This window comes from Bacillus luti (assembly GCF_001884105.1).
Lineage (GTDB): Bacteria > Bacillota > Bacilli > Bacillales > Bacillaceae_G > Bacillus_A > Bacillus_A luti.
This window is the reverse complement of the sequence record NZ_MACI01000078.1, coordinates 230,687-288,357: the sequence shown is the minus strand read 5'-3', so window position 1 is coordinate 288,357 and position 57,671 is coordinate 230,687. Positions and strand designations below refer to the sequence as shown.

At 35.1% G+C, this 57,671-nt stretch carries 53 protein-coding genes, 1 pseudogene and 1 other annotated feature (1 of these 55 cut by a window edge); of the genes and pseudogenes, 7 read left to right on the top strand and 47 right to left on the bottom strand.

Annotation, left to right across the window (positions count from 1 at the left end):
* The 11 genes and pseudogenes from BAQ48_RS19940 to BAQ48_RS19890 all read right to left on the bottom strand — a co-directional run.
* Positions 1-450: the 5' portion of an MgtC/SapB family protein gene (locus BAQ48_RS19940; RefSeq protein ID WP_071712524.1), read on the bottom strand. The gene continues 231 nt to the left of window position 1, outside the view; only the first 450 of its 681 coding nucleotides appear in the window; its start codon is at positions 448-450; its stop codon lies off the left edge, out of view.
* A 157-nt stretch (positions 451-607) separates the two neighbouring features.
* Positions 608-1,264, bottom strand: a complete 657-nt coding sequence (locus tag BAQ48_RS19935) for a YkyA family protein (protein ID WP_071712523.1) — start codon at positions 1,262-1,264, stop codon at positions 608-610.
* A 14-nt stretch (positions 1,265-1,278) separates the two neighbouring features.
* The gene (locus BAQ48_RS19930; protein WP_071712522.1) at positions 1,279-2,100 is read right to left on the bottom strand and encodes a peptidoglycan-N-acetylglucosamine deacetylase; all 822 of its coding nucleotides are present in this window, start codon (positions 2,098-2,100) and stop codon (positions 1,279-1,281) included.
* Between the two features lie 184 nt (positions 2,101-2,284).
* A pseudogene (locus BAQ48_RS28515) lies at positions 2,285-2,359 on the bottom strand (sensor histidine kinase); the annotation flags it as partial.
* Between the two features lie 94 nt (positions 2,360-2,453).
* Positions 2,454-3,455 carry an LCP family protein gene (locus tag BAQ48_RS19925; RefSeq protein WP_071712620.1) on the bottom strand — a complete coding sequence of 334 codons (1,002 nt, stop codon included), beginning with the start codon at positions 3,453-3,455 and terminating at the stop codon, positions 2,454-2,456.
* Between the two features lie 204 nt (positions 3,456-3,659).
* Positions 3,660-5,957 carry a glycoside hydrolase gene (locus tag BAQ48_RS19920; protein ID WP_071712521.1) on the bottom strand — a complete coding sequence of 766 codons (2,298 nt, stop codon included), beginning with the start codon at positions 5,955-5,957 and terminating at the stop codon, positions 3,660-3,662.
* Positions 5,958-6,330: 373 nt separating this feature from the next.
* A complete protein-coding gene (locus BAQ48_RS19915; protein WP_071712520.1) occupies positions 6,331-6,540 on the bottom strand; it encodes a DUF6366 family protein in 210 nt (69 codons plus the stop codon).
* A 116-nt stretch (positions 6,541-6,656) separates the two neighbouring features.
* Positions 6,657-7,550, bottom strand: a complete 894-nt coding sequence (gene thrB / locus BAQ48_RS19910; RefSeq protein WP_071712519.1) for a homoserine kinase — start codon at positions 7,548-7,550, stop codon at positions 6,657-6,659.
* On the bottom strand, positions 7,547-8,605 hold the full coding sequence (gene thrC, locus BAQ48_RS19905) for a threonine synthase (protein ID WP_071712518.1): 1,059 nt from the start codon (positions 8,603-8,605) through the stop codon (positions 7,547-7,549). Before thrC ends, thrB begins: the two co-directional genes overlap by 4 nt.
* The gene (locus tag BAQ48_RS19900; RefSeq protein WP_071712517.1) at positions 8,598-9,893 is read right to left on the bottom strand and encodes a homoserine dehydrogenase; all 1,296 of its coding nucleotides are present in this window, start codon (positions 9,891-9,893) and stop codon (positions 8,598-8,600) included. Before BAQ48_RS19900 ends, thrC begins: the two co-directional genes overlap by 8 nt.
* Before the next feature lie 154 nt (positions 9,894-10,047).
* Positions 10,048-10,279 (bottom strand) — a binding site (T-box leader).
* 235 nt (positions 10,280-10,514) lie between these two features.
* Positions 10,515-11,153, bottom strand: coding sequence for a pyridoxamine 5'-phosphate oxidase family protein (locus BAQ48_RS19890; RefSeq protein ID WP_071712515.1), 639 nt, complete (start codon positions 11,151-11,153; stop codon positions 10,515-10,517).
* A gap of 81 nt (positions 11,154-11,234) precedes the next feature.
* Between BAQ48_RS19890 and BAQ48_RS19885 the strand changes: the two genes are divergently transcribed.
* Positions 11,235-11,843, top strand: a complete 609-nt coding sequence (locus BAQ48_RS19885) for an NUDIX hydrolase (protein WP_071712514.1) — start codon at positions 11,235-11,237, stop codon at positions 11,841-11,843.
* Positions 11,844-11,895: 52 nt separating this feature from the next.
* Here BAQ48_RS19885 and BAQ48_RS19880 read toward each other — a convergent pair whose 3' ends face one another.
* From BAQ48_RS19880 to BAQ48_RS19860, 5 genes are all read right to left on the bottom strand, one after another.
* Positions 11,896-12,234 carry an SdpI family protein gene (locus BAQ48_RS19880; protein ID WP_071712619.1) on the bottom strand — a complete coding sequence of 113 codons (339 nt, stop codon included), beginning with the start codon at positions 12,232-12,234 and terminating at the stop codon, positions 11,896-11,898.
* Between the two features lie 70 nt (positions 12,235-12,304).
* Entirely contained in the window at positions 12,305-13,132 is an 828-nt protein-coding gene (locus BAQ48_RS19875) for a peptidoglycan-N-acetylglucosamine deacetylase (RefSeq protein WP_071712513.1), read from the bottom strand.
* 117 nt (positions 13,133-13,249) lie between these two features.
* A complete protein-coding gene (locus BAQ48_RS19870) occupies positions 13,250-14,122 on the bottom strand; it encodes an aminoglycoside 6-adenylyltransferase (RefSeq protein WP_071712512.1) in 873 nt (290 codons plus the stop codon).
* A 132-nt stretch (positions 14,123-14,254) separates the two neighbouring features.
* The gene (locus tag BAQ48_RS19865) at positions 14,255-14,926 is read right to left on the bottom strand and encodes an O-methyltransferase (protein WP_071712511.1); all 672 of its coding nucleotides are present in this window, start codon (positions 14,924-14,926) and stop codon (positions 14,255-14,257) included.
* 147 nt (positions 14,927-15,073) lie between these two features.
* Positions 15,074-15,793 (bottom strand): 3-ketoacyl-ACP reductase, encoded by a 720-nt coding sequence (locus tag BAQ48_RS19860; RefSeq protein WP_000818985.1) that lies wholly within the window; start codon positions 15,791-15,793, stop codon positions 15,074-15,076.
* A gap of 199 nt (positions 15,794-15,992) precedes the next feature.
* Between BAQ48_RS19860 and BAQ48_RS19855 the strand changes: the two genes are divergently transcribed.
* Positions 15,993-16,577: a DUF3139 domain-containing protein gene (locus BAQ48_RS19855; protein WP_071712510.1), complete on the top strand. Its 585-nt coding sequence runs from the start codon at positions 15,993-15,995 to the stop codon at positions 16,575-16,577.
* Between the two features lie 24 nt (positions 16,578-16,601).
* On the opposite strand, the gene hitS is transcribed toward BAQ48_RS19855, so the two are convergent.
* From hitS to BAQ48_RS19840, 3 genes are all read right to left on the bottom strand, one after another.
* On the bottom strand, positions 16,602-17,675 hold the full coding sequence (gene hitS / locus BAQ48_RS19850; protein ID WP_071712509.1) for an envelope stress sensor histidine kinase HitS: 1,074 nt from the start codon (positions 17,673-17,675) through the stop codon (positions 16,602-16,604).
* Positions 17,672-18,349 (bottom strand): envelope stress response regulator transcription factor HitR, encoded by a 678-nt coding sequence (gene hitR, locus BAQ48_RS19845; RefSeq protein ID WP_242660483.1) that lies wholly within the window; start codon positions 18,347-18,349, stop codon positions 17,672-17,674. The genes hitS and hitR overlap by 4 nt, the downstream gene beginning before the upstream one ends.
* Positions 18,350-18,437: 88 nt before the next feature.
* Positions 18,438-20,198, bottom strand: coding sequence for an ABC transporter ATP-binding protein (locus BAQ48_RS19840; protein ID WP_000453903.1), 1,761 nt, complete (start codon positions 20,196-20,198; stop codon positions 18,438-18,440).
* Positions 20,199-20,437: 239 nt separating this feature from the next.
* Between BAQ48_RS19840 and BAQ48_RS19835 the strand changes: the two genes are divergently transcribed.
* Complete coding sequence (locus BAQ48_RS19835; protein ID WP_001194288.1) at positions 20,438-21,202, top strand: alpha/beta fold hydrolase; 765 nt, start codon at positions 20,438-20,440, stop codon at positions 21,200-21,202.
* A gap of 98 nt (positions 21,203-21,300) precedes the next feature.
* Here the strand turns inward: BAQ48_RS19835 and entFM are convergent, their stop codons facing one another.
* On the bottom strand, positions 21,301-22,587 hold the full coding sequence (gene entFM / locus BAQ48_RS19830; protein ID WP_000755520.1) for an enterotoxin EntFM: 1,287 nt from the start codon (positions 22,585-22,587) through the stop codon (positions 21,301-21,303).
* Positions 22,588-23,214: 627 nt separating this feature from the next.
* On the opposite strand from entFM, the gene BAQ48_RS19820 reads away from it, so the two are divergent.
* Entirely contained in the window at positions 23,215-23,406 is a 192-nt protein-coding gene (locus BAQ48_RS19820; RefSeq protein WP_084064888.1) for a DNA mismatch repair protein MutT, read from the top strand.
* A gap of 46 nt (positions 23,407-23,452) precedes the next feature.
* Here the strand turns inward: BAQ48_RS19820 and BAQ48_RS19815 are convergent, their stop codons facing one another.
* Positions 23,453-24,055, bottom strand: a complete 603-nt coding sequence (locus tag BAQ48_RS19815) for a nitroreductase family protein (RefSeq protein WP_098662520.1) — start codon at positions 24,053-24,055, stop codon at positions 23,453-23,455.
* Between the two features lie 243 nt (positions 24,056-24,298).
* The gene (locus BAQ48_RS19810) at positions 24,299-25,252 is read right to left on the bottom strand and encodes a D-alanyl-D-alanine carboxypeptidase family protein (protein ID WP_071712506.1); all 954 of its coding nucleotides are present in this window, start codon (positions 25,250-25,252) and stop codon (positions 24,299-24,301) included.
* A gap of 221 nt (positions 25,253-25,473) precedes the next feature.
* Here BAQ48_RS19810 and BAQ48_RS19805 point away from each other — a divergent pair, with 221 nt between their 5' ends.
* The gene (locus BAQ48_RS19805; RefSeq protein WP_071712505.1) at positions 25,474-26,475 is read left to right on the top strand and encodes a S66 family peptidase; all 1,002 of its coding nucleotides are present in this window, start codon (positions 25,474-25,476) and stop codon (positions 26,473-26,475) included.
* 88 nt (positions 26,476-26,563) lie between these two features.
* On the opposite strand, the gene BAQ48_RS19800 is transcribed toward BAQ48_RS19805, so the two are convergent.
* From BAQ48_RS19800 to iolG, 16 genes are all read right to left on the bottom strand, one after another.
* On the bottom strand, positions 26,564-27,010 hold the full coding sequence (locus tag BAQ48_RS19800) for a DUF6376 family protein (protein ID WP_000695188.1): 447 nt from the start codon (positions 27,008-27,010) through the stop codon (positions 26,564-26,566).
* 92 nt (positions 27,011-27,102) lie between these two features.
* Positions 27,103-27,324 carry a hypothetical protein gene (locus BAQ48_RS19795; protein ID WP_000461290.1) on the bottom strand — a complete coding sequence of 74 codons (222 nt, stop codon included), beginning with the start codon at positions 27,322-27,324 and terminating at the stop codon, positions 27,103-27,105.
* A 149-nt stretch (positions 27,325-27,473) separates the two neighbouring features.
* A complete protein-coding gene (gene cydC / locus BAQ48_RS19790; RefSeq protein ID WP_071712504.1) occupies positions 27,474-29,198 on the bottom strand; it encodes a thiol reductant ABC exporter subunit CydC in 1,725 nt (574 codons plus the stop codon).
* Positions 29,191-30,915 (bottom strand): thiol reductant ABC exporter subunit CydD, encoded by a 1,725-nt coding sequence (cydD, locus tag BAQ48_RS19785; protein ID WP_071712503.1) that lies wholly within the window; start codon positions 30,913-30,915, stop codon positions 29,191-29,193. Before cydD ends, cydC begins: the two co-directional genes overlap by 8 nt.
* Positions 30,915-31,931: a cytochrome d ubiquinol oxidase subunit II gene (gene cydB / locus BAQ48_RS19780; protein ID WP_000950081.1), complete on the bottom strand. Its 1,017-nt coding sequence runs from the start codon at positions 31,929-31,931 to the stop codon at positions 30,915-30,917. The genes cydD and cydB overlap by 1 nt, the downstream gene beginning before the upstream one ends.
* Positions 31,918-33,321 carry a cytochrome ubiquinol oxidase subunit I gene (cydA, locus tag BAQ48_RS19775; RefSeq protein WP_071712502.1) on the bottom strand — a complete coding sequence of 468 codons (1,404 nt, stop codon included), beginning with the start codon at positions 33,319-33,321 and terminating at the stop codon, positions 31,918-31,920. Before cydA ends, cydB begins: the two co-directional genes overlap by 14 nt.
* Positions 33,322-33,926: 605 nt before the next feature.
* Positions 33,927-34,982 carry an LLM class flavin-dependent oxidoreductase gene (locus tag BAQ48_RS19770; protein WP_071712501.1) on the bottom strand — a complete coding sequence of 352 codons (1,056 nt, stop codon included), beginning with the start codon at positions 34,980-34,982 and terminating at the stop codon, positions 33,927-33,929.
* Between the two features lie 76 nt (positions 34,983-35,058).
* Entirely contained in the window at positions 35,059-35,502 is a 444-nt protein-coding gene (locus BAQ48_RS19765; RefSeq protein ID WP_071712500.1) for a MarR family winged helix-turn-helix transcriptional regulator, read from the bottom strand.
* 205 nt (positions 35,503-35,707) lie between these two features.
* The gene (locus BAQ48_RS19760) at positions 35,708-36,499 is read right to left on the bottom strand and encodes a 5-deoxy-glucuronate isomerase (protein ID WP_071712499.1); all 792 of its coding nucleotides are present in this window, start codon (positions 36,497-36,499) and stop codon (positions 35,708-35,710) included.
* A 105-nt stretch (positions 36,500-36,604) separates the two neighbouring features.
* Positions 36,605-37,450 (bottom strand): class II fructose-bisphosphate aldolase, encoded by an 846-nt coding sequence (locus BAQ48_RS19755; RefSeq protein ID WP_071712498.1) that lies wholly within the window; start codon positions 37,448-37,450, stop codon positions 36,605-36,607.
* 65 nt (positions 37,451-37,515) lie between these two features.
* Positions 37,516-38,514 carry a LacI family DNA-binding transcriptional regulator gene (locus tag BAQ48_RS19750; RefSeq protein WP_071712497.1) on the bottom strand — a complete coding sequence of 333 codons (999 nt, stop codon included), beginning with the start codon at positions 38,512-38,514 and terminating at the stop codon, positions 37,516-37,518.
* Positions 38,515-38,586: 72 nt separating this feature from the next.
* Positions 38,587-39,483, bottom strand: coding sequence for a myo-inosose-2 dehydratase (gene iolE / locus BAQ48_RS19745; protein ID WP_071712618.1), 897 nt, complete (start codon positions 39,481-39,483; stop codon positions 38,587-38,589).
* A gap of 122 nt (positions 39,484-39,605) precedes the next feature.
* Positions 39,606-41,540 (bottom strand): 3D-(3,5/4)-trihydroxycyclohexane-1,2-dione acylhydrolase (decyclizing), encoded by a 1,935-nt coding sequence (iolD, locus tag BAQ48_RS19740; protein ID WP_071712496.1) that lies wholly within the window; start codon positions 41,538-41,540, stop codon positions 39,606-39,608.
* Positions 41,541-41,694: 154 nt separating this feature from the next.
* A complete protein-coding gene (locus tag BAQ48_RS19735; protein ID WP_071712495.1) occupies positions 41,695-43,158 on the bottom strand; it encodes a CoA-acylating methylmalonate-semialdehyde dehydrogenase in 1,464 nt (487 codons plus the stop codon).
* A 77-nt stretch (positions 43,159-43,235) separates the two neighbouring features.
* Positions 43,236-44,234, bottom strand: a complete 999-nt coding sequence (gene iolC, locus BAQ48_RS19730; protein ID WP_071712494.1) for a 5-dehydro-2-deoxygluconokinase — start codon at positions 44,232-44,234, stop codon at positions 43,236-43,238.
* Between the two features lie 98 nt (positions 44,235-44,332).
* The gene (gene iolG, locus BAQ48_RS19725; protein ID WP_071712493.1) at positions 44,333-45,358 is read right to left on the bottom strand and encodes an inositol 2-dehydrogenase; all 1,026 of its coding nucleotides are present in this window, start codon (positions 45,356-45,358) and stop codon (positions 44,333-44,335) included.
* A 490-nt stretch (positions 45,359-45,848) separates the two neighbouring features.
* Here iolG and BAQ48_RS19720 point away from each other — a divergent pair, with 490 nt between their 5' ends.
* A complete protein-coding gene (locus tag BAQ48_RS19720) occupies positions 45,849-47,129 on the top strand; it encodes an MFS transporter (RefSeq protein ID WP_071712492.1) in 1,281 nt (426 codons plus the stop codon).
* 86 nt (positions 47,130-47,215) lie between these two features.
* Here BAQ48_RS19720 and BAQ48_RS19715 read toward each other — a convergent pair whose 3' ends face one another.
* Together BAQ48_RS19715 and BAQ48_RS19710 are read right to left on the bottom strand one after the other, a co-directional pair.
* Positions 47,216-48,217, bottom strand: a complete 1,002-nt coding sequence (locus BAQ48_RS19715) for a LacI family DNA-binding transcriptional regulator (protein WP_071712491.1) — start codon at positions 48,215-48,217, stop codon at positions 47,216-47,218.
* A gap of 369 nt (positions 48,218-48,586) precedes the next feature.
* Positions 48,587-49,135: a DUF4865 family protein gene (locus BAQ48_RS19710; protein ID WP_071712490.1), complete on the bottom strand. Its 549-nt coding sequence runs from the start codon at positions 49,133-49,135 to the stop codon at positions 48,587-48,589.
* Positions 49,136-49,255: 120 nt separating this feature from the next.
* Between BAQ48_RS19710 and BAQ48_RS19705 the strand changes: the two genes are divergently transcribed.
* Complete coding sequence (locus tag BAQ48_RS19705) at positions 49,256-50,044, top strand: LysR family transcriptional regulator (RefSeq protein WP_071712489.1); 789 nt, start codon at positions 49,256-49,258, stop codon at positions 50,042-50,044.
* A gap of 102 nt (positions 50,045-50,146) precedes the next feature.
* Here BAQ48_RS19705 and BAQ48_RS19700 read toward each other — a convergent pair whose 3' ends face one another.
* From BAQ48_RS19700 to BAQ48_RS19670, 7 genes are all read right to left on the bottom strand, one after another.
* Positions 50,147-51,100, bottom strand: a complete 954-nt coding sequence (locus BAQ48_RS19700) for a branched-chain amino acid ABC transporter permease (protein ID WP_002018207.1) — start codon at positions 51,098-51,100, stop codon at positions 50,147-50,149.
* A 49-nt stretch (positions 51,101-51,149) separates the two neighbouring features.
* Positions 51,150-52,010 carry a branched-chain amino acid ABC transporter permease gene (locus BAQ48_RS19695; RefSeq protein ID WP_000382808.1) on the bottom strand — a complete coding sequence of 287 codons (861 nt, stop codon included), beginning with the start codon at positions 52,008-52,010 and terminating at the stop codon, positions 51,150-51,152.
* Between the two features lie 22 nt (positions 52,011-52,032).
* Positions 52,033-52,734: an ABC transporter ATP-binding protein gene (locus BAQ48_RS19690; protein ID WP_071712488.1), complete on the bottom strand. Its 702-nt coding sequence runs from the start codon at positions 52,732-52,734 to the stop codon at positions 52,033-52,035.
* Entirely contained in the window at positions 52,712-53,485 is a 774-nt protein-coding gene (locus BAQ48_RS19685) for an ABC transporter ATP-binding protein (protein WP_071712487.1), read from the bottom strand. Before BAQ48_RS19685 ends, BAQ48_RS19690 begins: the two co-directional genes overlap by 23 nt.
* An 89-nt stretch (positions 53,486-53,574) precedes the next feature.
* Positions 53,575-54,792 (bottom strand): substrate-binding domain-containing protein, encoded by a 1,218-nt coding sequence (locus BAQ48_RS19680; RefSeq protein WP_071712486.1) that lies wholly within the window; start codon positions 54,790-54,792, stop codon positions 53,575-53,577.
* A gap of 292 nt (positions 54,793-55,084) precedes the next feature.
* Positions 55,085-56,002, bottom strand: coding sequence for a CobW family GTP-binding protein (locus BAQ48_RS19675; protein ID WP_071712485.1), 918 nt, complete (start codon positions 56,000-56,002; stop codon positions 55,085-55,087).
* Between the two features lie 110 nt (positions 56,003-56,112).
* Positions 56,113-57,549: a flavin monoamine oxidase family protein gene (locus BAQ48_RS19670; RefSeq protein WP_071712484.1), complete on the bottom strand. Its 1,437-nt coding sequence runs from the start codon at positions 57,547-57,549 to the stop codon at positions 56,113-56,115.
* Between the last annotated feature and the right edge of the window lie 122 nt (positions 57,550-57,671).

The following is a 57,671-nucleotide window of genomic DNA, read 5'->3' as shown; positions in this document are numbered from 1 at the left end:
GTCCTTTTGTCTCAATGAATATGGACCTGCAATCTTCACAAGATGTGGAAGTACGTTAATCGCTAAAATAATTAAAATCATAGCAACCGTCGCTTGTATATAAAATCCCGCTCCAATTGCAATACCTAAAGCTGAAGCAGCCCAAACCATAGAAGCTGTCGTTAATCCAGAAATAACGTCATTACTTCTTCGTAAAATGACACCTGCACCAAGAAAACCAATCCCACTAACAATTTGAGCAGCTAGACGCATTGGGTCCATATTTGTATGTCCTGGAACAGAATATACATGCACGGATTCAATTGAAACCATCGTAATTAAACAACTTGCGACAGAAATAACCATACTTGTTTTCACACCAAGTGGTTTATTCTTTAGCTGCCTATCTATCCCGATGAATAATCCTAAAAAGAGTGCTAAACCTAATTTGAGTAAAAATTCATATGACATATTTCATTCTCCTTACTTTCCAATGATTCCCTTCGAATAATTCACTATAACTCTTTTATGATATCAATTCCAGCCTTTTCTATTCATTTAACACAAAAAACCGAAAAAACATTTTTAACGATGTTTTTCCGGCTTTTATTCCTATTAAGATGTTTCTTTATTTTTGCTCTTTAATCTTAATCTCTGCATCTTTGTAGAATGCTAATTTACTGTCATTATACTCTTTTGTATAATTGTTAAATTGCTCTTTCGACTTTTGTGCTTCCACATTTAACTCATTGACAGTTTTAACGTTTTCACCAATCTCTTTTAACTTCGTTTCTTTTACTTTTAATTTTTCATACAGTTCTTTTTCGGTCGCTAATGCTTTTGTATAATTTTCATTCATCTTTTGGAATGCATCATAACGGTTCTTATAAGACTCTTCTACCGCTTTCGCTTGTTTTTGCACCTTCTTATCTTCAAGCTTCTCTATATTACTTTGAACGGATTTCGTTTCCTTCTGTGCTTTTTCTAGCATTTCTTTCTCGTTTTTCAATACTTTTTCGCGATCATTTACATTTGCAGTAGCTTGCTCTATTTTTTTCATAACCGCTTCATTATGGTCTTTACCTTCTTGTAAAATTTGAGAATATAATTCTTGGCCTTGCTTCTCTAGCTTTTCTAATTTTTTCGCTTCATCAACTAAAGAGTTTTCTTGTGTTGCTGCTGTTTCAAAAGCCGTATATAGATTTTCTTCAGGTTTTTCACCGAAACAACCTGATAATAACCCTACTGATAACGCTCCAACTACTGCTACTTTTCCATACTTCAACGTTCATTCCTCCATTACATACGGTTATCATGCCAGAAGTTCACTGGGAAGTGACTCTCTTCATGATAAGCTTCAAACTCATAACCCTTTTCTTTTAAGCCCTTTAAAATTGCTGGTACTGCAGCTACTGATTGCGGATGAATGTCATGCATTAAAATGACTTCTTGTGGTTTTGTTGCATTTGTTAATACATTTTGAGCAATTTGTGCAGCCGCTGCATCAACTTGCATTTTATTATATTTCCAATCTAATGAATCAATTGTCCAATCCCATACTTTAAATCCGCCTTCTACGACTTTATTTCGAAGACCTTCATTTAATCCAGGCATCGAACCATACGGTGGACGCGTTAATTTAGGTGATTTTCCAATAATATTTGCGATTAGGCTTTGATCTTCTTTCATTTCATTTACATACTCGCCATTTTTATATAATTTAGCAAAATTATGTGTCATACTATGCATCCCTACATAATGACCTTCTGCATTTTCACGTTTTACTAAATCCGGAAACTCTTTTACATTCGCTCCAATTAAAAAGAATGTCGCCTTCGCATCATGTTGTTTTAACGTATTTAATAATTCAGCCGTATATTTCCCAGGGCCATCATCAAATGTCAAGTAAGCAACTTTTCTTTCCTTTCCATTAAAACGACTCGGTGCCGTTTTATTCATTTCGACTTTCGGTTGTTCACTTGCAAGCTGAACTACATTTTCCTGTTTCGCAACAGCTTTTGCTGGTGAAGTAATAGATTGAAACATGAAATACCCAATTGCTACTGCTGCAATCGCTATTAAAACGACTACTACTCGTTTCATATTAAAAGCTTTTTCCATTCTATCGAATTCCTCTCCCTATTAATCTTATATATAAATCGCCCAATATAATTATACATCTATTTACTTTATTTTCACTATATAAATAGACTACATATGTATTATAATGGGAGTTTTATCAAAATTATTGTCCCTATTTCTTCTTTATTTACAATGATGAAATAGATTTTCCTTTTCCCTCTTTAGGAGTCAATTTCCAAATCGTCTTCTCTAGTATATCGTATAATTGCACCTTTTGTTTATATAAATTAAAATGATTTAACTATTATTTTTCTAAAATAAAAAAACGTTATAGAAAAGTTACAAATACATTCCCATAAAAAAAGATTGGCGGAGCCAATCTTTTTTTTATACTATTCATTTCGAACTGGTTTTGGTGTTACACCTAAATGCTGATTCAATTTATTTGAAATGTCTTTTACATTTTTTTCATTTGGGATGTAATAATAAATACCGCCGATACGCTTATCTGTACCTTCGATTTGCATTTTTTCCATTTCCAAGTTAGATCCTGCCATATTTTTCGTAATAGCAAGCATATCATCGAATGTTAAATTCGTTTTCATATTTTTATCCACCGCATCAAGTAAAGAGCCCATTTTGCTAATTGATTGGACAGACATCGCTTTTTTTGCAATTGCTTCTATTACAAGTTGTTGTCTTTGTCCACGCATTGCATCACTATCAATTTTACGCGTTCTTGCAAGTGCAAGTGCTTGTTCTCCATCTAAGTGCTGGAAGCCTTTTTCTAAATGGATCATACCGGCCTGGTCTTTACTATCTTGCTCTGTGAAAGTAACCGGTACATCAATATCAATACCACCAAGTGAATCTACAATTTGAACAAATGACTCAAAGTTAAACTTCACATAATAATCAACTGGCACATTTAAAAATCTTTCCACAGTATCTCGTGTACTTTCCACACCACCAAATACATGTGCATGAGTAATTTTATCTAATTTTTTTCTAGACGGAATATACACACGTGAATCACGCGGAATACTAACTAATTTAACAGATTTATCATCTTTATTAATTGTCGCTAATAAAAGTGCATCTGTTCGAACAGCTTCACCGTATTGACTTTTTCTCATTTCACTACCGTCTACACCCATAATTAAAATTGAGATGTTATCTTTTAAAGGCTCAACTTCTTTATCACGCTTTGATGATTTATCAATTTTTGCATACGCATCACTTACAACTGCTTTTGCTTTGTTATATATTAACGATCCATATCCTACTCCTCCAAAAATAAGTAAGAAAAATGGAATTATAATGAACCATTTTATTGACTTTCTTTTAGAACGTTTTTTATTACTTCTCGTATTTTGTTCTAATTCAGAGCTCATACCCATTCGCCTCTCTTTCTCTTTCCCTAGTATAATGTAAGTCTATTAATCTTCATATTGAATTTCCTTTCAATTACCTTACAATTTTGTAAGGTTACTTCATGAATCCAAAATGTATTCCATTTCACATTATACTCTTGTGCTTATTTTTGGCAAGAGACTATTTATATAAAACAAATATTAAATTTATATATATTAATTTTATTAATTTGGTTTATACAAGATTTTCTCCCCATGATTAATAATTAACGCTGATTTTGCTTTAACTTTCGTTTTTTCTATTTCCACATCATCGTTAGAGAAATTCACAATGATTTTAATATCTTTTCCATATGAAGCGGATTGTACTAATTTATCCTCTGACAAATATACAAAATTCGTCATTTCTTCTTTCACTGCCTTTTTATGAACCTCACTCCAAACTTTCAAATGCTGTTTAATTTCTTTTTTATGCTTATTCCATTCTACTTCATCCACATGATACAACGGAGGAACATTATACAATAATTCATATAACATACGATTTTCTACTTCATCTTTTACTTTCAAACTCCCCCATTCCCAGTGATGCGTTGTAATTACCGAATCGTTGTATACTAATTTATATAGTGGTACTGAATAAACTGGATTTAAATACACTTGTTTATACTCGTCTTTTAACGGCACTTGCTTCGCATATTTTTCTGGAACATTTTGATTTGGCGACCAATATCCTCCGACATAATACGGACTCGTTTTATTTTTTCTCATATCTTCATCGTCCCATTTAATTACAGGCGTTTCAATTCCATGAGCAAATGCAATCGTACTACTTGCAAAATCATTTCCACCCTCTGATCCAACTACCATCCCTTTTTCATGCGCAATATAATCCATTCGTTGTAACCTTGCTTTTAAATCTTGTTGTTGTGTCGTTATATGTTTTGCCGAATAGTCATCGTAAATTTCGCCCGTCGCATCACAATCTATAAACCACGAATTATATTTAGGACCATTTTGCAATATATCGTTCATTCGTTCTTTTACACTAGGTAGCGATAAAGTCGGATTTAATTTTCGACCTCTTCCTAGAAACCCTTGTACTTTTTCTCCATTTTTCTTCGTGACAGTACCCTCTTCATATAACGACGGATCAGTAAAGGAAGCTGTATTCCAATTTTTATCACCTTTTTCGTGAATAGAATGATAAGAATCATACGGACCCACTAAATATCCCGCTTCCTTCGCTTCTGTAACAAAATCGGGCTGCATATACCCTTGCTCCCAGTTCGGTAAGCCAATCCACGCTTTGTCTATTCCTGCTTCTTTCATTTCATTTATTATACCCGTTCCATCTGAGGTTCCCCATTTACTTACATCTTCAACTGAATCACCGAGTACTGACTTTAATAAATGCTTATTTAAGTTATACAGTTCCGCCTTCGATAAGTGATCTACACCTTTTTTTAATAACTCACTAGCCTTTTGGTCAACCTTCGGAAAAATATCCTCTTTATACAATTCCTTCATTGATAATACTTCGTTTACATAACGCAAAATAACATTTTTTTGATACTTATCAATGAAATCTTGTTTACTTACTTGCTCGAATACATTTAGTTCTCCAGGCTCCGAACTATTCTTTTGAATGAGCTCTTTTATATGACTAAACAGAGGAATATTTATTTGCTCTCTTATCTTCGGCCAATTTACATTACTGTCAGACAAACCATTTTGATTCCAAAAATAAAAATGAGCTGCACCATAAAGTTTTTCAATCTCTTTATTTTTTCTAGCCTTTTCTTGTAATGTTTTAAATTCACCTTTTTGAGCAATATTATCCTTATACAGTTTAGCAATACTTACCGCATCATTGTTTGTCATATATAATTGAAAACCATATGTTTTATTTTTATTTATACTCGGGAATTCATGTGTAAAATCAAACCCGATTTTCGGATCCGAATGAAATTTCACCTCATTATTAAACATATTGTTCGCAATATATACAATTGAATATTTCAAACCATTTAATGCGAAAAACTTCATAGAAAATGATTCAGCAAATGAATATGCATCATCCTTTAAAAACTTCTTCCAATTCTCATCATTACTCGGAATTTGCTTACCTTCCCATAACGGGAGTGTATAATTTTCAGCTTGTATTTTTGGCCATGTAAAACTTTCTGCACCAGTCGATTCCACTTCAATATTTAAGTGGTCTTTTTTCTTTTCTAAGTTCACTTTTACTTTTTCATCTGGATATTCCCAAGATGTGCTATTCTTTTCTTTTTTCACATTCGATACTTTCATTTTCGGCAGGGGTTGTGACGCCTGTTCTTTTACACCATCATGTTCTACAGTTAACGTGAACGTCTCTGGATTTACATCGTACGTAAAATCTTTATACGTCGCTTTCTTTATTTTAGACTCTTGTACAGCATTACTACCTTTTATATCACACCCAACTAAAGTCGAAAATGACATCGTTGTAAGAAGACATATTGCTATCATTTTTTTCATCTTCTGCACCTCCACCACTGAATATACAGAAGCTTTGTTACAGGAATGTGGCAAAAAATAATAGAGCTAACATATCGCTAGCTCTATTGCGTGTATTAAAAATATAGTGAAACTTTAATCAGTGGGGTTTTCTTCATCCCCCACTGATTATTAGCCTTCACCAATCGGACTTTTATGGGCAGTTGATCCCCCACCTAACTTCTTTGCTTTCGCTGAATTTTGAGGTGGGGGTCTTACTGCCCATTAAAGCGGGATAAATGTATATGAACAACTATAACCTGCTTCCGCTTAAAGTATATGTAATACAATAACCGCGTTTTTCCATTCTCACAAATTATGAAACGAAATAAATCAAATTTTTAACAAGCATTCCTTAGCCGAAGAAATAAGTGTATATAATGTAGCCTAAAAGTAGCACTAAAATGATTACCCCTGTACTTCTCCAATTCATACCCCCTGTCATATCGACAGGGCTACCTGATTCCGCTCTATTGAGCCCATCATGTAAAGAACCAGTAGGGTTATTGTTCAATTCACTTTGCCTTATGCGCTCTCTTTTTTCTTCTGGTGACTCTTTACTCATATAATCACCTCCAAAATAATGCACTATTTACTAAATTATACAATATGATTTTTCATTTTATATGCCTATTTAAAAAATATTTACAACATAAAGAGAGCTAGCGATGCTAGCTCTCTTTATAATTCAATATGTTCTTCCTTATTTACAGTAATCCCTGTATGATCGATTTCAAGCTCACATACTTTCATAGCTGAAAACACTCTTGCTAATTGCTCAGCAATTTCTTGACGTTTCTCATACGGCGTTAGTATAAAAATAGATGGCCCTGCCCCGCTAAGCGCTGTGCCGTATGCTCCGAATTCTTTCGCACATTTACGTATAGATGGTAATAACGGTACGAGTTCTAAACGATAGGGCTCGTGAAAATGATCTCTTTCCATCATTTCACCTACAACTTCCCACTTCTTTTGACATAATGCAGCTACTAATACGTTACTTATCGCACTAGCCTTAACGGCTTCATGAAACGGAAACATATCTGGTAATACAGATCGACTTTCATCCGTATTTAGCTCTTCATTTGGAATAAGAGAGATTACGCCTAATTCCTTACTCTCAATTCTTACAAGCGAAACATTCTTTCCATCTAAGGCACCGATTACTGTTCCGCCTAAAATAGAAGCCGCAACATTATCTGGATGTCCTTCAAAATTTGTAGCAATTTGAACTTTTTGATCAGTTGTTAAGTTCAAATTCCCTAGTTGATTCGCAAGCTCTATTCCTGCTACAATTGCTGATGCACTACTTCCTAAACCTCTTGTTAGCGGAATATTGCTAGTAACTTCTATTATATATGGTGACAAAGAGGGGCACACTTTACATGCCGTACTAACAATTAAATTTTTGTCGTCTGTCGGAATTGAATCTTCAAATGAGTGGATGACTTGCCATTTATCAGCTGCCCCCTTTACAATGACCTCTAAATATAATGATAATGCTATTCCTACTGAATCAAATCCAGGTCCAACATTCGCTGTACTAGCAGGAACACGAACGCTTAATGGTATCACGACATAATCACCCCTTTTATATGCTCTTTAATTTGTTCTATATTATTTGAAACACTTGCAATGTCTAATGTATTAGAAGAAATAGCGATATCAGGATCTTTCAAACCATTTCCAGTTAAAACTGCAACAACCGTTTCTCCCTTTTTGATTTTTCCAGATTGAACATGTTTAATTACACCCGCTAATGAAGCATTGGACCCTGGCTCAGCGAAAACTCCTTCTGATCTTGCTAATAATCTATATGCATGTAATATTTCCTCATCTGATACCATATCTATTTCACCGTGAGATTGCTCAGCAGCCTCTACTGCATATGACCAACTTGCTGGATTACCGATGCGAATCGCTGTTGCAATTGTTTCTGGTTCTTCAATTACATGTCCTTTTACAATAGCAGCTGCTCCTTCCGCTTCAAATCCGTGAATTCTTGGCTTCTTATAGCCTTTTTCTTTCTCATATTCACAGAAGCCTTTCCAGTACGCTGTAATATTTCCTGCATTCCCAACAGGGATCGCTAAAACATCTGGTGCGCTTTGCAGTTGGTCACAAATTTCAAAAGCTGCTGTTTTTTGTCCTTCAATACGATAAGGATTTACCGAGTTAACTAATGTAATCGGCTCTTCCGCAGCAATATTTCTTACAGCCTTAAGTGCATCATCAAAATTTCCTGCTATTGAAATGATTTCAGCTCCATAGGCAACTGCTTGCGCTAATTTTCCATGTGCAATCTTTCCTTCTGGGATTACGATAATACATTTCATTCCAAGGCGTGCCGCGTATGCTGCGGCCGATGCTGATGTATTACCTGTTGATGCACAAATAATTGCCTCGGAACCTTCTTCTTTCGCCTTTGCGACTGCCATTACCATACCACGATCTTTAAAAGAGCCTGTCGGATTCGCGCCCTCATATTTACCGTATAATTGAATCCCTAATTGTTTTGATATATTTAATAACGGAATAAGGGGTGTATTTCCTTCCATTAAGCTAACATCAGGTGTATTTTCATTCACCGGTAAATAAGAAGCATATTGTTTTAATAATCCTTTATACATATTGTTTTTCCTCCTCAATAATGTAGTAACTGTTTATTTCACTTGCGACATCTTCTATCGCTCCTAACACTCGTTCGAATTGATACTTTGAAGTTTGATGTGTCACAACAACAACTTCTGCAAGTTCGCGATTTAAAGGTAATTGTATAACTTCTTTTAAACTTACAGAGTAATTAACGAAACATTCTGTTATTTTTTGCAACATCCCAGGTTCATCTCGTAATGAAATACGTAAGAAATATTTCGAAACGACTTCTTCATCTCCTTGTAATTCATACGGCACTGGTTCTTTTAATGCACTTTTATTTTTCGGAACTTGATTCATATTTTTAACGATTGAAATAATATCACTTACTACAGCAGAACCAGTTGGCAACTTTCCAGCTCCAGGTCCGTAAAACATTACTTCTCCTACCGCTTGACCGTGAACATATACTGCATTAAATTCATTATTTACATTCGATAATGGATGACGACTTGGTAAAAGCGTCGGTTCTACACTTAAATGAATGGCTGATCCTTGTTTCTCTGCTTTCCCAATTAATTTCATAGTAAATCCTAACTTTTCAGCCATTTGTAAATCTTCTTTTTCCACCCTTCGAATCCCTCTCACTTGGACATCATCTAATGAAACATTCATCGAAAATCCTAAGTTTGCAAGAATTGCTACTTTTCTCGCCGCATCTAGTCCATCTACATCAGCTGTCGGGTCTGATTCTGCAAATCCTAATTTTTGCGCCTCTTGTAACGCCTCCTCATACGACCATCCATTTTGACTCATCTTTGTTAACATGTAATTTGTTGTTCCATTTACAATTCCCATGATTTTTTCAATTTGATCTGAAGCTAATCCGTCTGTTAGCCCTCTTAACACTGGAATGCCACCCGCTACACTTGCTTCATAACATAGATCACAATCATTTTCATTCGCTAATCGGAGAAGCTCTGCACCGTATACAGCCATTAAATCTTTATTTGCTGTTACAACATGCTTCTTATTTCGTAAAGCCTTAATGATATGCTGTTTTGCTTCTTCAATTCCGCCCATTACCTCTACTACAATATCAATATTTGAATCATTTAGAACTTCATCGACATCACTTGTTACTACGATTCCATCAATACAAACATCACGTTCTTTTTCTAAGTCACGTACAACGACTGCCTTTACCATTACTTCATATCCTGTATCAAGAGCAATTTTTTTATAATGTTCTTTCAAAATATGGACAACACCACTTCCGACCGTACCTAATCCGATTACCCCAACATTAATAACATTATTCATCTTCTAATCTCCTCCTACAATTTTATTATTTATCCCTATCAATCACCTTGCTCTGCTTTTTAATCCTGCAGGTGGTGGTTATTTCCGTACGTACAAATCGTTTCATGTTACAGCACCTCCTTTCAAAGTAATAAAAAAACACACTCATCCCTAGGAAAGGGACGAATGTGTTTTCGTGGTTCCACCCTTGTTCCAATCCAGACGTATTTCCTCCTAGATTGCTCAAGTTCAGATAACGGCTGATTCCGTCAATAATTACTAGATTGCTCGTTCACTATTGAAGTTCAAAGGTGGTAAAACCATTTCTCGTGTTAGGAAGCTCACACCCTTGACTTCCCTCTCTGTAAACCGTAAAAATGATTTCATGTCCTTATCGTTACTTTTTCGTTCATGTCTATTTGTTAACTTATTATAGTTATCAACTTTTTAAAAAGCAAGCCTATTTTTCTTCACTATTTTTAAAAGCATGAATTATTATATTTTAAAATAACAAATCATCTCATACAGATTTCTACTCTTACATATCTATTCATTACATACAAACTAACAATATTCATATTACAGTCTCACTCTAAAACGTTTAGAATTTCATACTCCAACACTATATTTAAAAAATAATTTTTAATACAATCTTTCCCTATAACTTTCTTCTAAAGAACGTGCAACATCTTCTTCTGAAGCATTCACTTTCGCATGCTCCAATAACATTTTTGCTGCTGAAGGTAACTCTTTTTTATTTAACCAAGATTCTGGATCCCACATCTTAGAACGAATAAAAGCTTTTGCGCAATGAATATAGCATTCTTCTATTTCAACAACAATTCCAAGTGATGGATTGCGTCCATTCGCCTGCATTTCTGTTAAGATTTCTTCGTCGCTTGTAATATATGCTCGGCCGTTTATTCGGAGTGTCTCCCCAAGACCAGGGATAAAAAAGATTAACCCGACGTGTGGATTTGAAATAATATTTAAAATAGAGTCTATGCGTCGATTACCCGGTCTTTCAGGAATGATAATTTTATTTTTATTGAATACATATACAAATCCAGGTGCATCTCCTCTCGGCGAAGCATCACACTCTCCTAATTTATTTGCAGTAGATAATACTAAAAAAGGCGATTTAGACAAGAAATCTACGCAATGATGGTCTAGTGATGAAATAACTTTTTTCAAAGCACGCTCACTTGGTTGTCCTAATATTTCTCGTAATTCTTCCTCTGTTGAAATAATCGATTTTATTTCTTTACTCTCTATCCCCACTTACACCTCTCCTTTTTTCTTTATTTTCCCAAAATTCAATATAAATATTGTATAATAAAATTTGCAGAAAGGGGAATTAAAATGACAGAATGCTTAACGATATTTGATTCTGAAAGAAATACACTTGGGAAGAAATTACGTGATGAAGTGCACCGTGACGGTGATTGGCACGAAACATTTCATTGCTGGTTTGTAGAAAAAGATAATGAAGATATGTTTTTATATTTCCAATTACGCTCTAAAAATAAAAAAGAAGCTCCATGTATATGGGATATTACTTCAGCTGGACATATTATGCATGATGAAGATGTACAAATTGGTGGTCTTCGTGAAATTGAGGAAGAATTAGGGCTTTCCTTTCAAACTACTGATTTAACATACAAGGGAATCTTTAAAATAGATTATGAAATTTCAAATCTTACTGATCGCGAGTTTTGTCATATGTATTTTCACAACGTCATCAATACACTTCCATTCGCACCAGGTGAAGAAGTAGACGATGTGATGAAAATACATGCAACTTCTTTTCTACAACTATTAAAAAGAGAGATTTCATCTTTTACAGCTATTTCTGTTTTAAACAATAATCCGATAACAATAACGCTTGAAGATATTTATCCATATGATCTTGCATACTATAAGTTTGTTATAGAACAAGGAAAAGAATTGCTAAAAAATAATAGTTTGTAAATCAAATAGGACTCCTAGCTTATAATATCCGGGAGTCCTATTTGATTTATCATCATTGTTCAAGGAGCTTCAATCTTTTTTCTACTTGTATAAATAGGCGAATAATTAACAACAGCATAACGATCATAATCGCTATCATTGTATGTGGATATCTAAACAGTATGCTAATAACACTTCCAATCAACATCATGAGGAAACCATTTTGTTTCATCATTTCTGCACTATACCTATTACCCGCATCCCATAGTTCCTTATTTTTCATAGATCGTTTCGTACGATAACCATATGCCGCGTTAATATCTGTCGGTGGATTTTTTTGAAGTATAAGAGCAGCAAGTATAAATATAACCCCAATCAATATGCTCATTCCTATGTTTATTAGTGCATCAATCAATTATATCCCCCCTAACTTACACTCTCATTATACGACAAAACCCTATTTTTTCCAATTTATAACACATTCAGTTTCTTTCTTTCGATGTCTGAAACATGCTTGGAAGTGTTACAAAACGTGCCCCTTTCGTTTTTAACTGCGGAATGATTTTGTCTAACGCATCAACAGATCCTTGTAAATGCCCACCTGGAGTTGAATGTTGCAGTATGACACTACCAGGAAATGAATTCCCTAACACATTATTTGTAATCGTATCAGCACTTACTCCTTTCCAATCAACCGTATCAACACTCCACTGTACAATCATAAAATTTTGCTCAGTTGCCCAATTCAATTGATTTTCAAGTATTTCACCATACGGTGGACGTATAAATTTAGGAGCATAGCCGCCTAAACGTTTTAATATTTCTTCCGTTTTTATAATTTGATTACGGTACTCAGCGTCATTTACTTTCGCTAAATTCGGATGACTGTACGTATGATTACCAATTACATGCCCTTCATTTGCAATACGCTTTACTACATTCGGAAACTTTTCTGCATTTTCACCAAGCAAGAAAAAAGTCGCTTTCACATTATGGTGTTTTAACTTATCTAAAATTTTTGGCGTAAATACTAAATCTGGTCCATCATCAAATGTAAGAGCGACTTCCGCTTTATTGTACGGTCCTGAAAATGCATACGCATATTTTTCGACCCATGAAAATGGTGTCCACGACCCACGCTCATCTGCTTCCATTTGTACTTTATAATTTTGAGGAATATATACGTATGGCAATGAGCTTATATAGTCTCCATAATAAAATGAGTTATATGGCACGTAGGCATACGAAACATTTCGCTCTAACCCCCATTGAAATGGAACGAACATTTCTGGTAAATAAAAATAATACATGATAAAAACCTCCCTAAAATTTCATATGTGATTCATCAGCACTTTGTTAGAGAAATCGTTATTCATGTACAAAAATAAGACTGTCCATAATTAGGACAGTCTTACCACTATGCAATATTAATAAATCGATGTACTATCTTTCGGCAAAGCTTTCACATGCTTTAAATAGCTCGTCACTTTTTCATCATCATCTTGCGGATATTGATATCCATATGTTTTAGCAATTTCATTCGCCACTGCCCTAAACAAATCACCCATGACAAAAAATGACTCCCAAACATTTTCATAGTCGGCATTTGAAAATGTTTGTTTAAAATACTCCCACATATCTTTTTCAAAATACTGTTCGAAATGCTTCCCAAACTTCCCTGTATTAACTGTAAAGTCTGTTTTCATACCAATATGCCATTCTAGCATTACGATTAACATATCTCGCACTGGGCCATCAAGCATCCCTTTCACATAAGAAAGTTCCTCTCTCCATAATCCTTTTGCCACATTTGTACTACACCACCAAAACTCATTACAGCAATCTAAAAACTCTTTTTCTATAGGCTTTTTTATTAAGTAATCTTTATCGCTTGCTGGTGGGAATTCCTCCATACAATTATCTTTATCGAGAAGCAATTTACTTAAACTATCTTGTCCAACGAAATTATTTATTAATTCAACTGGAACTAGTGTTAAATCAATCCGATTCCCATCCATAAACTGCATTAAATACGGAAACTTCCCGTCTCCATCTGGTGGAGCTAATGACATTTCTTCTGGCATTTGTACAATCATTATTGCTCCAAATCTATGAATCCAATTATGATTAGACGTAAAAGATTGTATATCATTTACAACATACATAATATCATAGTCTTGAAAACAATCTCTTTTCACATTTGGATTTACACGTGATCCATTCATGATGACAGCTCGAATTCTTTCATCCTCTTTCGCTGTATTTATAATTAAGTCTAACATTTCTTTTTCAGTTCTCATCTACTCACAACCTCCAATTTTTTTATATAAAATATAGTGCTATTATATAGGAGGTCCACGAGCTAACTGCGTTGTATACGATACATGTTATAATTTTTCAAATATCTTTTTCATTCTATTCATCTCCTTTCGTTATTCATTTACGACTGCTATTACAAATCCATCGTACCCTTTACTTCCGACTGTTTGAAGCGCTGTAGCACTTACACGTGGCTCAGCAGCTATTAGCTCATAGAAACGACGTATCCCTTGTACGCGAGGATCGCTGCTAGTACTGTCAATAACTTCTCCTTCACGTACTACGTTATCTCCAATAATTACGGTGCCAGGGCGTGATAGTTCCAGTGCCCATTCAAAATAAGCAGGGTTATTTTGTTTATCAGCATCTATGAAAATAAAATCAAATGGTTCATAATTCTCATTTCCGATTTGCTGTAAAGAATCTAAAGCTAATCCTACTCGTATTTCAATTTTATCAGTCAAATTAGCACGTTCAATATTGCTACGTGCAATTTCAGCATGTTTTTCACTTGCTTCCAATGTTACAATCTGGCCTCCAGATGGCAATGCCCTTGCGAGCCATATCGTACTATATCCACCTAGAGTACCAATCTCTAAAATATTTCGAGCTCCTTGAATTTGTACTAATAATTGTAAAAACTTCCCCTGCATTGGTGATACATCATGCGCTGGTAAATTAGCTGCAGCATTTTCTTGAAGAACTTCTTCTAATGTAGAATCTCTCGGTATTAATACATCACTCATATATTGATCAACAGCCGTCCATTTCTCGATCATACTCATGGAAATACCATCCCCTTCAATTTCTCAATGCTTTTCTACCATTCACTTTTGATTATACCGAAAATTCTGTTTCATACACAAAAATAAAGAAGGGATATCTATCCCTTACAGAATAGATATCCCTTCTTTTAAATATAAATTTAATTCCTATGGATTAGTAGACCAAAGTCCAGCCGATTTAATAAATGTACGTTTATTTAATTTCAGCTGCGCTACGATAAACTCTGCAATATCCTCTGCTTGCATTACTTTATCTGGGTTTCCATCAGTTAACCCTAAATCTACAGCCATATCAGTTGCTACTGTACTTGGAGTTAAAGCTGTTACACGAATGTTATGTTTACGAACTTCCATCGCTAACGATTCTGTTAAACCAAGAACACCAAATTTAGAAGCACTATATGCACTTGTTACAGGTGCACCTTTTTGTCCTGCTGTAGATGAAATATTAATGATATCACCTGATTGTTGTTCAATCATACTTGGTAAAGCTGCACGAGTTGCATAATATACACCCATTAAGTTTACTTGAATAATTTTTTCCCAATCAGCAACGTCTAGTTCTAAAAACTTACCGAATTTAGAAATACCAGCGTTATTAATTAAAATATCGATAGATCCTAAACCGTTTTTTAACGTTTCAATTGCAGTCGTTACCTCTTCATATGAAGATACATCAGCAGTCGCAATAACAGCTTTTACGCCTTCTGCTTCTACTTCTTTCGCTACAGCTTTTAAATTTTCTTCTGAACGAGCTAATAGACCTACATTTACGCCTTCTTTCGCTAATGCGATCGCTACAGCACGACCAATCCCTCTACCTGCTCCTGTAATTAAAGCATTTTTGCCTTGTAATAATTCTGCCAAATATAACACTCCTTAATCGTCTCAGTTGTTTATTATTATATTAAAAGTGTAACTATATTTATGTAAAAAGGCAATGATGCACTTTCATGTGCGTAGGTTACTTATAGGTAACTATGGAAAGTTTTTATTTATAAATCTCATGTTTTTTCCATTATTCATGTAAAATAAAAATAAATCCAGCATAGGAGAGTGTATGTGTATGAAAAGAAAAAAATGGTTCTTATCACTAACTGCAGTCGGACTATGTATCATATTTTTGGCTATGTATTTTATATTTGGTAATCCACTACATTATAAAGTAATAGAAAAAGATACTAGCGACTATCTCCATACTATAAAAGGATATAAGCAAAAAGAAATACAAAGCATAACCGGAAAATATACTCCCCTTTATAATATCGGCTATTATGCAACAGTAGTATATAAAGACGAACCCTATTTTACATACTCTTATACATACGATAATAATAAAATAATACAAGACGAAGGCATTTTAGGAAGACATACTGAGTCATTTGAAAATCTTAATTTAAACTGGTCATTGTTTGACGAGTTAGTAGACGGTATACATAAAAATTTGCAAGAAAAGGGATTAAGTGAAAAGGAAGATTATTCTATACGATCCGTTCAATTCATTGATATAGATGATGATAAAAACGGTGCAGAAGCGTACGTTGACTTTAAGAATGATAAAGAATCTGATTACTCATACCGTATGAATAGCGAAGGAAGAGCTTATCAATATAGTTGCAGTAATGGGAAATGTATTTTTAAAGAAAAATAGTGTTAGAAGATTTTCCTTCTAACACTATTGCTCTTCATATTTAGGAATACACACAATAAATTCCGTACCACTGCCTTCCTCACTCTCGACTTTTATTTCTCCTTGATGAAGGTCGAGTACTTTTTTTACGATGGCTAAACCTAAGCCACTTCCTCCATAAGCACGATTTCGTGAAGAATCCGCTTTATAAAAACGTTCAAAAATATGTTGTTTCTGTTCTTCTGATATACCAATTCCCGAATCACGAATACGAACTTCCACTACTTTCTCATTTTCTTTTAACTGAATTGTAATTGTGCCGCCACTTGGCGTAAATTTAATACTATTATGAATTAAATTAATCCAAACTTGACTCAAACTTTCTTGGTCAGCAATAACACATACTTTTTCTAAGTCCAGTTCTAATTCAATTTCTTTATCAGCCCATAGCGGTTCACTATTTAATACAATTTGCTTTAACTGTTGATCTAATCGATAGGTCACTTTTTCTGGTGTATACTCTTCTGATTCTAAAAGAGTTAGCTTCAGTAAATTTTGACTTAGTTTAGATAATCTCGTCGTTTCCGTTTCAATAATGGTAAGATAATGCTTTCTTTTTTCCTCGGAAAGATTATCGTCTTGTAGTGCTCTAGCAAACCCTTTTATAGAAGTTAATGGTGACTGTATTTCATGAGAAACATTCGATACAAATTCTTGTCTCATTTTCTCCATCGCATTCAATTCATCTGTCATATCATTTATACTTTTTACGAGTACACCAATTTCTCCATCATACTTTTCTTCATTTCGTATTTTTACGGAGAAGTCTCCTTTTGCAATTTTTTGTATCGGTTCAATAATAGCCCAAATCATTGCCTCTCGCTTCGGTCTCATTAATACTCCGATCACTATCCAAATAAGGACAATAAATATAAAGCCGACCATATCACTAATTAAAAAAGTAACAAACGGCGATACGTTTATTTCAAGGGCATCTAATATACTAGACGCTACATAAAATGCGATAGACCAAATGATAGTAAGAAAGGAAAAGAGCGCTATTACCGCTCCCGTTACTTTCAACATCTTGAATTTACTCATTCGTTCTCTTTTTCTCATTTACTTACCTCTAAACGATAACCTAGTCCTCTTATCGTTTTAATACTAAACTTTGACTTCTCTTCTTGAAACTTCTCACGTAACCGATTAATATGAACGTCTAATGTGCGTTCATTCCCTTCAAAGTCATATCCCCATACGTCTTCTATTAATTGCTCTCTCGAACAAGTTCTTCCTGCTTTAGATCCTAATGTAAAGAGCAATTCAAATTCTTTTAGTGGTAACGTAATCGTTTGTTTTCCGGTTGTAACTTCGAATATTTTACGATTTAATAATACATTTCCAACTTGAATCGATTGCGATACTGTAATTTGATAACGTTTCAGTAACGCCTTTACTCTCACTACTAATTCTATCGGGTCAAATGGTTTTACGAGATAATCATCCGTTCCAAGGTGAAAGCCTTTTACTTTTTGAGATGTTTCCCCTTTGGCAGTTAGCATCAAAATTGGGATATCATAGTATTTTCTTAATTCAAAACATACATCAAACCCATCCATATTCGGCATCATAATATCAAGAATAACCATATCAACTTTCACTTCGTCTATTTTCCGAAGAGCGTCTAATCCATCAATTGCCTCATATGTTTGAAAACCTTCTCGCTCTAAAAATACAGAAACGAGTTCTCTAATATGCGGATCATCGTCTACTATTAAAATTTTAGGTATCAAAGGAACCATCTCTTTTCTACTTAGCATCTATTATATAATTTTTAAAAATGAATAATCAGTGGCGTACAATCCCCACTGATTATTCATTTTATAATGCGCCCTCTTTAATTTTCAATTGTTGCGTTGCAAACTCACGATACATGTCATGTGTACGTAACAATTCATCGTGCGTACCACTTCCTGTAAGGTTCCCTTTTTCAATAAAGATAATATTATCTGCATCTACAACTGTAGAAAGCCTATGTGCAATAACTAACGTTGTTCTGCCTTTCATTAAGTTATTTAATGCCTTTTGAACGACAGACTCTGATTTACTATCTAAACTTGAAGTTGCCTCATCTAACATAAGAATTTGTGGATTTCGAAGTAATGCTCGGGCAATGGCAATTCGCTGTCTTTGTCCCCCGGAAAGCTTCACACCACGTTCTCCAACTTCTGTTGCATATCCGTTTGGTAAATCATGAATAAATGCATCAACATATGCCATCGCTGCTACTTTTTCAATTTCTTCATCCGTCACTTCACCTTCAACACCGTAACAAATATTATCACGAATCGTTCCATCAATTAACGGACTATCTTGTGAAACATAACCGATTTGACGTCGCCATGATTGCAATGAATAGTTCGTAATCGAGTCTTTTCCTAATTTAATGGCACCGCTAGTTGGCTCATAAAAGCGTTCTAATAGTGAGAATAACGTTGTTTTCCCGCTACCACTTGGACCTACAATCGCTGTTACTTTTCCTGATTCAATTGTGAAATCAATATTTTTTAAGACTTGCTCTTCTTCGTTATACTCGAAATGTACATTTTCAAGAATAATTGGTTGTTTAGCATTTGTAACTTTCACACCAGTTTCATGGTCTTCTACTTCATATTCTAAAATCGTATTAATTCTTTCTGTTGCACCAATTGCCTTTTGGAATTGTGTAAAGAACATAGATAATTGACTCATCGGCATTATAATTTGAACTAAATATAAAATAAACGCTACAAGTTCACCTGTTGTTAATGCACCACTAGAAACTCGCATTCCACCATAGCCTACGATGATAACAAGTAATGCCATTAAAACAAACGACATAACTGGTGAAATTAACGCTTGCACTTTTCCTTCTTTTAAACCAAATTGCAATAACTTTTGGATACCTGCATTACCTGTTTCATATTCTCTTTTTTCCGTGTTCGAAGATTTCACTAAACGGATTTCTGATAATACTTGCGTTAACACACTCGTAAAAGAAGCTGTTTCATCTTGAAGTGCTTTTGAAATCTTATACATTTTTCGTCCAAGTGGTACTAAAATTAGTACAGACAACGGAATAACCGTTAAAAGTAAAGCTGTCATTTTCCAATCTAAAACAAATAATACAATTAACGATCCAATTATTGAAATACCGCCAGTTAATAAGTTTGATAAGTGCTCAGAAATTAACGTTTTCACAACACCTGTATCATTTGTCATACGACTAATTGTATCACCTGTTCTATTTTTGTCGTAATAAGATACCGGCAAAATAAGCACCTTTTTCCATAAACGTTCCCTTAACCCCGCAACAATCTTCTGTCCAATATAATTTAATAAATATATAGACAATCCTGCAGCAATGGTTTGCATAATAAAGAATGCGACTAACCCAACAATTTGTCCTGTACTAATTGAAGAAAGCGAAAAATTATCTACTAATCCTTTTGTTAACATCGGAATAAATAAACTCGCTCCTGTAGAAAGTAAACTCATTAATAATGCAAAAATAAGAATCCCTTTCGGAGGATTTGTATCTTGAATAAGGCGTAAAAACTGCCTCCAATTCCCTTTTTTCTGTACTTCATTTCTAACTTCCATTCCTTTTCATCTCCTCGCGCTATACCAAACTGTTCTTTCTAAAATTAGAATACAATACAAATGTAAACTGAATGTAAACACACATTTTCTATTTTTACAAAATATACATGCAAACGCATCTTTACAACAGATATAAATATCTGATATTATTACCTGGTACTTAATATTATTCTATGTGAATTATAGATAACTAGTTAAAATACTATATAAATCTCCAGCTATTGAAAGGAGTATCCTTTTTGCAAACAAATATACATCCCGAAAAGGAAACAATTATTTTTATTCATGGTTTAGTCGGCAATCGTCGTGCTTTCAAAAAAGAGCATAAACGATTTTCCGCCTCTTACAACATTATTACTTATGACTTATTAGGTCACGGCGATGATAAAGGAGAAGCTATCGAATTTTCATTACAGCGTCTCGTTAATCAATTATTGAATTTATACGAAAAAGAAGGCATTCAAAAAGCTCATATTTGTGCTTTAAGCTACGGCTGTTATATCTCTACAATTTTTGCACAAATGCATCCAGAAAAAGTATTAAGCATTTGTCATATTGGTGGACACTATAATAATCCTTCCCTTTTATATAACGTATTTCAAAAATTTTGGGAGAAGCGAGGAGATGAATACTCTAAATGGCTCTCTCAATACGCAAATACTATTTTTCCGAGCGGCATACTAAAAGCGAATCCGTTCGCAGTCATTTCCAGAAATATTTACTACCGTTTCGGATTACAATTACATTCATCAATTATTGCTCAATCATTACGACATCGGTTAGAATTCGATTTAAAGTCTAAATTAAAATCACTTCCCCACCCTATCCTATGGGTAATGGGCGAACATGATCATCTCTATAAATCTTGTCTATTCGATTTAAAATCTATTCTGCCAAACGTTCTATATAAAGAAATACCTTTAGCAGGACATGCAGCAAACTTATTTCGCCCCAACTATTTCCATGACCTATACGATCGATTTTTAAATGGGAAGTTACAGTAAAAACTACTACACTCCCAATGTATTTAACTATAAAAAGGCTTCCCAAGTTTCCCTGGAAAGCCTTTTCTCTATACGAAAAGTATATAAACTACTTTTTCTTAGTATGCTTTTGTGTAACCTAATAGGTGCTTGCTCCAGTAAGAGTTGCTTACTGAACTAATACGTACACCAGTTGCATCAGTTTCTGCACTAATGAACTGACCGTTTCCTAAGTAAACACCCATGTGAGAAGGACCTGATTTATAAGTATTTTGGAAGTATACTAAATCACCTGGTTGTGGATTGCTAGTTTTTGTTTTAGAGCTCCAGTATCCAGCAACTGTTTGACGAGCGCCTTTATGACCAGTTTGATTTAATACGTAGTGAATGAATCCACTGCAGTCAAAACCAGCAGGTGTTGTACCAGCAGTTCTGTATGGTGAACCATTTAAAGATCTAGCGAATCCAGCGATTGAAGATGTATTTCCACCTGTTGTTGGTTTTTGTACGTCTTTACCTGGTTGTTGAACGTTATTTGTAACGTTATTGTTATTGTTATTTGTAACGTTGTTTACTCCGCCTTTTACAAACTTAACGAAGTCTGCACTTACGTAACCTGTGCGGCCGTTATGGTTAATTTTGTACCAACCATTTTCAGCGCCAGTAACGTTTAATACTGTACCGTTTGTTACGCCACCGATTACAGCGTTGTATGTAGCTGGGCCTGTACGTACTTTTAAAGCACCAGTGTTAACAACATAAGAACCACCAGTTTGAACTGTAGTAGTATTGTTGTTTGTAGTTGGTTGTTGTGTTTGGTTAGATACAGCAGATCCGCCTTTTGTTACGAAGTCTTTGCTTACGTATCCAGTTCCACCATTGAAGTTGATTTTAAACCAATCTTGTACTTCACCTACAACTTGTACTGTTTTACCTTTATTTACAGAACCTAATACTGTATGAGATGTACTTGGGCCTGTACGTACGTTAAGTGAAGAAACGTTTACTGTGTAAGTACCTGTTCCTTGTTGAACAGTAGTTCCTGTTTTGCCACCAGTCGTTACGAAGTCACCACTTACATAACCAGTTTGACCGTTTACATTAACTTTGAACCAACCATTTTCTTGTCCAATTACTTGTAGTACTTGACCTGATTTCACTTTAGAAATAACGTTATGTCCTGTACCAGCACCTGAACGAACATTTAATACATCAGCAGTTACTGTGTATTTTAAATCCGTTTTTGTTTCTACCGTTTTTGTTTCAGTTACAGTCGTTTGAGTTTGTGTTTGTCCATTAATTTCTTTTAGCGCCTCGTTTGAAACTTGTGCATGAGCAGAATCCATACCTGGAACTGCAACACCTGCTACTGAAGCTGCTGCTAAACCTGCAATTACTTTTTTCATAAGTTGTCTTTACTTCCTTTCCCTACTATCCTCTTAAAAAAACTTATAAACTTAATACTTTACAATATTATCAAAGTAAAATATTCATCAAGTTCCATTTTTTAACAAGAGTTTTATTTTTCACACGTAGTTCATTTTAAACGAATGAAGTGAATTCCGTGTGAACTTCATGTGAACTTTACCATTAAACATACTGTTTTTGCAACGTTTTTTTTCAAATTTCTTATGTATCTCATTAAAATTCGACATTTCATTTAATATCTTAATATAGAATTTCTATTTTCTATCCACTACAAAAAATTCTAGTAATCTAATACAAAACAAAGTATGTGTTTCCTTATAAAGTTGTTTACATGAAGTGTACTCTTATCATGACAAAAAAGACTTTATTTATCAATAGTATAATATTTTTAGAAAACTAATTCCCTATACTATCTAAAATTTTGAAATAATTTGGCGAATTGTAAGATTTAGTTCATAAAATCCCATTTCTACTTTAACGAAAACACATACCCACCAACTGTTCTCTTTTTCTAACTATGGAATTTTCAGGATAATTCTAGTATTATATATCTATATAAAATGAAATTTTAGCAGATTGATTTTTTTAATGAGATTCTCATTTGAATACACAGGGGAGGTGCATTTGTGAAAAACATAATAGATAACCCTATAAATAAAAATATAGAACTGTACTATGCTGTTATTCAATTCGCTTCATTTATAACATTACAAAAAATATCAACTATTGAAACGCTTAAAAACGAATTAAAAAATCAGATGAAAAATGCAGCACAAAAAAATCCTTATTACGTATAAAAAGGTGAACAGGTTATATTCCTGTTCACCTTTTATAATTTCTACATTATTTATAAATTTTCACACGAGTTTCTAATGGTTGGAATTCTTTTTGACCAGCAAGTGCTACTGGTTTACCAAATGGCATTTGCGCAGTTAACTTCCAGTTTTCTGGAATATCCCATTCCTTTCTCACTTCTTCATCAATTAACGGATTATAATGTTGCAATGTAGCACCAAATCCTTCAATTTCTAAAGTTGTCCAAATCGCAAACTGTAACATACCTGAAGATTGCTGAGACCAAATCGGGAAATTTTCTTTATATAATGCAAAGTTTTGTTGAAGTTCTTCCACTACTTGACTATCTTCAAAGAATAAAACCGTTCCATAACCACTTTTAAATGCATTCATTTTTTCTTCAGTAGCTGCAAAGTTATTTTCAGGTACAATTTTTCGTAACGTTTCTTTCGTAATATCCCATAATTTATCATGTTGTTCTCCTAACAAAACAACAACACGAGCACTTTGAGAGTTAAAAGCTGAAGGTGTATGTTTTACAGCATGATAAATCACTTCTTGAATTTTTTCATCAGAAACTACTTGCTCTTTGCTTATTGCGTAAATAGATCTTCTGTCTTCAATTGCTGAGTAAAAATCTTTTGCCATCATAATTCCCTCCAATTTTCATTTGAGGCCATTTCATATGTATACATCATATTACGCCCCTTGAACTTATTATTAATAAGTTCATAACTTTATAATATCAATACTAAGACACAAACTCAAACGATAACACTTACATTTAGCACATTTTCCCTTTTTGCAATTAAAATAAAAAGACTGCTTGTTGTTATCTAAAACAGGTAACAACAAGCAGTCTTGCTTATGTAGCGATCTACAACGATATTTTACTTAATTAACTAATCCAAATGCATACGTCATTAACTTATTCGTCTCTGTAAAACGTTTTGTTTTACCTGATGTCCCCATCACGACTGTAATAATTCGAGTATCACCTTGTTTTGCAGTCCCTGTAAAACAATACCCTGCACTATCTGTAAATCCTGTTTTTAGCCCGTCCATTCCTTCTATATGTAAACTTTTATTATTTTCATTTAACATTTCATTTGTATTTGTAACTGTAGTATTATTAAATGCTAGTTGACTTTGTCTTAAATGCGTTACTTCTAATATTTCAGGATAATCTTTTATAAGATTATACGCTAATTTTGCTACATCAGCAGCCGTCATCTTCGTTTCACTTCCATCAGGCTCTTGTAACCCTGAAGCATTTGCAAATTTAGCATATTCCGACATTTCCAACTGTTTCGCTTTCGCATTCATCAGCTGAACAAAATCTTTCTCCGTCTTTGCCATATGCTCCGCTAAAGCCACTGCCGAATTGTTAGCTGACTCAATCATTAGCGCATGATACAAGTCTTTTACAGTTAACGTGTCATTAACTTGTACTGGAATTCTTGCACCCTCTGTTTGTGCCACTTTCGCACTCATTTTCACAGGATCTTCCCAGCGAACTTTCCCATTATGTACACTCTCTAATAGAAGATATGCTGTCATCATCTTAGACATACTAGCTGGCGCAAAAGCCTCATTCTCGTTATTTTGATAAATAACATCTCCATCACTCGCATCAATAACGATAGCTGCTTTCGCATTAATTTCCGGTGGGATATATTTTGGTGGAACTTCCTTATCAGATAGTCCTATTTTAGGTAATTCAGCTACCTGTAAAGGTTTAGCATCTGCGCTGATCCCACTCTTTTGAGCCCCTTGGAAAAAGAACCAACATATACCCAAAATTACTACTAATAGGATTGCTATTCTTCCCCATTTTAACTGCTTCATTTGAAAACTCCTTTTGTAAACCTTTTATACACTCAAATTTAACCTTAACAACAATTACTTTATATCGTCAAGATAAAAAGTATATTTATTCAGCTGTAGCAATTATTATTTCAATGTATTTTACTTTTCTAACTATGCTACAATTAAAATAACGAAATATAAGAAAATTCAATTATATAAAGAGCCCAAAAAACACTATATAATAGAAAGGATTCAAACAAATGATACTTCCAAAATCATTGAAATACGGAGACACCATTGGTATATACTCGCCCTCTTCACCTATTACCTATACTTCTCCCAAAAGATTTGAACGAGCAAAATCTTACTTACAGCAGAAAGGATTTCGTATATTAGAGGGTTCCCTAACAGGCCGACATGATTACTATCGTTCTGGCAGTATACAGAAGCGTGCTGAGGAACTAAATGACTTGATAAGAAATCCTAACATCTCTTGCATTATGTCAACAATTGGTGGCATGAATTCTAATTCATTATTACCTTATATTGATTATGACGCTTTTCAAAATAGCCCTAAAATAATGATTGGTTATTCAGACGCAACCGCCTTATTACTAGGCATCTATGCAAAAACCGGAATTCCTACATTTTATGGTCCCGCACTTGTTCCTTCCTTTGGAGAATTTGAACCTTTTGTAGATTATACATATAAATATTTTGCAGAAACGTTACTACACAATCAAACTCTCCCTTATCATATAAAACAACCTTTATTTTGGTCAGATGAATGTATAAATTGGGAAGAGAAAACGGCAGAAAAAGAACTGAGACCAAATGATTGGATTTCTGCAACAGATGGACGTGCTACTGGGCGCATTATTGGCGGTAACTTAAATACAATACAAGGAATTTGGGGTAGCCCCTATATGCCTCATATTAAGGAAGGAGATATTCTATTTATTGAAGATAGCTCAAAAGATGCAGCTACTATTGAAAGAAGCTTTTCCTTACTTAAGATTAACGGTGTATTTGATAAAGTTTCAGGTATTATTCTTGGAAAACATGAGCAGTTTGATGATTGCGGTACAAATCGAAAACCTTACGAAATACTATTAGAAGTACTACAAAATCAAAGAATTCCTTTGTTAGCTGACTTCGATTGTTGTCATACCCATCCAATGATCACCATGCCAATCGGTATTAAAATAGAAATGGATGCAACCAATAAGACAATACATATTTTAGAAAAATGGAACGTCTAACAACACTTATATTATAGGAAGAAAATATAATGAGCTTTCCCTTTAGAAAACATTAAAAAGCTCTGTTTATTAAAAACAGAGCTTTTTATTATTGTCCTAAATTTTGTATCTTATCTTTCAAATCCCGCACTTGATCTACCGTCTGCATAAGTTCAGAGTTTTTAAATTGCTCTACATCCATTTTTCCTTCCTCTATCTTTTTCATAGATGTATCAATCAATGCACTTAATTTCTCATTATAGCCCACAATTTGCTCATGAAGATCCTTCGCTACATCTGGTGGTGTTAATTCATTAAAAGCAGGTATATCTTGCTTAATTTCATTCAGCTTCGCTTCCAATTCTTTTCGAGCTTCACCATCATTAATAGCCTTTTCAGCTAAAGCTGGTGCTTCATTTGCAAAAGCACTTACTTCATTGACATAATCTGTTGCTTTTTGAGCATAATCTAATGAACTCTTGCCTTCCTCTACTATCGAACATCCCATTAAACCAATCAAAACTATACATACGAATAAAATAGATTTTATTTTCATTTCAGACTCCTGCCTCCTTATAATTCACTGTTCTTTTCGCTTCCCTTCTAAACTTCTAGCTAAATTGCTTATAACCTTTTTCAAATAACTATCTACCCTCTCACATGCCCTATTATCGTTACAACATCTATTTCTATATGTACGCTAATAATATCTTCAATTATGTCCATATACCCTTGTCCTATAGCTGTTCCATAGTGTAATGAAAGTCCCTTCTGTTCGTACACTGACTTTGGCACCGTAAAAATAAATCTCCTCAGATTCCGTTCATCAGCTGGTTCCATAATTAAAACAATTCCATCCTCTTCAAACATATAATCACGCCTTCCAACTATGCTTTCACTATGGCTCAGTATTGCCTTAAACAGATAGGTTTTAAACACTATCTTCAGTGGAACGATTTGGATCTTACAAAAAAACACAAACCTCGAGCTATCAAGAATTTGTGCTTTTCATTCCATGTTTAAATGCCTTTATCAAGTTCATAAAGCTTACGATACTTTTCGTTTTCTTTAAGAAGTTGTTCATGACTGCCTTGCATTACAATTTGACCACGATCAAGGAATATAACTTCGTCTACATGTTCTATTCCTACAAGATGATGGGTAATCCAAATAACCGTGTTTTCTTCCGTTGCAGAAAACATTGTTTCGATTAAAGATAATTCTGTTTTGGGATCTAAACCGATAGTCGGTTCATCAAGTACAATGATTGGTGCTTCCTGCATAAGCGTTCTAGCAAAAGCAACCCTTTGTCTTTCCCCACCAGAAAACCTCTTTCCCATCTCATGCATTTTTGTTTGTAATCCATCTGGAAGAGTAGTAATATGCGCAGCTAATTGTGCTTTCTCTAAAGCTTTCCATATCTCTTCATCAGCCGCCTCTGGTTTACCGATTCGTACATTATTTCCAATCGTCGTATCGAACAAATGAGGCTTTTGATTTAATACAGAAATATATTTGGATAAAAGATTTGTATGAGCTTGTTCACCATTCAATAAAACTTGGCCATTCACTGGACTTAACGCCCCTGTTAATAATTTTAATAAAGTAGATTTTCCTGTGCCACTTCTTCCTAAAATAGCAATTTTCTTTCCGGGTTTTATTTGCAATGATACATCTTTTAATACAATCTCACTACTATCTGGATAACTATACGATACGTGATTCAGTTCAATATCTACATGTTTTGGCGTAGTGTAATCTTTATCTCCACGTAAATCCATTTCATCATGTACAACACTGTCACTTTCTACGCGATTTAGACGGTGGGTAGATTCTATATACGACGGGATTCGATCAATGGCATCTGCAATAGGAATAAGCGCGTTTGTTACAGATAAAGTCATTAATACGAAAGCTGCAATAACTGTAGTAGCAATCTGTTCACTTGCCGCTTCATTCCCCGTCCATATAATCATTGAAATCACTACAATCCCTACTACTAACTGAATGAGACTGTCTCGAATATGATACCAACGTTTCACTCTCTTTTCCGTTTTTAACAACTGAGCATTTTGCTCTACATACTCATTAATAAATTCATCTTTTCTACCACTTGCCTGCCAATCTGATAATCCAAAAACAGCATCTGTTAATTGTTGATACAAGCGGTTTCTTCCTTGCTTCAAAGTAACATGATGTCGCTTCATTAATAGTAATGATACAAATGGGAGCAGAAAAACGATAATAGCCAACATACACCCTGCAATTAATGCAAACACGACGTCAAACGCACCGATAACAAGTACGAAGATACTATAAACAACTAGCGCTAATATGCTAGGGAATATTGTACGTAAATATAGGTTTTGCAAATGCTCTATATCTTCGGAGAGCACTCCTAACATATCACCCGTTTGAAATCGCGAACGGAAAAATAACGCCTGTGGTTCAACTATTCTATATAGTTTCGTTCTCATTTTTTCTAATATACGTAGTACGACATCATGTCCGACTAAACGCTCTATATAATGAAACACAGCTTGCCCTATACTAAACGCACGTGTTGCAACAATAGGAACATATACAGCCATTACATTTTCTGGTCTGAGAGCAGATTTAGAGATTAAATAACCTGAAATAAAAAGTAACATCGCACCTGAACTAACTCCCAGAAGCCCAAGGAATATAGTTAAAGTCATTCTACCTTTATTTTGCTTTATATAAGGTTTAACCCAGTTACTCATTTCTCTCCCTCTCTTCCTTATGAAAGTGTAATGTCTCATTCTCTAAAAGTTCTTCATACGTCCCACTTTCTTTAATTTCCCCTTTATTTAAAATAAGAATATGATCCATTTGTTTCATCCAATGTAGACGATGGGTTGCTAGAAATACTAATTTTCCATTAAATAGACGTAACATCGCTTGCTTTATTTCAAATTCAGTTTCAATATCAAGATGCGCTGTAGGCTCATCTAATAAAATAATTGGCTTTTTACTTAAAAGTGCACGTGCCATAGCAACACGCTGTTCTTGCCCGCCGCTCAGCATACGTCCACCTTCTCCAATTCTTTCATGTATCCCATTTGGAAGTGATGTAACGAGTGAACGGAGACCGACTTCGTTAATAACTCTTCCCACTTCTTCATCAGTTGTATTTGTTTCATAGAAACAAATGTTATCTTTTAATGAAAGCGGAAAAATATAAGGCTGCTGTGGAATATAAGCAATGTTTTTTTGCCAATCTTCTCGAGTGGATCCACTAACTTCCACACCATTAACTAACATCTGTCCACTAGAAGGTGCTAAAAACCCTGCTAGTATGTCGATTAACGTTGATTTCCCTGCCCCACTTTCACCTATAACACCAATAGCACCGTTACCTTCCCAAGTAAAATCGATTCCTTCTAATATAGCCTTATCAGATTCATCGTTATTTACTTTTATAGCTTGTAACTTTAAGCTACTCGAAGAATCCCATGTAACCTCTACATTTGAATCCTTTATTTCCATTACCTTTTGTTGCTGTAAAATCCCTTCAATTTGCTCCATAGCAAGTTGCCCATCTAAAGTAGCATGATAATTTGCTCCAACTTGCTTAATGGGCAGAAAATATTCCGGAGCTAAAATTAATATGGTAAGAGCAGGCAATAAAAGAATCGTTCCATCTATTAAACGAATCCCTAATCCTACTGCTACAAATGCGATTGATAAACTTGTAAAGAAATCTAATGCAAAAGAAGAAAGAAAAGCAACTCGCAAAGTTCGCATCGTTGCTTTTCTATATCTTTTACTTACTTTTTCAATCTTTCCTTCGTGCTGTTTACTCTTCCCTAAATACTTCAATGTTTCTAATCCTTTTAACGTATCTACAAAGTGATTAGAAAGTACACGATATGTCTCATATTGACTATCCGCCATTTTCTGAGCTGCTAGCCCTAGAAGAATCATAAATATAATCACGATAGGAATCGTTACAACTAAAATGATCCCAGACTCAATATCTAGCGTAAAAACATATAAAACAATTAGTGCTGGAACGATACTACTTCTAATCATTTTAGGAATTGTTAATTCAATATATGTTTTAAATTTCTCAATTCCTTCAATCGATAAGGTAACCAGATGACCTGTTCCGACAGTTTGAACATACCTTGGACCCAATGTGAAATATGCCTCTATTAACTGTTTTCTTAGTAACGCCCCTGTTTTTTCAGCGAAACGTTCCACTAATATTTGTGATGTTCGAACTAATATTTGACGCGCTGCAAACGAGATACCAAAATAAACAATTTCACTTAACACTGTTTGTACTGTCTCTCCATGAAATAAAAACGTAATAGCGCGCGCTAAAAAGATTGTTTGTGCAATAATGCTAAAAGCTTCTAAAATACTAATAATCGTTAACGATACGTATAAAATACGGCTACCGGGATAAGACGGAAGTCCTCTTTTTCTTTTCATTAGTACTCCAAATCGTTGTCTGACTTAACAGGTTGTCTAAATACATAATAACTCCATATTTGACTTCCGATAACGAAAGGTAAAATAGCAATCGCAAAGTAAGTCATAAGTTTTAATGCATAAGCCCCTGATGCTGCATTATAAATCGTCAAATCATTCATCGCTCCTAAAGAGCTAATCATAACACGTGGGAACATACCGATAAATACACTCGCACTTAGTAAAATGATTGTTAAACTTGTCATAAAGAAAGCCCAACCATCTCTTCTTCTTTTATTTAATAAGGTGGATACTAATAGTGCTACAAAAGCTCCGATCGGCACCATAATCCATTCTGTTCCATGGGCAGTAAAAATATCGGTTTTCCATAACCCTATACCAGCAAAAATAAGAAGCGTAATTAATGAAAATGGTGCAATTTTTATTGCAGCAATTCGTGCACGTTCTCTCAATTTACCAGTTGTACGTATTGTAAGGAATTGTAATCCGTGAACAATACATAGTAGAAGGAACATTACTCCTCCAAGTAACGCAAATGGATGAAGTAATTGTAGGAATCCACCTACCATATTTTTACTCTCATCAATAGGTACACCTACCATAAAGTTTGCAATCGCGACTCCCCAAAGGATAGGAGGTAACATACTTCCAATAAACATTCCCCAATCCCATGCATTCTTCCATTTATGATTATCTATTTTCGCACGGAATTTAAAGGAAACACCTCTTAAAATTAAGGCGAGAAGCATAAATACAAACGGAATATAAAAACCACTAAATAAAGTTGCATACCAGTGTGGAAATGCCGCAAACATAGCTCCACCAGCACAAACAAGCCATACTTCATTCGCGTGCCAGAACGGTCCAATTGTATTTAAATACACTCGTTTTTCAAAATCATTTTCCCCTAAAAACCTCGAAACGATTCCTACTCCAAAATCAAAACCTTCCAGTACGAAGAATCCTACAAATAAGATTGCAATAACTAAAAACCATAACTCATTAAGAGATAACATACTCTTCCTCCTTATCAAATGGATCATGGCTTTGATAATCCTTTTTCGTTTTCTTATTCGTATGTCCCTTAATAGTACGAACGAATAAGTACACACAAATTCCACCCATAATTAAATACATTGATGTGAATGAAATAAGTGAGAATAATACTTCACCGAATGTTACATTTGGTGATACAGCATCTTCTGTTTTCATTACACCAAATACTACCCAAGGCTGACGACCCATTTCAGTCATAATCCATCCTACTGTATTACCGATGAACGGAAGAGAAATTGCATACACCATTAATTTTAAATACCATGTTTTTTCAGCTAAACGATCTTTTCTTGATAAGAACCATCCGTAAGCTCCTAGAAGAAGCATAAATATTCCACTCATAACCATCGCTCTAAAACTCCAAAACATTGTATGAACCGGCGGAATATAATCTCCAGGCCCATATTTTTCTTCATATTGTTTTTGAATTTGATTCATCCCTTCAACTTGACCGCTAAACTTATCATACGACAATAGACTTAGCATATAAGGGATTTGAATTTCAAACGAATTTTCTTTCTTCTCTGTATCAATTTTCGCAAATACTGTAAATGGTGCTGGATCCTCACTCGTGTTCCATAGTGCTTCAGCTGCTGCCATTTTCATTGGATGTGTCTTAATTAATTGTTGTGCTTGTGCATGACCGAAGAATAATACAAGCGCCGTTGTAATCGTTCCAACAATGATAGAAATGCGGAAAGATTTTTTAAATACTACAGTTTCTTGTCCTTTTGTAATTTTCCATGCACTTACACCTGCAATAAAGAATGCCCCTGTTGCAATTGCCGCTGTAATTGTATGTGGGAATTGTACCCATAGTTGCGGATTTTGAATAATTGCTAAGAAATCATTCATTTGCGCACGCCCATCAGCTGCCATTTCATACCCTGCAGGTGACTGCATAAATGCACTTGCAGTTAAAATCCAAAATGCTGATAACATTGTTCCAATTGAAAGGAGCCAAATACATAATAAGTGAATTCGCTTCGGTAATTTATCCTCACCGAATACCCATAAACCTAGAAATGTAGACTCAATGAAAAATGCCAGCAATCCTTCAATTGCAAGTGATGGACCAAATACATCACCTACGAAACGTGAATATGTTGACCAGTTCATACCAAACTGAAACTCTTGTAAAATACCTGTTACTACCCCTACTGCAAAGTTAATAAGGAATAATTGCGTCCAAAACTTCGCCATCTTCTTATATATTTCTTGCCCTTTTACCACATACAACGTTTGCATTATCGCAATAATAAAAGCTAAACCAATTGACAGTGGAACAAAAAAGTAATGGAAAATCGTTGTTGATGCGAACTGTATTCGTGCCAATTCGAGCGTTTCCATACTAAAATCACTTCCTTCATAGTTTTTATAATAAAAATTAATTGAGCAATCTTAAAAAACTCAATTATTAAGAAATACGAAAAGACAAAAACATCTTGTATGTATTGTCGAAAAATGCGAAATTTCAGTTTTTCAAACTATTGCAATGCTATTTTTTACCTTTTCACTATTTCTGTAGTGTTTTGATTCGTTAATCGAATTGTATAATATACTTACATAATAAATTCAGATGATTTTTGACGTATTATTGACATCATTTTGTCTGAAATATGTCTTTTGGTATTTTTTTGAATAAATTTTTTCGCATTATTAAAATGCATTTTTTGAATGTGATACTTACTTTTACATCAATACAAACATCGTTTTTCTCTTTACACACTTGACTTTCATTCAAAAAAATGTCCTTGAAAACAACAGAGAAAAATACAAGATTTTTGTCAAGAGAAAAATGTATTTTCAAAATTCATTCCTAGCATTTTGTTATTCAAAAATAGAAACCAACTCCCTTCTCCCTAAACTAAAAATTCATTTTTTTGTCATTTTTTCAACCTAAACAATTACATAAAAAAATACCGAGAATCAGTTAGATTCTCGGTATTTTCAAATTATTTCGCTGTATGTTTTCTAACAGCCGGTAAAATTTCAGTAGCAATTAATTCGATATTTTTCTCAATTTTGTCAAATGGTACACCACCGAAATCAATTTGTGCCATAAAACGTTGTTGTCCAAATAATTCATATTGATAAAGCATTTTTTCAATGATTTGCTGCGGGCTACCAATCATTAACGCGTCACGGTAATCTAACGCATTTGTAAATTGTTGCTTTGGATATCCCGCGCCACGTAACGCAATCATTCCAGCATTAATGTGAGGATAATATTCACTTAGCGCATCTTGTGAATTTTCTGCTGTATAGAATAAACTCGTTGTTGCAATCGGTAAACTAGCTGGATCAAATCCACTTTGCGCAGCCGCCTCACGATAAGCATCTACTGACACTTTAAAATTAATAGCTGGTCCGCCAAGCGTTGTTATCATCATCGGAACACCTGCGCTCCCTGCTTTAATGGCACTAGCTGGTGGACCACCAACCGCGCGCCAAATTGGTAAGTTATTATTTTTAGCTCTTGGAATAATACCCGCATGTTCAAGTGGTGCTCTGAACTGCCCTTTCCATGTTACATTTTCTTCTTTATTAATTTTCAGTAAAAGATCCATCTTTTCTTCAAATAACTCTTCATAATCATTTACATCGTAACCAAGTAAACTATAACCCCCAATACGAGAACCACGACCAGCTACAATTTCAGCACGTCCATTAGAAATTAAATCAATTGTAGCAAAATCTTCATATACTCGAACTGGATCTGATGTACTTAATATTGTTGCAGAACTCGCTATTTTAATATTTTTCGTTGCTTGTGCAACAGCCCCTAAAATTACTGTGTGGGCTTGCGTTGTAAAATGCGTTTGATGACTTTCACCAACTGCAAATACATCAAGTCCAGCCTCATCTGCTAACTTAGCTGTTTCAATAAGCTCACGAATTCGCTCCCCTGCACTTAATTTTTTTCCATTATGCGGATTTAAAATATGATCCCCAATTGAATATAATCCAAACTCAATTCCTTTATTTGTATCCATACGGTATTTTTCCATAATTGCTCTCTCCTTTATTAATCGGTATTAATTTCCCCTTAATCACTTGATTAGTCAATTGATTCTGTAAAAAAAATTACTCATTCGGTAATTCTTTTTTTTCACTATGCTTATGAACTTTTGTCATCAACTCATAAAGTATTTTCTGCTCTTCTTCATTTAATACATCATCAAAAAATGATGATTGAAATGCAAGTTGCTCTGGCAATGCTCTTTCTAAAGCCGCTCCCCCTTGCTCTGTAAGACTAATGGTTTTCGTCTTCCAATCTTGTTTTCGTATAATATAGCCTTCTTTTTCAAGGCGAGTTAACATTCGAGAAATACCACCTTGTGTAACAGTAACCTTCTCAGCTAATTCCATTTGCGTTAACGGCTGGTAAGTCCGTATTTGTAAAAGTACATCAAATTGAGCTGTCGTTAAATCAAAACGTTTTAAAAACTCATTTGACATCTGATTACTTTGGTTCGTAAATCGTATTAAACGTAACCATATTAACGATCCTATCGTATTATCACGCATGTTTCATCACTTCCTAGCGTTCATCTTATTATCACTTTACTACGCAAGTGATAATAAAGCAAGTTAAAATTATTTATACTTTCTTTTCTCTTATATTTAGCTGTTTTTTGAATAAGTCTCAAAATTCGTCTTACATTTTGATAAAACCAACTAAAAATCAGTGGGAGATAACACCCCACTGATTAAAGTTTCATTTTATTTTTGTCTATTCCTTTTCTGGCCAAATTTTCGCGTTTGGTTCTAATAACCACTTGTGGTCTTCCTCCATGATACGATCATTCCATGGATTATTCTCAAGATGTCGAATCATCCAACAAAAATACATCGCATATCCAGGCGCCGTTGCTTGTGGGTGGTCCAGCTCACCCGGAATTGTAATAAAACTATTATGTACAACGCGATAAGCATCCTCACCAACCATTGCACATCCGAATCCCTGCGGCTTGTTAAAGCGATAATAATATACCTCTGGCTGATCATGATGATGCGGTGGATAACTGGACCATCGTCCTGGATAAGAAATAACTTCTCCTACCACCATATTAGAATATGCTGCGTTATTATAGTCAAAAATTGTCCGAATAACACGCTGTGCCGTTCCATTCCATACGCCTTCTCCAGCTACAACACTTTGACACTCATTTGGAGTATACAACTTGGACGCAAATTCTTGGTCATTATTTGTTTTTTGAACAAGCACTTCACTATCTGAAAGAGCAGTAATTGTAACCTTCACATTTTTAGCAACGTGTAAACACCATGGGGTCTCTTCAAAAACAGACTTTCTTTGAATAACTTGTTCCTTTCCTTCCCACTCTAAACGTATTACCCCTTCTAGTAAAAGAACTGCCGTTTCATTCTTATTATCAAATAGCAACTCTTCCTTTCCATTAGACATCTTATATATACCTATATCCATTAACATATCACTACATTGACCGTTCATTTCTGTTAATACATTATACCCTTCTTTTAATTCGCCTAATTTTCCTAACATGACGTTCTCCCCCTTGTTAATTGGATATTTTCTATCATTCTCTGCCTTTTTCAGCTAACTACATTTCGAGTTTCTTCTAACTATTAATGAAGAAATCTTTTCTCGTTATACTCTGTTTTCACTTCCGAATATTCGCATATGATTTTTAACGTTTTCGTATGCGGCCTCAATAACATCCTGATGGTACGTAAAATAATCTGAATAAGGAGTATTCCGAACTGCGGTGTTAACCACAGTGATTACATTCTGAAATGTTGCGGTTGCTACATTAATTTTACGAACGCCATGCTGAATGCATTGCTTGAAATTCTCTGGACTAATGCCAGAACCGCCATGTAATACTAGTGGAATACGAACTACCTCATTAATTTCCTGTAAGCGGTCTAATCGTAAATCAGGATCTCCATTGTACATACCGTGCGCATTTCCAATCGCAACAGCTAGCGCATCTACGTCTGTTTCTTCCGCAAATCGTTTTGCTTCTTTAGTGCTTGTAAGCAACATTTCAATATCTTCTGATCCATCCTCGCTACCACCTACTATGCCAATCTCAGCCTCTACTGTCGCTCCGTACTGTTTCGCAAGTTCTACAATTTCTTTTGTCTTTTGAATATTCTCTTCTAACGGATAGTGAGAGCCATCAAACATAACTGAACTAAAACCAATTTCTAACGTCTCTTTGATCTTCTCAAACGTCATACCGTGATCAAAGTGAACTGCTACTGGAACAGCCGCTTTTTTCGCCGCAGCAATCATCAAAGGACCAATCAGATGAATTGGCGAATGATTCAAACGAACTTCCGCAATTTGTAGAATAAGCGGAGCACGCAATTCTTCTGCTGCTTTAATAGCTCCCATTACCATTTCCATATTAGCGACACTGAAAGCCCCTACCCCATAATTCTCTTGATTTGCCTTGATTAAAATATCTTTCATTTGAACTAATGGCATTACACATTCACCTTTTTCAATATTATTTATTAAATGGAAACACAAATGTCTCGTCTTTTTACTCCTTATGTAAGAGGACAAGTTGATTGCCGAATAATTAACTCCGGGGTAAGAAGCAAACGTTCCTTACAAAGTTTCGGGTGTTTCATCTCTTCAACGAGCATCTCTACTACCCTTGTACCCATTTGCTTCATCGGTTGTGCAATGGTCGTTAACATAGGGGTTGTCGTAGTAGAAAGTACAGTATTATCAAAACCAATAATTGATAAATCTTCAGGGATATTCAGCCCTTCTTCTTTGGCAACCTTCATGACCCCAATGGCCAACAAATCATTACAGGCAAAAATCGCAGTCGGCCTTTCTTGTAGTCTCAAGAGTTGCTTAGCACTCTCATATCCACTTTGAATTGTCGCTTCGGTTTTTACTACATAATTTCGGGGTACAATGATTCCCTCTTCTTGCATAACATCTTTAAAAGCACGTAAGCGAAGCTGATTACTTTTCGCATCCTCTGTAATAATTGCAACCTTCCTATGCTGTAAGGATAGTAAATAGGAAGTAGCTAAATAAGCGCCTTTATAATCATCTACAGTTACAGTGTTGACGGATAGATTGTAGATTTCTGAAGCGATTAAACTAACCGGAACATCCTGCTTTACCATATTCTCTAGTAAACTAGCATTTCTAAAAGCTGAAGCGACAATAAGACCATCAATCCTTTGACGAGTTAACAAGGATAAATACTTCTTTTCTTTCTGTGCATCATTATCCGTATTACATATCATCACATGAAACCCTAGTTCATAGCTTCGGTCCTCAATACTTCTTGCTACTTCAGCAAAAAATGGATTGGAGATGTCAGGGATGAGAAGACCAATCATTTTTGTTTGTTTTCCTGTTAAAGCAGATGCCACGACACTTGGGTGATAATTTAGTTGATCCATAACCTGAAATACTTTTCTCCTCGTACTCTCACTAATATTTCCAGTCCGATTGATTACCTTTGAAACAGTTGATATAGATACACCTGCTTCCTCTGCAACACTATAAATTGTTGGTTTCATATGACACCTCCTTTACCTACCACTACATATTCTTTATACGACATTGAAACTTGCAATCTCACAATACGGAAACTAAAGACCTGCTTTTTCTTGTATAAATTTCCGGGCTTTTAATGCGTATTCAAATGGATTTGCTAAAGCCGGGTCTTGCTCTGCTTCTACTACAAACCACCCTTTATAATGAGAGTTTGCAAGGATAGTAAACACTTCATCAAATACAATTACACCATCCCCAGGAACTGTAAATGCACCATTCTTCACAGCCTGTAAGAAGCTTAATTCGTTTTTCTTTACAGCATCTACTACTTCTTGGCGAATATCTTTTAAATGTACGTGTTTAATACGGGGTAAATATTTTTTCAAAATATAAAGCGGTTCTTCTCCTGAAAAAACAAGATGACCTGTATCAAAAAGCAAGGATACAAGCTCTGGATCCGTCATATCCATTAACTTTTCAATTTCTGCCGTTGTTTGAACACCCGTACCCATATGATGGTGGTATACAATATGTAGCCCCTTTTCCTGAGCCAATTTACCGAGATGATGTAACCCCTCCGCAAGCTTATCCCACTCTTCTTCTGTAAAAACAGGCTTATTTTTAAATAGCGGTACATCCATTAAGCCTTGAATACTATGTCCTTGCTCTGAAACAACGATGACTTTTGCACCCATATCATGCAAGAAATCTCTATGCTTAATAAATGCTTGTATAGTCTCTTCAAGCGGCTTCGTTGTCAAAAACATACTAAACCATGCGCTAGCAATCTCCAGGTTTCTTAATCCCAAAGATTTTTTCAATACAATTGTATTTCTCGGATATTTATTACCTACTTCACTTCCATTAAATCCAGCTAGTGCCATCTCACTAATACATTGTTCAAACGTATTTTCTGCCCCTAGTTCTGGCATATCATCATTTGTCCAAGCAATTGGTGCAATTCCAAGCTTAATCGTGTTTTCTTTGAACATCCCCATATCTCTCCTCTTTGTAAAATATAATAAAATTCTGCTAAATCCTCTTATCTGTTCGTTAAAAAGAGAGCTTCCTAAACAATATACATGTGGATAAAAAGCTCTCTTTGTGCTCTACTCTAATAAGATCTTGCCTTTCGCAAGTTACTTACTTTACTCTCGTACGCAGCTTGTACACTTTGACTATTAGATATTTCTGCAACCCCTACATGCCACCATGACTCATATCCATCTGTCATTGTTTTTGGTAATACTTTAATATCAATCAATGTAGAAACCGTTTGTTTTTTCGCATCTTCAAGCACTTCCTGTAATTGTTCTATCGATGTAACACGATATGTTTTCACACCATATCCCGCCGCACTAGCTGCAAAATCAATTTTCATAATAGCCCCGTTTAATTTACGAGTTTCCTGGTCTCGGTAGCGAAACTCTGTTCCAAAGCTTCCCATTCCATTGCCCATTTGCAAGTTATTAATGCAGCCAAATCCGGAGTTATCAAACAATAAAATATTAATTTTTTTATTTTCTTGAAGGCTTGTGACGAGCTCAGAATGAAGCATTTGGTAACTACCATCCCCTACCATTGCATATACTTCCTTCGATGGTTCAGCTAGCTTTGCACCAAGTGCGCCCGCAACCTCATAGCCCATGCAAGAGTATCCATACTCCATATGATACGTATTTGGTTGTCTCGATGCCCACATTCTTTGTAAATCACCCGGAAGACTTCCAGCCGCCCCTACGATAATTGCATCTTCATGAAGTAATGTATTAATTTGTCCAATGACTGCAGTCTGTGTTAATTGTGTACCAAGTGCGTCTACATACTCATTTATATTCTCATCGAAATGTCCTTCAACTTCTGGTGTGAAATCTTGGTCTGTAAAGCGAATATTATGTAGGCGTACTAATTCTGTTTCCCAAGCCTCTTTTGCATCAGCGATTTCTGCTGTATAGCTAGATCGATAATCAATTGCGTGCAGTTCCTCTATTAGAGCAAGAAGCGCTTCTTTCGCATCCGCTATAACCTTCAATGCATCAAGCTTATTCGCATGAAATTCTGAAATGTTAATGTTTAAAAACTCAACTTCCTCATTTTGAAATAATTGTTTAGATGCCGTTGTAAAATCAGTAAATCTCGTCCCGATCCCAATAACAAGATCCGCTTCCTTTGCAATTGTATTAGCTGCTAAATTTCCAGTTACCCCAACGCCGCCAAGATTATACGGATGACTGCTTTCAATCGCACTTTTTCCAGCTTGTGTTTCTCCAAATGGAATGTGGAATGTTTCGGCAAACTGTTTTAGTTCTTCTGCCGCTTCTGCGTACCTTACACCACCACCGCAAATCATAACTGGCTTTTTCTTTCTCTTAATCATTTCAACCGCATCAGCTAGGCTGGCTTTTGTAGGTAGGCGTCGTTCAATACGGTGAACACGTTTTTGGAAGAAATAACTTGGAAAATCCCAAGCTTCTCCTTGGACATCTTGTGGTAAACAAATTGTTACAGCTCCTGTATCTGCCGGATTCGTTAAAACACGCATGGCATGAATCATGGCTGTCATCAATTGTTCAGGACGATTTACCCGGTCCCAGTACTTACTTACTGCACGAAAAGCATCATTCGTAGAAATAGATAAGTCATGCGTTTGTTCAATTTGTTGAAGAACAGGGTCAGGTTGTCTCGTTGCAAATACATCACCTGGAAGTAGTAAAACGGGAATATTGTTTGCAGAAGCCGTTGCAGCAGAGGTAATCATATTTGCTGATCCAGGACCAACAGAAGAAGTACATGCCATAATTTGTTTTCTATGTTTTTGTTTTGCAAAAGCAACCGCAGCATTTGCCATTCCTTGCTCGTTTCTCCCTTGATATACTTCTAATTCGCCTGCGTCTTCTTCTAAAGCTTGACCTAGGCCTACTACATTTCCATGACCAAAAATTGTAAAGATCCCCTTAATAAACTTTTGTTGCTCTCCATCAAACTCTACATACTGCTCGTTCAAAAATCTCACCAAGGCTTGCGCCGTGGTCATTCTAACAGTTTGCATATCATTTGCTCCTTTCCATCTCTATCAGTCATTTTGCATATGAAAAAGGAGTATTAGGAATTTGCTAGACTCCTAATACTTCCTTCTTATGTTTTAATACTTCCGTTACTTTCGCTTACAAACAACTAGAGCAATTTTACTTCTCTCTTAATCATTATTTTTCCCAACGAGATGTAAGCATTTTCTTCCTTGTATAAAACTCAACGCCGTCAGTACCATTCGCATGAAGGTCACCATAAAAAGAATCTTTCCAGCCAGAGAACGGGAAGAATGCCATTGGCGCTGGAACCCCAACATTAACACCTAACATACCTGATTCAATTGTTTCACGGAATTGACGTACACTTGCCCCGCTATCTGTATAAATGCAAGCCCCATTCGCAAAGCGAGACTCATTCGCAATTTCAATCGCTTCATCCAATGATTTCACACGAACAATTGATAAAACAGGAGCAAAAATCTCATCTTGCCAGATTTTCATTTCTTTTGTAACATGGTCAAAAATTGTTGGCCCTACGAAGTAACCAGCCCCTTTTACAGCTGCATCCTCGCGTCCATCACGAACTAACGTAGCGCCCTGTTTCACACCTGAATCGATGTAACCAATTGTGCGCTCTTTATGGTTATCACGAATCACTGGTCCTAAAAACACATCTTCATCCAGTCCATTTCCAATTACAATTTTATTTGCTTCTTCTACTAGCCTTTCAACTAATTGATCTGCAATTTCTTCTTGTACTGTTACAACAGAAGCAGCCATACAACGCTCACCAGCTGAACCGAATGCAGCGCTAATAATTTGCTTTGTTGCTAGTTCAAGGTTCGCATCATTTAATACAATAGAATGGTTTTTCGCACCAGCTAGTGCTTGAACACGTTTTAAGTTTTCTGTTCCTTTTTTATATACATATTCTGCGACTGGCTGAGAACCTACAAATGAAATTGCCTTCACTAATTTATGTTCAAGAAGACCGTTTACTACATCATGTGCACCATTTACAATATTTAATACGCCTTTTGGTAAGCCTGCTTCTTCAGCTAATTCAGCTAATTTTGCCGCTAGAATTGGTGTACGCTCTGAAGGTTTTAATACAAATGTATTACCACAAGCAATTGCAAGTGGGAACATCCAGCATGGAACCATCATCGGGAAGTTAAAAGGTGTAATCCCGCCTATAACACCAATTGGATAACGATACATACCAGACTCAATACCTGTCGCAATATCAGGAAGCTGTTTTCCCATCATTAATGTAGGAGCACCCGCTGCAAATTCCACACACTCAATACCACGAAGAACTTCACCGTAAGCTTCGTTATAGCTTTTCCCATTTTCAATCGTAATAAGTTTCGCTAACTCTTCCCAGTTATCTACTAGTAATTGTTGATATTTAAATAGAATACGAGCACGTTTTGGCACAGCTGTTTTAGACCAAAGTTGGAACGCTTTATTTGCTGCTAGTACAGCTTGTTCAACATCTTCTTTCGTTGAAAGTGGTACTTGAGCGATCACTTCTCCTGTTGCAGGATTATATACAGCTTCCATCTTAGTTGAAGAAGATTCTACCCATTCGCCACCAATGTAGTTTTTTACAATTTGTGCTGTTTGTACTGTCATATTAATTCTCTCCCTTTTATTTAATGTAGAAGCGTCCTTAGGATACGCCCTTACTAGATTATTGTTTTATGAAGTTTCTATACAATTTCCTCAGCCGTTTCCATGAATGTAGAAATCTCTGCCCTTGTTGGCATTGCATCAGAACAGCTATGTTTTGAAATAACAATTGAAGCCGAAGCCCCTCCTAATCGCATCGCTTGAGGAATCTCAAGCCCTTGCATTAAACCGTAAATAAATGCAGAAGCGTATGAATCACCAGCTCCGAACGTCTTTAATACCTTTGTTTTAAAGATACCGCCTCGGTGAGATTGACCGTCTCTCGTATAAGCGATTGAACCATCCCCGCCGTGTTTAATTACAACAATTTTCGCATGATGAGAAAACCATCTTTCAGCTGTAACTTGATCATTAGATTGTTCGTAGTTTAATAGTTTTTCCATCATATTGAATTCTTCACGCGTTCCAATAATGACATCAGACTTTTCAGCCGCAAGATTGTAATACACAGCCGTTTCAGCTTCGGACTGCCATGTATAAGGGCGGTAATCAACATCAAAAAATACGACTACATCATGCTTACGCGCATATTCTAGTGCTAAAAATACCGCCTCGCGAGAAGGGCTTTTTGCTAAAGCTGTCCCTGAAATTAAGAGTACTTTTGATTGCTTAATATAGTCCTCAGATACTTCTGTTGGATCAAGATTTAAATCTGCAACATTGTCACGATACATTAAAATACTGCAATCTTCAGGACTTTTAATTTCTGTAAACGCTAGACCAGTCACTGCCCCAGTACGATCAATACAGATCTGATCTGTATTAATATGATTGTCCTTAAGGTACCCTGTAATAAAGCGGCCCATTTGGTCATCGGACACTTTACCGATAAATCCCGTTTGTAAGCCAAGACGTGCCGTACCTATCGCAATATTAGCAGGAGATCCCCCCACATACTTAGTAAACGTTCTTGTTTCTTCCATAGGACGTTGTGTTTCATTGGCATTTAAATCAACGCATAAACGTCCAACTGCGATAAGATCTAATGGACAATCTTCTTTAAATATAAGTGGATTCATTATTACTACCTCCCGTTCTTTATGTAAAGGAATGGTTAAGAGTTTTTGATGACCATACTATGTACAACTCTTTAACCACCCCTAATTAAGCGCTTTCTTTACTGGTTTAATGCGGGCTGTTTATGTTCAATTTGAACAGGTTTTCCTGTTAATAAAGATTCCTTCGCAGCTTTCGCAATTCGTTCTGCCTGTAACCCATCATTACCACTGCAAATAACAGCTTGTCCTTCTATAATTGACTTTGTAAATTGTGTTACTTCTTCAATGTAAGCCTGCGTATAACGCTCTAAGAAGAAATAAAGCGGCTTATCTTTTACAACACCTTCTGTTTTTGACACTTGGACTGTTGTTGGGCAGCAATTATCCGCAGCGACTGCTCCTTTTTCACCAAACACTTCAAGACGCTGGTCATATCCATAAACAGCTTGGCGACTATTATCAATTACCCCTAAAGCTCCATTCGCAAATTTCAATGTGACAATTGCCGTATCAACATCGTTTACTTCTTGAATGGACGGATCAATTAATGTTGTTCCATATGCAAATACTTCAACAACTTCACTATTCATCACGTATCTGGCCATATCAAAATCATGAATCATCATATCCATAAACAATCCACCTGAAGAACGAACATATTCTATACTTGGCGGTTGTGGATCTCTAGACGTAATTTTTAAAATATGTGGGTGTCCCACTTCTCCTTGTTGAATAAGATCATACACTTTTCTGAAGTTAGGATCGAAACGGCGATTAAAACCTACTTGAAGAGATACTCCTTGTTCTTTCACCACTTCTAATGCTTCTAATGTTTCTTCTACCGAAAAACTAACAGGCTTTTCGCAAAAAATATGTTTCTTTGCAAGAGCCGCTTCTTTAATAATTTGCGCATGTGTATTTGTTGGTGAACAAATAAATACAGCATCAATTTCTGGATCTGCTAATAAATCCTGATAGCTAGTTGTCAAAGTAGAAATCCCTTTGTCTTGAGCCCATTTTTCTAAATGATTAATTATCACATCTGAAACCGCTTTAATTTTCACTTGTGGCATAAGCTGTAAATTATCAACGTGTAATTTTCCAATTCGTCCAGCACCAATAATCCCAATCGTTAAAACATTCATATGATTTCTCCCTCTTCATTTAAATTTAAGAAACGAAATGAAAGTCTATAAGGTTTAGCGCATCATTTTAGTTAAGCGCTTTCCCTACTTTTCTTCATTATACATACTAAACCCTAAAATTCAAACAATTTTATTTTTTATAATTATTTTTTATCCAAATTACAAATTTCCTGTACAACACTACTACAATTCGTTTGAAAATTTATAATAAGAAAAGGAGAATCTAAATAATTACAAGTAATCCATTAAAAAACACCGATATAACAAAGAGAATTAAGCCCTTTATATAGTAAACTTCCATCTTGAAGTTATTAATTTCTGTTCATACTTACGATTATTTTAGTACCTAATAAGCCTATAGGTTGCACCTTTATGAAAGAAAGTTGTAAATTGTCAAAAAATTTTATTGACGCTCCCCTTATGTAAGCGTATACTTTTTTTATCAAAAAGAATTAAGCGCTTAACCAAAAAAATAATCGGTGGTGGGAGAATGAACGCAATTAGTTCAAACAGAACATTTATGGACAAGATTGGTATCCCTTCTAATTTAACTTGGGGATACATAGGAATTATTGTTTTTATGATCGGGGACGGTTTAGAGCAGGGATGGTTATCCCCTTATCTCGTTGAAAATGGTTTAACGTTAGAGCACACTGCTTTTTTATTTACCATTTATGGAATTACTGTATCTGCTTCTTCTTGGTTTTCAGGGGTATTTGTACAAATGTGGGGACCAAGAAAAGTAATGACATTTGGATTAGTATCATTCATTTTAGGTTCAATTGGTTTCATAGGTATAGGCATTGAAAGTATGAATTATCCCGTTATATTACTTTGCTACGCTCTCAGAGGATTTGGTTATCCGCTATTTGCTTATTCTTTCTTAGTTTGGGTATCTTACAGCACTCCTCAACAAATGCTTTCAAGGGCAGTCGGATGGTTCTGGTTCGTATTCCAGCTTGGTTTAAGTGTTATAGGAGCCTTTTATTCTAGTTATATGGTTCCTAAAATCGGGGAAGTTGCTACTTTATGGAGCGCCTTAATTTTTGTTGTTGTCGGGGGACTATTCTCAATTGTTGTAAATAAAGACAAATTTAAAAAACAACCCGTAAGCGCTAATAAGTCAAGCGAATTACTAAAAGGCATTACCATCGCATTTGAAAATCCTAAAGTTGGTATAGGTGGTATTGTTAAAATTATAAACTCAGCCGCTCAATTTGGATTTGTCGTTTTCCTACCTACTTATATGATGAAATTTAATTTTACAATGACTGAATGGCTTCAAATTTGGGGTACTCTATTCTTTGTAAATATGGTGTTTAATATAATTTTTGGTATTGTTGGAGACAAGTTCGGTTGGGTCAATACGATTAAATGGTTCGGGGGAGTAGGATGCGGAATTGTAACACTCGCACTTTATTATGTACCACAACTCGTAGGACATAACTATTGGGTAATATTATTTGTTGCATGTTGCTATGGAGCAACGCTTGCTGGCTATGTACCTCTTACAGCTTTAGTACCATCTTTAGCTCCTGAAAATAAAGGGGCCGCAATGTCTGTTTTAAATTTAGGTTCAGGATTATCTGCCTTTGTTGGTCCATTAGTTGTAACTGCATTCATCGGCCCATTAGGTGTAGGCGGCGTTATGTGGATCTTTGCTGGTTTATACTTCTTTGGTGCATTTTTAACTCATTTCCTTACTATTCCGAAAGAAAATAAAATTAGACAAGATTTAAATACTGAAGGTGGAGAGCAATACTCCGTATAAGTTCTTACTAGAAAGAAGGGCATCATAACTGCACATAGTTACGATGCCCTTTTTGTTACTTTCAAATAGAATACTAAAAACAGCTATCATGTAATATCCTTTACCGAGGAGCGCTCTACTAATTGTGGGATAATTGTGATTTTTTGCTTAGCATGGGCCGTCACTTCCATCGTTTTTAGCAGTTGTTCAAACGTACAAGATGCCATTTGTTTAATCGGCTGTTCAATCGTTGTTAACCCAGGATCTGCAATCTCAGCATAAATAGTATTATCAAAGCCGATAATTGATAAATCTTCTGGAATAGAAAGCCCTTGTTTTCTTGCTTCATTCATTAGGCATATAGCAATTAGATCTGTACAAGCAAATACTGCTGTAGGTCTATTAGGTAACTTAAGTAATTCTTTACTCGCACGTTTGCTATCTTCAACTGTAGAATAACAGCTAATTATAGCATCATCATTTAAGGAAACCCCAGAATCCATAAGAGCCTGTTTAAAACCACTTAGTCTCCCTATGCTACTCTTTCTATCTTTCTCCATCATAATCGTTAAAGATTTATGACCTTTCTGTGTTAAATAATGTCCAGCTAGATAGCCTCCCCTCATATCATCAGTTGTCACTACATGAGTTGTGATGGAAGGATGATCTACAGTAAATAAAACAAGTGGCAAATCTCGATTTACTATTTTTTTAACTAGTTTATAATCATTGAGTTCCGTTGCAATAATAATACCATCTACTTGCTTTTTAAATAGTAAATCAATATATTCATGCTCACGTGTTGTTTGATGGTCTGTACTGCATAAAATGAGTGTATACCCTGATTCTCGCGCACTATTTTCAAAAGCTCTTGCTACTTCTGCAAAAAAGGAGTTTGAGATATCTGGAACAAGTACCCCAATCGTATATGTTTTTTTACCTGTTAACGCTGCCGCTACACTACTTGGCTGATAATCTAATTCATCCATTACCTTATTTACTTTGTTTATTGTTTTTTCACTAATACGCCCTGTTTGATTAATTACCTTGGATACAGTCGCAATTGATACACCTGCTTTTTCAGCAACATCATAAATTGTTGGTTTCACTTTGATTGTCCCTTCTTAATCATCTTTGTATTAATATTATTATAAATAAATTTCGCTTTTTGGTACACACATGAAGTTTAATTTAAATCTACAAATACCTCTACTTCTAAGCTCGCTCCCACATACTTACATAAGGCCCTATTCTAAGTCGCTATTTGAACTGATAAATTTGGTTTTATTAAAATGTTGACTTAAAAATAAATTTTGTTTAAAGAGTTACTGCGTAGATTCATTTCATCATAAAAAGAATCCCTTGAATTTCGAACAAAGATTGATCAAAATTCAAGAGATTTATAATTTATCTTTCAATATTTTATAAAACAGAACAATCATATTTCAGGGGCATTAACCTTCACTTCAAATCCATAATTACTGCGATATATATACTATCTCATATATTGTAATACCCTTCATTTCTTCAATTTCAGGCTTCTCTTCATAAAAATGAAACTGACTATACCCCCATTTATCCGGATTATATACTATCACATTTCCCAAGCAATTTTCTGTATTCTGGACATTCTGATTCGAACTGTTAAATTGAGTCCCAATCAATGATTCCTTTTGAGAAATACCCCCTACATATTCAACAGCATACCTACTTTTTTTAAACTCATTACTTAAATTAATCACTAAAGGGACACCTATATTTATTTGTTGCCACCCAAACGATTGTAAAATATTATCGTAATACCCTTCAAATATAAATTTGTTCATCCCTTCATGACCATTCCAAATATATAAAGGGGCATAACAGTTATAGAAATTCCCATCTTTACCTGCCTCAGTAATTAAATACGCCTTAAAATTCAATTCTTGAAAACCATCTGTTTTATACCCATTATCCTTTACCCTTTTCTTAATAATCCCCATGTCATAATCCTTTGGTAAAATGATCTTATATTGCATTCCAATCATGATTATCACTCTCTTTCGATCTTATATATATAATGGTAAATCGACGACCGGCTAACGTAAAATAGGTATAAATTATGTTTGATATCATTTATAATGATACCAAACAAGGGGCTGAGATAAATGGAAATTAATGATCTTATCATATTCAAAACTGTAGCCAGTGAGGGTTCTATTAGTAAAGCTGCTAAAGAATTAGGGTATGTTCAACCGAACGTAACGGAGCGTATTAAAAAATTAGAACAAGAGTTAGAAACCCCTTTACTACATAGAGATAACAAAGGCGTTTCTCTGTTACCTTCTGGTGACATTTTATTAGACTACACGAATAAAATATTAACTCTATTAGAAGAAGCAAAAAATGAAATTAAAGAGAGCGGTACTGCTTTTGTAATAGCGACATCACAATCTATTTTGACAAGTTATTTAAGTAAGCGTATTAAAGAAAATTTCAGGAATTATCAAATATACATAGAAAGTAGTAGCCATTTAAAAAAACTACTACAGCAACAAAAAGTTGATATGGTCATAACGTATGAGGATTATTCTGACGTAGCGTTTAAAAAAGTGTTTACTACATCAATTTCAGTAGGCTTATTAAAAACGAAAGAAAAGTATACCATTGACTATTCAAAGGAACTTTTTTTCGTAAGTAACGATAAGAAGTGTCCTTTTCGAAATAAGACAATACAATTTCTTAAAGAAAACGGTCTATCCCAGCATCAACTTCAACAATTGGATTCTTATCCGCTTATTGAAGAATTCATTAATGATGGAAAAGGAATAGCCTTTTTACCAGTTCAAAATGATATATTAGTAACCATTGATGATGTTCCCATAGAGAAATTAGCTGTTCATTTTTTTACGAATGGAAACTTTATAAAACATATCCCTGATGAACTATTTGATTAATATAATGACTTTGTTTACAAACTAATAAATTACTTACACCAATAAAAATCCCTCCTTCACTAATCGAAAAGAGGGATTTTCATATTATATACAATTGATTTTTCACACGTTTTGCTCCACTCCTGCGCTTTTCTCCTTCTTACTCCTTTTAAAGCCCTTCAACTTCTTAACCGTTCCAACTAACCCTTTCGGAAAAACTAGCAACACGATAATATACAATAAACCTAACATAATCGTCCATCTTTCAAAAATCGGATACTCTGTCGCTAGTTCTGATAAATAATATTTCAGCGATTCAATTATGCCAGCTCCAGCAATGGCCCCTATTAATGTTCCAACTCCTCCAATCATTGTCATCAACAATGCATTTAATGTCATTTCAATTGAAAATACCGTCGTATTTACAAAACGCAATGTGATAACAAATAACCCACCGCTAATTGTAGCTACTACTCCCGCCACTACACTCGCGATTATTTTATAATGAAGAACTTTATACCCAAGCGCTTCAACACGTTGTTCATTTTGTGAGATCGCCTTCAATACTTTTCCAATAGATGATTTTGTGAAAAGACGCAACACAATGAAAATAGTAATTAGACATATGAATGTTACATAATAAAATGTAAAACGATCACGGAATACATCTGGCACACCAAATGTAAAACCATCTCCTCCGTGGGTAAGCCCACGCCATTTTTCAGCAAGTACGAAAAATAACTGTGAAATAGCAAGTGTTAACATTGCATAAAAATGACTTTTCAATCGTAAAGAAAGTAAACCAATTATATAGCTAACAATTGCCGAAACAATAATTGCAGCTACAATTCCTATTAAAAAGTTCGTTATTGATACTCCTTGCCGATCAAATAAAAGTGCTACCCCATATGCTCCTATTCCAAAGAACATACAATGACCGAACGATACAATTCCTGTATACCCAAGCAATACATCGAAACTCATTGCAAAAATAGCAAAGATGAAGATTTGAGTGAATAAAATTAACAGGCTCCGTGAATCATTTACGAACGGAAATACACTTAAACAAATGAGCATACATACTCCAAAGTATACTTTAATTCGGTTCGATGTGCCGTTCACCATTTCACCCCTTTTCACCAACAAGTCCAGTTGGCTTCACTATTAAGAAAAATAGTAACATTAACATATTAATTGCAAGTGATAAATCTGGCATGAAATAGGCTGTAAACGCACCAGCTAATCCGACAATTAAAGAAGCGATGGCTGAACCTTGTACGCTTCCTAATCCCCCAATTATTACTACAATAAAAGCTAAAATTGCATATTGCATACCCATTTCTGCGAAAATCACGCCTGAATATGGTGCAAGTAGGAATCCACCTAACGCTGCCATTCCCGCTCCTAATAAAAAAACGAAAGAAAATATCGCTTTTACATTAATGCCGAGCGCTTGCACCATCTCTTTATCCATTACACCAGCGCGGATCATAAGACCTATCTTTGTTTTTTTGAGTAATAATAGTAATGCAATGTAAATGAGTATCCCGATTACAATAACGAACAGACGATATTTAATTAATATAACGCCTCCGAATGTAAAACTTCCTTGTAGCCATAAAGGTAATTTTGCACTAATTGGATTGGGTCCCCAAAATATTTTGATACATTCACTTAGAACGAGCATTCCTCCGAGCGTAACGAGTAGTTGCCGAACATGATTTCCATACACAGGCCTAATAAGAAATCTTTCTAAAATAAAACCAAGTAACATTCCCATAGCTACCGCTCCAACTAATGCTAAAAAATAACTACCTGTCATATTAAATAGCCAAACGCCTGTAAAAGCTCCCCATGCAAATAAACCACCATGTGCAAAGTTCAATACACTCATTAATCCGAAAATAAGTGATAGACCCGATGCTAATAAAAATATAAGCATCCCTGTCGAAACGCCATTTACAAATAAGTTAATTAACACATCCACGTTCTATCCCCCCGTATCAATGTTAAGAAATTCCTAAATATTTTTGACATGTTTCCTTATCCTCGCGTAATTCATTCATGAAACCGTTATGCACAATTTTCCCATTATCCATAATGTAAAAATAATCCCCAATTTGACTAGCCATCATAAAGTTTTGTTCGACAAGTAAAACTGTGGTTTTCTCTTTCATCTTCAAAATAGCTACCATTAATTTCTCTACCATAATTGGGGCCAGCCCTTTGCTCGGTTCATCAATTAATAATAATCCATCACTATTAATAAACGCTCTTGAAATGGCCAACATTTGCTTTTGTCCTCCGCTCAAAAGCCCACTTTTTTTATTCCAAAACTCCTTTAAATCCGGAAATAGTTTGAGCATCCAATCTATTTTCTCTTCCGCTTCTTCTCCCTTTCCCCTAGCAAGAGCAAATGTTTCTTCTACTGTTAAATCATAAAAAATACCTTGATTTTCTGGTACATAACCTATACCTTTTCTTGAAATTAAATGTGTAGATAATCCATTTACTTGTGCACTATCATAATAAATTTCACCACCTGCAATCCGGTGAAATCCCATAACCGAGCGTAATGTCGTAGTCTTCCCTGCCCCGTTTCTTCCAAACAGTACAGTAATCGTCCCTTTCTCAACAGTGAGATTTACCCCTTGTAAAATATGAAACTGATCTAAATACGTCTCTATGTTATTCACTTGTAATAGTGCCACTATATAATCCCCCTAAATAAGCACTTTGTACGCGCTCATCTTGCATAATTTCTTCCGGCAAACCTTCCGCCAATAACTCTCCATGAAATAAAACAATAAGATGATCTGATAAATCGATTACCATATCCATTTTGTGTTCGATAAGTACAATTGTGCTCTCTGGATGTTTCTTAATATTTTCAATCACTTGTAAAATAGCAGGTACCTCCTCAACTGATATACCTGCTGTCGGTTCATCAAGTAGTAACACATCCGTTTTTAAAGCTAATAACATCGCAAGCTCAAGTTTTCTTTTTTCCCCATGTGCTAAATCTTTCGCTAATATATTCTCTTTCTCATGAAGTAGTACTGTCTTTATATACCGTCGAGCCTCTCCGATTTGCTGTTTCAAACGTGAGGAATTAGGAAAGAAACTATAGTAATCTTGAACAAATGATTGAACGCTTAAACGAACATTTTCAAGTACCGTTAACTCTGGGAATATGTTTGTAAGCTGAAAAGAACGACCGATTCCTAAGCGCGTTCGATCTGAAATCGATAAGTTTGTAATATCTTGGCCCTTAAAATACACTGCACCTTTTGATGGAGAAATCTGGCCACTTAGTAAATTAAATAATGTTGTCTTTCCCGCACCATTCGGTCCAATAATAGAAATGAGCTTTCCCTTTTGTACTTTTAAATTTACATCTTTAATAACATGATGTTCACCGAAAGATACGCTAAGATTTTTCGTTTCTAGCAAATGCGTCACAAAATCCCTCCCTTTAAAGATTTGAGTATGAAAGAAATACGTATAAAGAGAGTATCCCCTCTTTATACAAAAACAACAGAAAATTCAGTCTATTTATTCTGAACTGGTGGTTCTGTCTCTTTCATTGTCAATTCTCTCTCTAAAACAGGTACTGGATACTCCACACCATCCTGCTTTTTCAATGTGATAGAATAAAGTGTCTGCATCGCTTGATGGTCCTTCTCTCTAAATTTCATCTTTCCTTTCGGTGTATCAAATTCCATTCCTTCCATTTTCTTAATCAATGTATCTACATCTGTATCACCTTTTGTTTTCTTTAAAGCTTCCACAATAGAAATTGCCGCTGACATTCCTCCTGCTGTAAACAAATCGGGCACTGCTCCATTAAAACGTTTTTTATGTTCTTCAACTAACCAATCGTTCACTTTATTTTTAGGAAGTTTGTGATAATATACAGAAAAACCTTGCATTCCTACTAATGCATCCATCGTTTTTAACGCCGCTATATCTGGCGCGCCAGTAGAGATTTTAATACCTTGTGCTTCCACATTCATATCTTTCAGCTGTTTCCACGGCGAATTTGCACCTGCCCAAACGATAAATAAATAATCTGGTTTTGAGCTAATGATATTTTGAATATTAGCTGTGAAATCCGTTGAGTTCGTATCTGCGTATTGCTCATTTACAATATTCGCACCTAGTTTCTTCGCTCCCGCTTTAAATGCTGCAATTCCTTCGCGACCGAAAGCATTATCTGGTGCGAACGTCGCAATCTTTACATCTTTTTTAGCAATTGAAGCAGCTCCAGCAATTGCATCTTGCGAAGAGCTTCTTCCTGTTCTAAAAACATATTTATTCCAGTTCTTCCCGGTAATACTATCTGCAACTGCCGGTTCAACAACCATAATTTTTTCATATTCTTCAGCTAGTGGTAATACTGCTAATGTATCACTTGAACTGGACGATCCGACTAAGAAATCAACTTTCTCTTCTTCTAATAACTTCGTAGCTTTTTTTACTGCTACATCTGCTTTCGTTTCCGTATCCTCTACAACAAACTTAATCTTTTTCCCTTCCACTTTTCCCGTCCCACCAGTTGCATAATCTAACCCTAATTCAAACCCGTTCACTGTTTGTTTTCCATACGATTCTAGTGGACCTGTTAATGAAGCAAGAACCCCTACCTTAATCGTTTTTTCATCCTCAGTACTTGTCTTCTTACCTGAACAAGCTGCTGTTACCAATAGCGATCCTAAAACACAACCAGTAACCACCGTTTTTAGCCATTTACGTTTTTTTGTCGACATTGTGATCCTCCCCATACTTTACTTTCTGATAGAATCAAACACGCCAAATTCCCCTGTCCGTAATCATGACTTTTCAACTTCAAAATTTGTATTGGAAAACTCTTGTAGTAACCTCTACATTCGGCATAAATCTATAATCACCTTCCTATTAAATGGAAACGGACATACAATCAATATATATTCTGCTTTTCAAATGAAATTACTGTTTCATTACAGTATTCATCACGAAAAAAACTGCAAATAATTGACTTAAGTTATGAAGTCAATTATTTGCAGCCTACCTAAAATGTACTTAATTATTTTCTACCTTTGCTAATCCTTCAACCAATTGCTTCTTATCTATCCCTTCCCCTATAACTACCAAGTTAGTCGGGAAACCGAAATCTTGTTCCAATAAAATTGGTACCCCGAATGAATATTGGAATAAGTGTGGGTATTTATCTCCATGGAATTTCACAAAACCTTTCACACGATAAATACTATCTGGTAAATTCGAAAGCCATTCATATAATTTGTCTTGATCAATTGATTTCGTAAATTGATACGTCATCGTTTGTATATGTAGATGCTGTTTTACATGCAAGGTCTCATGTTCCCCATCATTGATAAATTCAGCTTCTTCTATATCTTTTAAAGATATATTACAATACTTTGTTTCAAACAATTTCGCATGATTATTTATTGCTTTCACATCTTCAAGTACTTTGTTTTTATCTGCTTCTGTTAGTAAATCTGATTTATTAATTAAAATGTGGCTACCAAACTTCATTTGTTCATGCAACAATTGCTGAACGTTTGCACTTAATATACTTCGATTTAACCATCTTACTGCATCTAAAACGACTACAATTGATTTCACTTCTAGGAAAGGTGCTAATATTGGTGATACACATGCATCTAACACTTCAATTGGATGCGCTACACCTGTTGTTTCTATATAAATTACATCTGGTCTTTCTTGCTGATATAACGAATGCAACTGTATTTCAAGCTCTTCTTTTAATGTACAACAAATACATCCTTTAAGTAGCTCTCTTAAAACATTCTCTTTTCCAATAATATCTGTATCTACTGAGTACTCACCAATCTCATTCATTAACACTGCAACTTTTCTATTCTTCTTTTTCTCCGCTAACAATAGATTTTGTAATAATGTTGATTTTCCACTACCTAAAAAACCACCTAATATATGAATTTCTACTTTATTCATTCGACCGACCATCCATTTCTTTATTTCAAACGTATTCAAAGCGTAATAATTACGATTTATATTTATCATTTTATTAAAAGAACAATCATTTGTAAATACAACTACTAGATTCACTGTTCATTTACTTCATACGCAACTCTAATTCCAGATTCAATTGCTCCTTGCATCCATCCGTGTGTTAATGTCGTATGCTCACCTGCAAAATGCACTTTTCCAGCTGGCGGCGCAATATACGGAAATAACTCTAGCTCTTGACCCGGCTCAAAAGCTGTAAATGCTCCGCAAGAATACGGATTTTGACTCCAGCTAAATGATGTACCTGTAACAAACTCACTATAGACGATGTCACCATATATTTCTGCTAAATTTTTTAATGCGTAACGAATACGCTCTCTTTGCGGAAGACTATCCCATGTTAACGCCTCATCCGCCCACGTATAACTAGCCAAAATTACAGCTGGGCCTGGCGTATGAAGCCCATAACTTGGATAGTATGTAAATCGAATCGGCAAATCTGTAATAGATTTCCCACCACACTGTCCCGCTCTTTCCCAAAATCTACTTTTAAACTCTATCGCAATTTTAGTTGCAGCAATATAATTTAACTCACGAATTGCTCGTCTTTTAAAATAAGAGAATAAATGGTATGGCTGAACTTCAACAAATCGTAACGCTGAAAATGGAATTGTAATAATAGCCATATCACTTGTTATTGTAAATTGCTCTAACGTTTGCTCATGATTTCCTTGTAACATTACTTTATTATCTTCTTGTATGATTTTATCGACCTTATATGGCATTAAAATATGTTCCCTTAATTGTGGTAAGAATGCATTCGATAACTTATCCATTCCACCAGTTATTTCATAATATTTCGTTGTTGAAGTAAAGAAAATCATTTCACGTAATACTTCAATTAAGGACATCCCCATATAAGCTTCCATATCAAGAAGTACCCCAATCATATCAATTGCCCCATCTGAATAATACTCCATTAAAAATGAACCAAGCGAATACGTTTTATACTTTTTTTCAACGATAAGCCAGTTTTTATTCGGGTCTTTTTTTATAAAATTTAGTATGGGTTCTAATACTACTAACATTAACTCTTCTGCCGTTTTTCCTTTTTCATTCTCTAAAATGGGGTATCCAAGTATACTTGGATTTTTTTCAAACAAGCTCAATCTCGTTTTAATATTATTCGTATAAATAATATCTGATGCGGTTTTATTTATAAAAAGATTTAACGGTAATTTAAATTTGCGAATGTATGCTAAAGTTAACTCGTGTGTTTCAGGAATTCGCATCGGCCCTGCATTAAAATATAATCCTCTACTAAACGGTTCTCGAATCGTATATATTCTTCCGCCTATTCGGTTATTCGCTTCTAAAATTGTTATGTTATGCCCTGCTTCTTTCAATAACGATGCTGCAACTAACCCTGAAATCCCTGCACCAACAATAATAATTTGCTTTGGGTTATTCGTTTTAACGAGCCCCACATTAATAACATGAAGCATTCTTTCCGTCGTTAATGGCTGCATCATACCCTTTTCCCCTTTAACAAAGGATTTTATTGCATTATATTCGGTTAACTTGATTCCTATGTTTCATGCAAGGAATTGCACGGATACATTTTCAAATACTTGAATATCTTTTATAAAATGTA

Bases quoted from the DNA above. Each gene is read 5' to 3' on its own strand.
- BAQ48_RS19915 (WP_071712520.1), bottom strand. From the start codon at position 6,540: ATGAGTAAAGAGTCACCAGAAGAAAAAAGAGAGCGCATAAGGCAAAGT.
- hitS (WP_071712509.1), bottom strand. From the start codon at position 17,675: ATGAGAAAAAGAGAACGAATGAGTAAATTCAAGATGTTGAAAGTAACG.
- BAQ48_RS19920 (WP_071712521.1), bottom strand. From the start codon at position 5,957: ATGAAAAAAATGATAGCAATATGTCTTCTTACAACGATGTCATTTTCG.
- entFM (WP_000755520.1), bottom strand. From the start codon at position 22,587: ATGAAAAAAGTAATTGCAGGTTTAGCAGCAGCTTCAGTAGCAGGTGTT.
- iolG (WP_071712493.1), bottom strand. From the start codon at position 45,358: ATGAATGTTTTAACGATTGGGATTATTGGTGCTGGACGAATTGGAAAA.
- BAQ48_RS19700 (WP_002018207.1), bottom strand. From the start codon at position 51,100: ATGCTCATTTGTTTAAGTGTATTTCCGTTCGTAAATGATTCACGGAGC.
- cydD (WP_071712503.1), bottom strand. From the start codon at position 30,915: ATGAAAAGAAAAAGAGGACTTCCGTCTTATCCCGGTAGCCGTATTTTA.
- BAQ48_RS19815 (WP_098662520.1), bottom strand. From the start codon at position 24,055: ATGATGGCAAAAGATTTTTACTCAGCAATTGAAGACAGAAGATCTATT.
- BAQ48_RS19810 (WP_071712506.1), bottom strand. From the start codon at position 25,252: ATGAAGCAGTTAAAATGGGGAAGAATAGCAATCCTATTAGTAGTAATT.
- BAQ48_RS19680 (WP_071712486.1), bottom strand. From the start codon at position 54,792: ATGTCGACAAAAAAACGTAAATGGCTAAAAACGGTGGTTACTGGTTGT.
- cydB (WP_000950081.1), bottom strand. From the start codon at position 31,931: ATGTTATCTCTTAATGAGTTATGGTTTTTAGTTATTGCAATCTTATTT.
- BAQ48_RS19870 (WP_071712512.1), bottom strand. From the start codon at position 14,122: ATGAGAACTGAAAAAGAAATGTTAGACTTAATTATAAATACAGCGAAA.
- BAQ48_RS19770 (WP_071712501.1), bottom strand. From the start codon at position 34,982: ATGGAAAAATACCGTATGGATACAAATAAAGGAATTGAGTTTGGATTA.
- BAQ48_RS19805 (WP_071712505.1), top strand. From the start codon at position 25,474: ATGATACTTCCAAAATCATTGAAATACGGAGACACCATTGGTATATAC.
- BAQ48_RS19885 (WP_071712514.1), top strand. From the start codon at position 11,235: ATGACAGAATGCTTAACGATATTTGATTCTGAAAGAAATACACTTGGG.
- BAQ48_RS19755 (WP_071712498.1), bottom strand. From the start codon at position 37,450: ATGCCATTAGTTCAAATGAAAGATATTTTAATCAAGGCAAATCAAGAG.
- BAQ48_RS19765 (WP_071712500.1), bottom strand. From the start codon at position 35,502: ATGCGTGATAATACGATAGGATCGTTAATATGGTTACGTTTAATACGA.
- BAQ48_RS19750 (WP_071712497.1), bottom strand. From the start codon at position 38,514: ATGAAACCAACAATTTATAGTGTTGCAGAGGAAGCAGGTGTATCTATA.
- BAQ48_RS19705 (WP_071712489.1), top strand. From the start codon at position 49,256: ATGGAAATTAATGATCTTATCATATTCAAAACTGTAGCCAGTGAGGGT.
- BAQ48_RS19760 (WP_071712499.1), bottom strand. From the start codon at position 36,499: ATGTTAGGAAAATTAGGCGAATTAAAAGAAGGGTATAATGTATTAACA.
- cydC (WP_071712504.1), bottom strand. From the start codon at position 29,198: ATGAGTAACTGGGTTAAACCTTATATAAAGCAAAATAAAGGTAGAATG.
- BAQ48_RS19710 (WP_071712490.1), bottom strand. From the start codon at position 49,135: ATGATTGGAATGCAATATAAGATCATTTTACCAAAGGATTATGACATG.
- thrC (WP_071712518.1), bottom strand. From the start codon at position 8,605: ATGTATAAAGGATTATTAAAACAATATGCTTCTTATTTACCGGTGAAT.
- BAQ48_RS19925 (WP_071712620.1), bottom strand. From the start codon at position 3,455: ATGAGCTCTGAATTAGAACAAAATACGAGAAGTAATAAAAAACGTTCT.
- BAQ48_RS19930 (WP_071712522.1), bottom strand. From the start codon at position 2,100: ATGGAAAAAGCTTTTAATATGAAACGAGTAGTAGTCGTTTTAATAGCG.
- BAQ48_RS19800 (WP_000695188.1), bottom strand. From the start codon at position 27,010: ATGAAAATAAAATCTATTTTATTCGTATGTATAGTTTTGATTGGTTTA.
- BAQ48_RS19720 (WP_071712492.1), top strand. From the start codon at position 45,849: ATGAACGCAATTAGTTCAAACAGAACATTTATGGACAAGATTGGTATC.
- iolD (WP_071712496.1), bottom strand. From the start codon at position 41,540: ATGCAAACTGTTAGAATGACCACGGCGCAAGCCTTGGTGAGATTTTTG.
- BAQ48_RS19675 (WP_071712485.1), bottom strand. From the start codon at position 56,002: ATGAATAAAGTAGAAATTCATATATTAGGTGGTTTTTTAGGTAGTGGA.
- cydA (WP_071712502.1), bottom strand. From the start codon at position 33,321: ATGGAAACGCTCGAATTGGCACGAATACAGTTCGCATCAACAACGATT.
- BAQ48_RS19735 (WP_071712495.1), bottom strand. From the start codon at position 43,158: ATGACAGTACAAACAGCACAAATTGTAAAAAACTACATTGGTGGCGAA.
- BAQ48_RS19840 (WP_000453903.1), bottom strand. From the start codon at position 20,198: ATGGAAGTTAGAAATGAAGTACAGAAAAAAGGGAATTGGAGGCAGTTT.
- BAQ48_RS19670 (WP_071712484.1), bottom strand. From the start codon at position 57,549: ATGATGCAGCCATTAACGACGGAAAGAATGCTTCATGTTATTAATGTG.
- BAQ48_RS19795 (WP_000461290.1), bottom strand. From the start codon at position 27,324: ATGTTTGAAGAGGATGGAATTGTTTTAATTATGGAACCAGCTGATGAA.
- BAQ48_RS19875 (WP_071712513.1), bottom strand. From the start codon at position 13,132: ATGTATTATTTTTATTTACCAGAAATGTTCGTTCCATTTCAATGGGGG.
- BAQ48_RS19855 (WP_071712510.1), top strand. From the start codon at position 15,993: ATGAAAAGAAAAAAATGGTTCTTATCACTAACTGCAGTCGGACTATGT.
- BAQ48_RS19865 (WP_071712511.1), bottom strand. From the start codon at position 14,926: ATGAGTATGATCGAGAAATGGACGGCTGTTGATCAATATATGAGTGAT.
- BAQ48_RS19900 (WP_071712517.1), bottom strand. From the start codon at position 9,893: ATGAATAATGTTATTAATGTTGGGGTAATCGGATTAGGTACGGTCGGA.
- iolC (WP_071712494.1), bottom strand. From the start codon at position 44,234: ATGAATCCACTTATATTTAAAGAAGATTGTCCATTAGATCTTATCGCA.
- iolE (WP_071712618.1), bottom strand. From the start codon at position 39,483: ATGTTCAAAGAAAACACGATTAAGCTTGGAATTGCACCAATTGCTTGG.